We start from the raw sequence: 51,057 nt of genomic DNA on the forward strand, positions 1-51,057 counted from the left end.
TTCAACCAGCTCAAAGCCTGGCGCGGGCTGGCCACCCGCTACGACAAGCACGCCATCAACTACCGCGGCGCGCTCACCTTCCGCGCCCTGCTGGCTTGGCTACCTTGATCCGTCAGACACGGCCTAGTGCGCAGGAGCGCCTCGAACCGGCTCCGAACGTGGACCGTGTCCCCCGGGAACAGCGGTGTGCGGAAGCGGACATCGTCATAGCCCACGAGGGCGTGCAGCCGGACGCCCCGTTCCTCCAGCGGTGGTTTGACCGCGGGCGTCGCCGAGCTGTGGCGCAATCGGCCGGTCGACGAGGTCTATCCCATCGTCTACATCGACGGTATCCGCCTGCGGATCCGGGATAAGGGCGCGGTCACCATCAAGGTCGCCCACCTGGTCGTGGGGGTCGACGTCGAGGGCCGCAAGCACGCGCTGGGCGCCTGGCACCGATGCCACGACCGCGATGCGACGCTTCCTCGCTCGCGGGCCAGCTCGGCGGGTCCTGTGGGTGCTCGCCCGACCAGGTGGTGCATCGCTGCCCACTGTTCATCAGCTGCGCGTGTTCATCAGCTGCGCGCCCTGCTGCGGTTACGGCTGCGAGCGGTGCCTCACAAGGCGGTCGCCATCGAGCCTGTCACGATTCCCGTGTAAGCAACGGGTCGTTGATTCTGTGGAAAGTATCAGAGTTTGAGTCGTCCGGGGAAGTGGATGACCAGGCTGTTGAGCGCGGTCTTCCAGCCGTGGGGCGCGGCGGGCGCCCGCAGCTGACCGAGGCGATGCACGGTTTCCGCGGCGCGCTGGGCATCAAGGTGATCCTGTGTCGACCGCGCGACCCGGAGGCCAAGGGTCTGGTCGAGCGGGCCAACGAGTACCTGGAAGTGCTCTCCGCCAACACTGGTCTCCCCGACCGGCCGCAGCGGGCAGCGCCATCGGCCGGCGACGCTCGCGCGGCGAGCAGGACCTCCGCGGTGGGGCCGCGGCGGCGATGGCGCGGTCATCGAGCAGACCACCACCCGGGAACCCTTCGGGTGTTGGTCAGCCCGGTCGGTTGGTGGCCGGATCGGCGACGAGGTGGCGCCGGCGAATCACGTCGTCGCCGGGCCACGCGGCGCCGAAGCCGGCGTAGGCGCTGCGGAAGTGCTCCAGGGTGGGAGCCCCGAAGCGGGCCGCGCGGCGTGCCGCGATCGCGCGCGCCCGCTCGTCGTCGGGCGCGTCGGGCGCCGGGCGGGGAGGAAGGCCGTCGTCCCCTCCTCTGTCGCGACTCGCGGCGCGCTGCTCAGTCATGACTGACACGGTAGACGGTTGCCTCGGCGGGAACGGGCTCGTCGGCGGTGTCACCGCCGTCGACGCGGACGGTCCGCACGGCCTTGTCCGCGACCGTCCGCTCGCGCACGGTCGCGGCCCGGTCGACAACGGTGCGGTCCGGGGTGACGGCGCCGGAGACGACCGCTTCGCCGAGCCCCCAGGCGGCGTCCACGACCACATTGTCCGCTCCGGTCACCGGGTCACGGGTGAAGGCGACCCCAGCGGCGTCGGCGTCCACGAGCTCTTGCACGACGACGGCGATCGAGACCTGCTCCGGGGCGATGCCGTGGCGTTGCCCAGTCGCGGATGGCCTGGTTCTGCTCGCGTCTGCCCGCGGCGTTGATCCGGGCCAGCCGGCGCAGCGGCGGCACGCGACCCGCGGCCGCCAGCGCCCGGAACTGCTCCTCGAGCGACCCCGCCGGGGTCTCGAGGGTGCGGATCCGGACCGGCCGGTCGGTGGGGTTGGCGAAGCTGTGCGCGACGCCCGGGGGCACGGTCACCGCCGCGCCGGGCCCGAGTGTGCGGCGCTCGCCGCCGACCCGGACCCGCAGCTCGCCGTCGAGAACGGTGAAGGTCTCGGACCCGACGCGGCGCCGGTGCACGGGCGGGCCGGCCAGGCCGGGCGGGAGCACGGCCTCGACCTCGAACGCGGCGCCGCCGGTGTTCGCGCCCTTGCGCAGCACGGTCAGCGCCTCGCCGGTGGGTGGCCGGATGCGGTCGAGGCTCACGGTCGCACCTCTGGCCGGCGCGGCACCGGGCCGGCGCCCCAGCGCGCCAGGGCGATCTCGAGCCCGGTCGGGCTGTCGTCGGCCCAGCCGACGTAGCCGTCCGGGCGGACCAGGCGGTACGGCCCGTCCCCGGTCTCGAGCAACGCCGGCCCGTTCGCCGGCCGCGGCCGATCGCCGGGGCCGGTGAGCACGAACCGCCCACCGCGCAGTGCCTCGTACAGGCGGGTCCCGTCCCGGCCGGTGAGATCCGGCATGCGAACGCCCACCAGGGGGTGGTCACCGGCGGCGCGGGGGTAGGAGAAGCCGATGCCGGTGAGCATCCCGCGGACCCGCCCCGCGGTGGGGGGCAGCGCGAGCACGGTGCGGGCCACCCCGTTGCGGACCGCGCGGGCCAGGGTGGAGCGCAGCAGCGCGGCCCGGATCAAACCCCCGGACAGCCGCAGCACCGCAGCGCCGACCGGGCGGCGCTCGGCGTCGTAGGTGTCGAGCAGCGCGTCGGAGGCCCGCTCGTCGAGCACCGCGGCGAGCTTCCAGCTCAGGTTCGCGGCGTCCTGCAGGCCGGTGTTCATGCCCTGCCCGCCGGCCGGGGAGTGCACGTGGGCGGCGTCGCCGGCGAGCAGTACCCGGCTCTGCCGGTAGGTGGTGGCCTGGCGTTCCTCGCTGTGGAAGCGGGAGATCCAGCGCGGATCGTGCATGCCGAGGTCGGTGCCGTACACCCGGCGGGCGACCTCGGCGATCTCGTCGAGTTCGACCGGGGCGTCATCGGGCAGCTCGGAGCCCGAGCGTCGGGCGATCACCCGGTACCAGCCGTCGCCGTAGGGGACGACGAAACAGAAGCCGTGCGCGTTGCCGTCGACGGTGAGCACGTCCGGTGGCGGGTCGGTCATCCGGACGTCGGCCAGCATCAGCGAGCGCACCACCGACTCGCCGGGGAACCCGAGCCCGAGCTGCTCGCGCACGGTGCTGTGGTGGCCGTCGGCACCCACGACGTAGGCGGCCTCGAGCTCACCGGACTGGCCACCGGTCGTGCCGTCGGACGTGCCGTCGGCGGTCCAACCCACGACGACGGCGTCGCCGCGGTCGCGGACGGTGTCCACCTGCACACCGCGGCGGATCTCTGCTCCCGCCGCCTGCGCGCGGGCCCGCAGGGCGCGCTCGACGTGGTACTGCGGCGTGACCAGCAGGAACGGGTAGCGGCTGGGCAGCCCGGTGAGGTCCACCGCGACCGACCCGAACAGCCGGAACTCGTCGACGGTCGTGCCGGTGCCGACCAGATCGTCGGCGAGCCCGCGCGCGTCGAGCTGTTCCAGCGTGCGGGCGTGCACGGCGAACGCCCGGGTCAGCGGCGACTCGTCGCGCCGCTTCTCCAGCACGGTGACCCCGATACCGGCGACGGCGAGGTCACCGGCGAGCAACAAGGCGGTCGGGCCGGCCCCGACCAGGACGACGCCGCTCATCGGGACGACCTGGTCGCGGCCGCCGCGCCGCGGCTGGTTCGGGCAGGAATCACGAGAACCCCCGGAGGTGCAGGGCGCACAGTATAGCGCCAGTCAATGTATTCATACACTTGATGTAGTTATGAGTCGAGTGCATCTCTCGTCCTGAAGTGCCCGCTCGACGAAGGCCGCCTCGGCGCCAGCCGCGTCACCGGTGACCGGGGGCGGCGCGCAGCAGTCCGCGAGCGACGCCGAAGCGGGCGGCCCCGGGTCTCCGCGCAGCCCACGCCGGTCCGCGCGTGGCCGGCCCTGCATGATGGGCGCCGAGACATCAGGGGATTGCAACCCCCTTGCGAAGGGTGCCCTCGCCGCGTGCTCGACCTGCCCGACCGGTGTTGGCGCCCGCCAAGTGAGCCACGCCGGGCATAGGGCCGCCCCCTGTCGTAGCCGAGCACACGCCGAACCCGATGCCCTCTGGAGTGAGCACCACGCGGTCTACGCTAGGACTGGTTCGGCTTCGCAAACGGCGAGTTGAGCGCGAAGGTGTCCTGCCTGCGCGGCAGACCAGCCCGGAGAAGGGCAAGACGAGGCTGCACCCGATCACCATCCCCGGACGTGCACCGCGCCCTCGCCCCAGCCCCGACGCCAGTCAGCTCTCGTCGCACACCATGATGCGCAGTTCCCCGTCGCTGCGCAGCGCCAGATGCGTCTGGGCGCCGGGATGGTCGCCGCCGTCGACGAGCTGTTCCTGCTCGGGTCGCAGCGCAGCCCGGGGCGGTACTACCCCCAGCGCAATGCATACCTCACATGCAGAGGTGAGACATTTCATACTTCGTTGAGTCGTTGGTATGGCTCACCCCTAACGGCTGCGGCCTCCACCTTGAGGCGTAGAGCATCATCGAAGGCGAAATGCCCGCTCAGAATTAGTGCAAGGTCCTGGCCGTCGGCAAGGATAAGGCGATTATCCTTCCCTTGTCGGTGCAAGTTCACGGCCTCATCGCTGAAGCTATTCATCGAGAGAAAGAACCCTCGCGTCGCGTCAATCCGCCGTTCGACCTTTCCGGCAAATCCGTAGAGGTCAGGGGCGCTAATCGGTTCGGATCGCCGCTTGGATTCGATGAGGTAGCTGAAAGAATCAAGCTTGAACCATCCGTCTACCTGATCGGCGGCCGTCTTGTAGGGCGGACGATACTCTATCTCATAGAGGCGGAATAGCTCGCCGAGCAACGATTCGAGCTCGTACCCGCGACGTTGTGGGCTGTAGCTCTTGTGTAGCGCTATGAAGCGACTATTTAACTCCGCCACACGCTCCTGCCGATCGATGGTTTGAGCTTGTGCCGCTGCGGCGTCCGCCCGCCGCTGGTCACGCTCCGCCTGAGCGGGGTCGACGAGGACGTTCTCTCGCAGCGCTACGCCCTTCAGCCGTTCGAGAGCGTCAACGCCCGCGGCACGATCCGGGACGCTAGGCTCCGGCTCAGTCAAGTTCGCGAACTCCCGCACAATATTCCGCTGAAGCGTCCATCCCCGCGGCCCGTCTCGCTCCAAGTCGTCCAGGATCCCCCGAACAATAGTGAATTTGCTAGTACTAGCGCGGTGACGGTCGTAATGGCTTTGAGCAACGCCCGCACGTCGGAGCAAAGTTTCGAGCCGATTCCGATAGTACAGAGCCGTACCGGCGACCTCAATGCAAGCTTCAAGCGTTGAGAACGGAACTGGCTCGGTTCGTTCCGTCACATCCTGCGGTGACGTCATCCCGCCCCTTACGGACAGCGTTGACTACCCTGGCGAGATATCAACCTACTGGATAGAAGCCAACCGCGGGGTCAGTGAGCGATGTGCTGTGTGGTCCTGCACCGGTGCCAGCCCTCGCACGGCCCACTAGATGATCGATTCCAAGGGGCCTCCACCAGCTCAGTTGGTCGTAGGCCAGCAGTGATCGTTTGATCGGTTGGTTGGTGTGGTCGTTGTGCCAGATCGCTGCGGTCAGGGCCAGGACGCGTTGCACGAATCGAGTCCAGACACCTGCGGGGGTGCGGCCGCAGTGTCGTTCGAGGTCGAGCTGACCCTTGAACCTGTCGTTGACCGACTCGATGGTCTGGCGCAGGGGTTTGAAGAACGCGGCGCCGGCCCGTGGTGCTTCGCCCTGGCGGGCAGGGCGCAGCGGCTCGCGGGCTGCCGGTCGGGTTCGCGCTCACCGGCGCGAAGGCCGACGAACGCCAGACCATCGCGCGGCCGCAGCCGGGCTCGAGGACGCCCAGCTGTGGGGCGGGCACAGCCTGCGCCGCGGATTCGCCACCGAAGCCATCGCCGCCGGCGTCCCCGAACGCGACGTCCAACGCCACGGCCGCTGGCACTCCCGAGCTTCCATGGACCCTTACATCGACGCCGCGCGCACTTTCGACGCGGCTAACCCCACTCACTGGCTATCGTGACGGGAAGCTCAGTTCCCGGAGGCAGGTTGGACCCTGCGGCCGGACACCTCGTCTGTTCGGCCTGGCCAGGGCAAGGTTCTGTCAGGCTCGGCTGCGGTAGTGGTCGGCGGGCCAGCACTCGCCTCGCCAGGGCACCAGTCCACACTTCGTGGGCCCTACTCTTGGCTGGCGGTCAACCACAGCGCGTCGCCCGACTTGATGCGCAATGCCGCCTGCAGGGCCCATCCCGGCGCCCACCTGCACCGCGACCCACAGGCCGGCCCGCTGCCCCCATGCAGCGTGTTCTGGTCCTACATGGTGTAGTTGCCTAGGCGGCTACTGAAGGCGTGGAGGAGTGTGGAGCCGTGACCATCGCGACCTATGGGGACTGGCTCTACGGATCGTCCTGTGGAGTGCTGGCACTCGCGCTGATCTTCCTGTTGGTCGAGCAGGCGTGGGGTCCCCACGCACACGAGGCGGCGGCGGGACGACGCCGCGATGTGCGCCAGCTGCTCGTCGTAGCACACGGTGAGATGTCCTCAGCATCGGCGAGCGCACCGGCGGCGACGGGCACCAAGGAGCCGGCCGGGGCCGGTAGGCCCCAATCGAACCCGTCGGAGCGAGCCGGGCGGATGGGCGTGTCCCTGACCGTCCTGGCAGTCGGGTTACTTTTCGCCGCGATGGCCTGTCGTGCAATTGCGACCGGCCGCGTGCCGTGGGGCAACATGCACGAGTACATCGCGATGATCTGCCTCGTCGGCCTCGTGACCTGGTTGACCATGGTCGCTCGGTACCCGATCCGACACCTCACCGGGTTTGTGGTCCTGCCCGTGATCGTTCTGCTGTTCCTCGGGGGCACATCGCTCTACGTCCCTGCGGGCCCGGTGGTGCCGGCGCTGCGGTCGTACTGGATGGTCATCCATGTCTCGGCGGCCATCATCGGCTCAGGGATCCTGCTGGTGCCCGGCACCGCCAGCGCCCTCTACCTCGTACGCCTACCCTACGAGCAAGGCTCCACCAGGCTGGCGGAACTCGCGCGCCGCCTACCGCCCGCTGACGTCCTAGATCGGCTTGCGTATCGAATGACTGTGATCGCCTTTCCGATCTTCACGTTCGGCGTTATCTGCGGGGCGATCTGGGCCGAGGCAGCCTGGGGCCGATACTGGGGATGGGATCCCAAGGAAACCGTCGCCTTCGTCATGTGGATCGTGCTCGCCGCATACTTGCACTCCCGGGCTACCGCTGGGTGGAGAACCACCCGAGCCGCGGTCATCAACGTCGTGGCCTACGCTATAGGCATATTCAACCTCTTCTTTGTCAACCTCGTTGTCACCGGCCTGCACTCATACGCCGGCGTGGGCTGACGCCACGCCGCGCCCGTCGTAACCGGTCTGGCGGAGGCGTGTCGTTCCGTTCCCTGTACTCATCCTCAGAATTGACCGGTGAGGGTTTCGAGTGCTTTGGAGAGCAGGTCAAGCGGCATCCGAACGTGCGGTAGACTGGTCACGTCGAGGCTTTCCAATGCCTCCAGCTGCTCGTCTCGGCTGTCGCCGTAGACCATGCTGGTGGCGGCGCGGAACCGTAGGGCCTGCGGATCGTCGCCGAAATAGTGTCCGGACAGGACAGCGACTCCGTGCCGTTCCAGGAGATATCGCTGCAGCGCGGCCGAGTCACTGATGCCGAGATCGAGCAGTTGTGCGCGGAAACCTCCAAAGTCGGGATAACAATAGAACCCGCCGGTCGGCCGGCGGTTCGTCCCGCCCGCACGGACCAGCAAGGCGTGTACGGCACTCGCGACCGCCCCGTGCAGCCTTGCGTCTTGCGCCACGCGGTCTCGTAGCTCGGCAGGCTCCGAAAAGGCGTACTCAGCGACCTCTTGCATGGGTCCCGCTAGCGCGGACCACACCTCGCTGGCAATCGAGAGGACCTCGTCACGCAGCGACGACCATCGGCCGTCAGCGGGGAACCGAGCCGCGCCGACCCGCCAGCCGCCCAAGGCCATGCTCTTGCTCAGCCCCGTGAGGACGACCGTCCGTTCCGGGGCCACCTCGGCAGGACTCAGGAAGGGCGTATCGGGGTCGTGTATCAGATCGCGGTAGATTTCGTCGCTGACGATCAGTAGGTCTTCCTGCTCCGCGACCGAACAGACCTCGCGGACGAGTTCGGGTGTCGCAGTCGTCCCGGTTGGATTGTCGGGGATCGTAAGTACGACCAGCCCGACCGTGCCTGTCCCGCTCGCGGCGCGGCGCAGCAGTGCCGGATCGGGCACCCCGCCATGTTCTGCCGGAATCGGAAGCGAGCGTACCAGTTTGCGAGCGAGATGCGCTTGCGGCGCGTAGGTCACCCAGCTCGGCCGGGGCAGCAGCACACAGCCCGGAACCACGAACTGCAAAGCCAGCAACAATGCTTTGCTCCCTGGCCCGAGGACCATCTGGTCAGGGTTGGTCGGTAGCCCACGGCGAGCGAAGTACCCCGCCGCGGCCGCGCGGACGCCTGGGTCTCCCGCAACGGGACCGTAAGCGTTCCGGTGCGCACCGTCCGCCAGCCGTCGAGCCAGCGGAGGGAAGACGGGAAGGCGGGACTCGCCGAAACCGAAATGAGCGATCGCCTCGCCGGTCGCTCGCCGGTGTGCGACGAGCTCGTCGAGCGCGAGGTTGGGCGAGACGGCACGCTTGGTCATCACAGCTCCCCGGCGCTGCGCACAGCCTTCTCGATGTCGTCCGGCGCGTCTGCGGTCAAAGGCACTAGATCGCTCAGCCAAGCGGCCTGCGGGGAGAACAGCGCGCGGAACGGTCTACCGACGAGGTCAGTGTTTCGCGCTTGAAGGAATCTCATCCGGAAGAACCGACCGTCGGGCGCCTCCTCCACGCCATCGACGACGACCTTTCCTGGCGTCGTCGACATGACCGGACCTCGTACGGTGCGGGCGAGGCCGGGCAGGTTCGAATAAGCCGCCTGGAAGATATCCACCGCTCCAACGAGCGGAACCTTGAAGTAGTCATAAGGCCCCGTGTCGCGCTCCACGAACATGTAGTACGGGATGGCGCCCACGGCGAGCTGGTGGCGCCACATGTGGGTCCAGACCGCCGCGTTGTCGTTGACCCGAGCGATGAGCGGCGCCTGGCAGAAGATCAATGCGCCGGTGGCGCGTATACGGGAGATCGCCTGGCGCGCCACGCTGGTGGCCAGCTCGCGACCGTGACTGAAGTGGGCCATGACAGCCAGGTTCCGACCCGAGGCGATCACCTGGTCGAACAGACGGAGCACCCCGTCCGCGTCATCGTCGTCAACGAACCGGCTCGGCCAGTAGGCGAGTGCCTTCGTGCCGATCCGGATGCATCGGACTGTGGGTACGTCGAGGAGCGGCTCGATGTGGGCCCGGAGCCTCTCCGTGCTCATCATCATCGGGTCGCCCCCGGTGACGAGGACGTCCTCGACCTCCGGGTGCTCGCTGAGGTAGGCGATGAGCTGAGACGGGTCGGTTGCCGCGAACCGGGTTTCCGCGGGCCCGACGAACTGGGCCCAGCGGAAGCAGTAGGTGCAGTACGCGTGACAGGTCTGCCCATGCTGCGGGAAGTACAGGATCGTTTCGCGGTACTTGTGTTGCAGACCCGGCATCGGGTCGCCTGCCAGCACGGGCACGTTGAGCTCGCGCTGGCCAGAGGGATGCGGGTTGAGCCGCGACTGGATGTCCCGTACGGCGTCGCGCTCGACGCGCTTCCCGTTGGCGGCGGCGGCCTCGATCTGTCGGACGTCGGCCTCTGGCAGCATCCCGGGCTGGGGGAAGAGAAGCTGGAACATTGGGTCCGCAGGCACATCGTCCCAGTCGATCAGGTGCGACAGGACGTACTCGTTGACCCGGAACGGCAGCACGCGGGATATCACGTCGGCGTAGCGCACGAATTCGTCGTCGAGCGAGTACCGTTTCGCGATCTCGCCGAGGTGACGTGGCCCGTAGGCGCGGTAACGCGCCGTGTCGGCGACTCCGGTGGGATCCATGACCGAGCCTTCCCGTTGTCCGTCGTCCGTTTGCGCAGGCCGGTGGTGGCGAGGCTCGGCCCCGCTCAGCCCCATTGCCGCGGCCGCGGGCGCCGGCGTCGGCGCGTCACCACCCGGCGAGGATGGTCACCACCCGATGGGCATTCTGTGTGGGCTACGGATCATCATTTCCTCCTTCCATTCGATATCGCCAGCCAGGTACAGATCCGGGAGTTCGTGCAGCAGCGCCCGCATCGCTTCCTGGAGTTCGACGCGCGCCAGCGAGGCGCCGGCACAGTGGTGCAGGCCGTGCCCGAAGCCGAGCTGTTGCTCGGGGGGCGCGTCGACTTTCAGCGTGTCAGGATCCGGGAAGCGCAGACTGTCGTGGTTCGCGGCGTCGATGGCCACGAGCACCGGCTCGCCCTTACGGACGAGCGTCGTGCCTACCTGAACGTCCTCCATGGCGTACCGCGGGAACATCGCGGCGATGGCCATCGGGACGAACCTCAGCAGCTCCTCCACGGCCCCGGGGATTAGCGTCGGGTCCGAGCGCAGCAGGATCATGGAGTCGGGGTGCTCGAGCAGGGTGACGATGAAGTTGGGGACCTGACTCGACGTCGTCTCGTGGCCGGCGATCAGCAGTGTGATGCATAGTTCGATCAGTTCGTCCTCCGAGAGCCTGTCCTGGTCGTCCCGGGCGTCGATCAGCGCGGTGATCAGGTCCTCACTCGGAGTGCGCCGGTGATCCGCCACCAGGCCCCGCATGTACTCCCGCAGATTCTCCCAGTTGGCCATCAGCTCCCCGAGCGGCAGGCGGGACGTAGACAGCGCGCCGTCGGTCCACTCGCGGAACCGCGCACGGTCTTCAATCGGCACGCCCATCAGCTCGCAGATCACTGAAACCGGCAGCGGCAGGGCGAACCGGTCTACGAGGTCGACCGGCGGACCCGTCGCAATCATGTTCTCGACCAGGCTCGTCGCGATCTCCCGGACCCTCGGGCGCAGCTGCTCGGCCCGCCGCATGGTGAAGGCCTTGGCGGCGAGCGTCCGCAGACGGGTGTGGTCCGGCGGGTCCATCGAGTTGATGCCGCCAGGCTCCATCTCCGCTCGGATCCTCGGCGCGTCGTGGTTGAACGCCTCCGCGTTGCTGAACCGCTTCTCGCTCAGCACAAAGCGTGCGTCGTCATATCTCGTCACCAGCCACGCCGGTTCTCCGTAGGGCATCTGCACCTGGAGCAGGCCGGGTTGCTTCTGTGCTTCGTAGTATGCCTTGTCCAGCTCCAGGGTGCCGGTCTTGTTGAACGGATAGGAAACGGCCAACGGTCTTCCCTCCCAGGTCTTGCGGTGGTTCTTCCATGCGTCCGCAGAGCGTTCCTGGCCCCCTCACCGCATTCGCCGCAGCACGGGGCGTGCTTTTGTCGCGCCGCCGATGCGGGTCGCTAGGACGGCGGCGGTCGGCGCCTCAAATACGGCCCGGATCGGGACTTCGACGCCCAAAGTCGACCGGATCCGGCTGACTAGGCGTGTCGCCAGTAGCGAATGGCCGCCACGGTCGAAGAAGTTGTCGTCGATCGAGACCGACGGAACTCCTAGAACCTCCGCGAACAATGTGCACAGTGACAGTTCCCGCGCGTTCCGCGGAGGGCGTCCGTCGTGCGCCGGAGCGCCGTAGTCCGGAGCGGGCAGCGCGCGGCGGTCCACCTTGCCGTTCGACGTCAACGGCAGATCAGGGATCACGGTGACCGCTGCAGGGAGCATGTACTCCGGGAGCCGTGCCGCCAGCCACCGCCGCACCTCACGGCCCTCGAGACTGGCGGTTGTGGGCACGATGTACGCCACCAGCTGGCGATCATGTTTGTGATCGTCGCGCAGGACGACGACGGTCTGCCCTACGCCGGGGTGCCCGCCCAGCACGGACTCGACCTCGCCCGGTTCGACCCGGAAGCCCCGCACTTTCACCTGGTCGTCTGCGCGACCCGCGAAGTGCAGGCGGCCGTCGTGCCCCCACCGGGCCAGGTCACCGGTCCGGTACATGCGGGCTCCAGGTGCCCCGAACGGGCACGCCACGAAACGCTGCGACGTCAGCGCCGGCCGGTCTAAGTACCCGCGGGCCAGGCCGTGACCCGCGACGTAGAGCTCTCCGAGCACCCCCCGTGGGACCGGCCGCAGGTACTCGTCGAGGACGAACACCTGCGCACCGTTGATCGGGCGGCCGATCGAGACCTCCCGTGCCAGCGACACCACGTCCATCGTCGTACAGACCGTGGCCTCGGTGGGTCCGTACGCGTTTAGCAGGCGTCGACCGGCCGCCCACCGCGCGGCCAGGGCGGGTGGCAGGGCCTCACCCGCCAGGATGAGGGTCGCGAGATTAGGGAGCCGTTCGTGCACGTCTTCGCCGTTCATGGTTGCCAGCACCGAGGGAGGTAAAGTGACGTGGGTAACCGCCTCTCTCGCCAGGATCGACGCCAACCCGTCGCCCGCCAGCTCGTCGGCGGTCGGAACGACAAGGGTCGCGCCAGCACGGAAGGTCGTCGCCAGCTCGGCCACCATCGAGTCGAAGCCAGGGGAAGAGGACTGGAGGACCCGGTGGTGGGCGCCCAGGTTCTCCGCGCGAACCTGCGCCGCGGCGAGGGCGCCGATCCCGTGGTGTGTGACCTCGACGCCCTTCGGTGTCCCGGTCGACCCGGAGGTGTAGATCACGTAGGCGACGTCATGGGCACCGCCGGTGACCGCGCCCGGGTCGCTGGTCGGGTATCGCTCGAGATCGTCTCCACGCGAGTCGTCGAGCGTGATCGCCGGCTCGCTGTCGCGGAGGATGAGCGACTTCCGCTCGTCGGGATAGTTCGGGTCGATGGGGACGTACGCCGCCCCGGTCTTGGCGACCCCGAGAACGGCCGCCACCAGTAGGGGCGAGCGCTCGAGGATCAGCGCGACGCGGCGCCCGACTCGCGCACCGCCGGCGATGAGCAGGTGCGCGATCCTGTTCGACCAGGCGTCGAGCTGACTGTAACTCCATTCCCGGCCGCAGAACCTCATCGCCACGGCCGCGGGGTCCCGGCCGACCGCGTCGGCGAAGAGGCCGCCGAGCGACGTGCCCGTTTCGACGGGGTGGGTATCTGGCTCCGACCATCGGAGGAGTTCGGTCTCCTCGCCGGGCAGAAGAACGTCCACCAGCCCGAGCCGGGTGGTGGGCTCGGAGACGACCTGGGTCAAGACGTGGTTCCACCGCGCCACCACCGCCTCGACAGTCCTCGCGTCAAACAAATCCGTGGAGTACACCGCGGCACCGGAAAGGCCCGCCGGGTCCCCTGCCGCGGTGTGGTGTTCCGTGAGGCTGAGGGTGAGGTCGAGCGGGGATGTGTCGACCGAGACGGGCTCCGTCCGCACGTCCGCGCCGTCAAGTCGAAGCGTGTCCGAGGCGTCGCTTTGTAGTGCGAGCGCCACCTGGAACAGGGGGTGACGAGCCATGGAGCGGGGAGGGTTCAGCAGTTCCACGAGGTGCTCGAAGGGGACGTCTTGGTGGTCGTAGGCGCCGATGCTCTTGTCGCGCACCTGGCGTAGGACGTCGAGGAAAGATGGATCCCCGGAGGTGTCCGTACGGAGCACCCAGTAATTGACGAAGAACCCAATCACGCCCTCGAGCGCCTTGTCGACGCGCCCGGCGATTGGTGCGCCGATGGTGGTGTCTGTCCCGGCGCCCATCTTCGTCAATAGCATCGCAAGCGCTGCGTGCAGCACCATTGACAAGGTCGCGCTGTTCTCCCGAGCGACGCGCGACAACCCGGCGTGCAGTTCGCGATCGATCGCGACGGCCAGCACGCTGCCCGAATAGGAGGCCACGGTGGGGTAGGGCCGGTCGGACGGGAACGATACGACCTCCGGCGAGTTCCGCAGCTCGGCGAGCCAGTAAGCGGTCTGCTCGTCGTAGAGGCCGTGGGGATCCCCGTGGTCGGCTAACAGCGCACGTTGCCACAGGGTGTAGTCGGCGTACTGGGCCGTCAGCGGCTCCCAGGAGGGCGAGGCGCCGTGCCGGCGTGCTGCGTAGGCCTTCGCGAGGTCGTCCGTCAGCGGTCCCAACGACCATCCGTCGCCCGCGATGTGGTGCAGCAGCACCAGCAGGACGAACTCGTCTTCGCGTACCCGGAACAGCGACAACCGGATCGGGAGCTCGGTGGTCAGGTCGAACGCGTGCCGGGTCATCCGCAGGAGCGCGTCGGCGATCTCGTCGTCCGCCACGTCCTCTTGATGCCAGGGGATCCGTGCGCGTTCGGGGTCGACAATGTGCTGGTACGGCTCGCCGTCGACCTCGGTGACCGTCGTCCGCAGCGACTCGTGGCGTGCGAGGACGTCAGAGAAGGACCGTTTGAGTGCCTCGACGTCGAGCGTGCCCGACACCCGCCATGCGAGCGGGGTGTTGTAGAGGGCGGAGCCGCCCTCCATGCGATGTACGAACCACAGCCGGCGCTGACCGAAGGACAGAGGTAGCGCGTCGGGGCGCGGCCCGGCTGAGAACGGTCGCCGGACGTGGGCGTCGGAACGTCGGGTGCGCTCCGTGAGCTCGGCGACCGTGGGACCGTCGAAGACGGTCCGCACCGAGACTTCGACGCCGAGGACCGTCCTTATCCTGCTGATGAGCCGGGTCACCAGCAGGGAATGGCCGCCACAGTCGAAGAAGTCGTCGTCGATCGACACCGGCGACAGGCCGAGAAGCTCGGCGAACAGCCCGCACAGCAGCTCTTCGCGAAGGTCGCGCGGACCGCGGCCGCCGATGGCCGAACGATAGTCGGGCGCCGGGAGGGCACGGCGGTTGACCTTGCCGTTCGCCGTCAACGGCAGGTCGTTGACCACCACGACGGCCGCCGGGACCATGTGCTCAGGAAGCCGCCTCGCAAGCCAGCTGCGCAGCTCCGCGCCCTCAACGCGGTTCAGGGCCGGCGTCACGTACCCCACCACCCGGCAGTCACCACCGTGATCGTCGCGAGCGAAGACGAAGGCTTGCCCGACCGCTGGGTGGCGCCGCAGGGCCGCTTCGATCTCTCCGGGCTCGACCCGAAAACCGCGCACCTTCACCTGGTTATCGACGCGCCCGACGAAGTACAGAGACCCGCCGGAACCCCACCGGACCAGGTCCCCGGTCCGGTACATCCGGGAGCCGGCCGGCTCGAACGGACACGCCACGAAACGCTCGGCGGTCAGGCCCGGTCGCCCCACGTAGCCGCGCGTGACGCCGTGACCACCGACGTACAGTTCCCCCACCACGCCCCGGGGTACCAGTCGCAGATGCTCGTCCAGAACGAAAGTCCGCGTGCCGTCCATCGGTCGCCCCATGGTCACCGGGTCGGTCTCGACGTCGGCCGGCGTCAGGACCTGGCAGGTGGAGAACGTGGTGGTCTCTGTGGGTCCGTAGCTGTTCAGGACCGCCGCGCCCGGGCTGCCGCGCATCACCTGCCGGAACGGTTCGGCCGTCACGACGTCGCCGCCCGTCCATATGGACTCGACGGCAGCGAGGCAGTCGGGATGGTTCTCCGCGACGGCGACGAACAGCCCGGCCGTCAGGCAGAGACCGGTCACCTTCCCGGACATGATGCTCTCGGCGAGCGCCCCGACGTCGGCGCGGCCCGGTGGGTGTACGACGACTGTACCGCCGGTGAGTAGCGGCACCCAGAGCTCGTAGGTCATTGGGTCGAACGTCTGGGGGGCGTGTGCCAGGACCCGGCGATGCTCCGCCCCCCAACAGGAGTCGTCCACGAGGTCGAGGACGTTCGCGTGAGTGACCTCCACGCCCTTCGGCTCGCCCGTCGAGCCGGATGTATAGATGACGCACGCCGCATCGCGCGGGTCGGCCGCGGGGAGGGGCCGATGTCGGCCGTCGGGGAGGTCGTCGTGCCCGAGCCGAGCCCACTCGGCGTTGAGGGTGACGATCGAGGCGGTATCGTCGATCATGAACGCGCGACGCTCGGGCGGGTAGTGCGGATCGATCGGGACGTAGGCGGCGCCGAGCTTGACGATGCCCAAGATCGTCGCGACGAGCAGTGGCGATCTCTCCAGGACAATGGCGACGCGCCGACCCGGTCCGGCTCCGAGCCCCGCCAGGTAGTGTCCGATTCGATCGGACCACGCGTCGAGCTCGCGATAGGTCCAGCGGCGTCCCTCGAAGACCACGGCAGTTGCCGCGCCGTGTTCCGCGGCGGTCCGGCGGAACGTCTCGGTGAGGGTGGAGGTCCTCGCGGCTCGACCCGCGCCCGACCATTCCAGCATTCGTTCCGCTTCACCTGGGAGCAGCACTTCGACCCCGCTCAGGGGGGCATCGGGATCGGCGACGAGCTTCCGCAGCGTCCGTGTCCAGCGGGCGATTAGCTCGGCGACGGTCGCGCGGTCGAACAAGTCCGTGGAGTACACGGCCGTGGCCGCGATGCCGGCGGGCGACCCGTTCGAGGTCGTCTTCTCGACCAGGCTCAAGGCCAGCTCGAAATGGGACACTCCGGGCTCGACGCGCTCCGGGTACGACGACAGACCGTCCAGCTCGAGAGGGGCGGCGTCGCTCTGGAGCGCAAGCAGGACCTGGAAGAACGGATGCCGCGCGCCCGAGCGCGCCGGGTTGAGGACTTCCACCAGGTGCTCAAAGGGGATGTCCTGGTGCTCGTAGGCGCCGAGGCTCTTCTCGCGCACGCGCCGCAAGACCTCCGCGAAGGTGGGTTCGCCCGAGGTGTCCACCCGCAACACGACAATGTTGACGAAGAACCCAATCACGTCCTCGAGGACGTAATCCGTGCGGCCCGCGACGGGGGAGCCGATGGCCACGTCGGTGCCGGTGCCGAGCCGGGTCAGGAGGACGGCCAGCCCCGTGTGCAGGACCATCGCCAGGGTGGCCGAATGGTCGCCGGCGACCCGCAGGAGTGCGGCGTGCAAGTCGGCGTCGAGACGGAACTCAACGACGTCTCCAGAGTTCGAGGGCGCCGTCGGGCGGGGGCGGTCCACCGGGAGCTCCACCGGGCCGGACAGATCCCGCAGCTCGTCGGTCCAGTATGCGATCTGGCGCCGGTACAGGCTCTCGGGGTTCTCCCGGTCGCCCAGCAGCGCGTGCTGCCACATTGCGTAGTCGGCGTACTGGGCCGGCAGCGGCGCCCAGGACGGTGCGAGACCCGAGCTGCGGGCGCGGTAGGCCGTCCCTAGGTCGCGGGCCAGCAAGTCCATCGACCACCCGTCGCCCGCGATGTGGTGGAGCACGACGAGCACTACGTGGGTCCGGGGGTCGAGCTCGACGAGACGGAACCGCACGGGCACATCCGTGGTGAGGTCGAACGGGTGGCGGGCCTCGCTGCGCAGAGTGGCCTCGACATCGGCCTCGCGCACCCATAGTCGCGACCAGGGCAGCTCGATCTCTGCGGGATCGAGGATCTGCTGGTGGAGCTCGCTGTTCGTCTCGACGAACAGCGTCCGGAGCGATTCGTGGCGCACGACGAGGTCCTCGACCGCACCGCGGAGCGCTGGGACGTCGAGGACACCCTGCAGCCGCCACGCCAGGGGGATGTTGTAGGTGAAGGAGCCGTCGTCCAGTGCGTGCGCGAACCAGAGCCGCCGCTGACCGAACGACGCCGGAAGCGGGTCCGGCCGCCAGCAGGGCCGCAGCGGCGGTCGGACCGTCGCGTTGGAGCGCGCCATCCGTTCGGCCAGGCCAGCGACGGTGGGGGTGTCGAACACGGCCTGCATCGGCAGCTCGACGCCGAGATCGGCACGGATCCGACTGATGAGCCGGGTGACAAGCAGCGAGTGCCCTCCGAGATCGAAGAAACTGTCGTCGACGAAGATCGACGGAACGCCCAGCACGGTGCGGAACAGTCCGCACAGCAGCTCCTCCTGCGGTGTCCGGGGTGAGCGCCCGCCGACGCCGGACGGATACTTCGGGGACGGCAGCTCGCTGCGGTCGACTTTCCCGTTGATCGTCAGGGGGAAGGCGTCAAGGATGGCGACCGCCGCCGGGACCATGTGCTCGGGGAGGCGCTGGGCCAGCCAGCGGCGAACACGGTCCCCCTCGACCCCGGGACCGGCGACGGCGTACGCGGTGAGGCGGCGTTCCCCCGCGTCGTCCTCGTGAATACGGACGACGGTCCGGCTGACGCCGGGATATCCCTGCAGCACTGACTCGATCTCGCCCGGCTCGATGCGGAAGCCCCGCAACTTCACCTGCTCGTCCGCCCGGCCGACGAACGACAGCCGGCCGTCGGCGTCCCACCGCACCAAGTCGCCGGTCCGGTACATCCGGGTTCCGGCGGGTCCGAACGGGCAGGCCACGAAACGCTCGGCCGTGAGGTCCGGGCGTCCCGCGTAACCTCGCGCCACACCGTGGCCTGTCACGTAGAGCTCGCCTACGACGCCCGGCGGAACAAGCCGAAGGTCGTCGTCCATGACGAACGTGCCCCAGCCGGGGAGGGGCGCGCCCACGGGCACCGCGGCCTCGTCGGCCAACGGCGCCGCGGCATCGATCCAAGCGAGCGTCACGTGGACGGTGCACTCCGTGATGCCGTACATGTTCGCGTAGGAGGTCGGGTCCTGCGCGTGCTGGGCGTGCCAGGCGCGCAACGCGGACGGGTCGAACGCTTCGCCACCGAATACGATGGTCCGCAAGGACGCGCCGACACCGTGGTGGTGCGCCGAAGCGAGCGATGCCAGGTTCCCGAACGCCGACGGCGTGATGCTGAGCACGCTGACCCGGTGCTCCCGGATCAGCGACAGGAAGCGTTCCGGGTCGCGTGTCGTCTCCCGGGGCACGACGACGAGCCGCGCGCCGTGCGTGAACGCGCCCCACATCTCCCAGACGGAGAAGTCGAAGGAAGCCGAGTGGAACCACGTCCAGACGTCGTCGGCCCCGAATGCGAAGAGAGTCCGGGTCGAGGTCATCAGGGCGACGGCGTTGCGGTGCGTGACCTCAACGCCCTTGGGTCGGCCGGTCGACCCGGACGTGTAGATCACGTAGGCCACGTTCGAGGGGTCGACGACCGTGTCCGGCTCGACCGCGGACTGGTGGTCGAGGCAGGCCCCGCCGAGGGTCTCTTCGTCGAGGACGGTCAGCGCCTCTGCGTCGGCCAGCACGAGGTCGATCCGCTCCCGCGGATAGTCAGGATCCACGGGGACGTAGGCGGCCCCGGTCTTGGCGACCGCCAGGACGGCGACGACGAGCAGGGGTGAGCGACCGAGAAGGAGGGCGACCCGTTCCTCGGGACCTGCTCCGTGCTTCAGGAGGTACCGAGCCAGGCGATTCGACCACGCGTCCAGCTCGCCGTAGGTCCACCTCCGGTCTCTGTGGACCAATGCCGTCGCCCCGGGGCCCCTTGCGACCTGCTCGGCGAACAGCTCCGGCAGGGTGGCGGCCACCGGGGCAATGTCCGGTTCGGGTCGCGACCAGCCGACGATGCGATCATGCGCCGGGTTTCCGACGAGGTCGACGTCGCCGATCGTCGTGCGGGCTCCGGACTCCGCGATGTGCGTGAGGAGCGTGAGAAGGCGTTCCCGGTGGCCCTCCAGCTCGCGGTCGCCGTAGAGGTCGACGTTCGCGTGAAGCTCGACGAGAAGGCGTCCGCCCGCCGTCTCCTGACCGACCACCGCTATGTCGTAGGCAGGTACCCACTCCTGGTGAAACGTCGCCGGGCTGTCCCCGAAGGGAATGTTGTCGGGGTACGGGCTCTTGATCACGAGCAGACCGAAGTACGGGTCGGGTGTCCGCCGGAGATAGTCACGCCGCACGTCCTCGCCCCGGTAGCGCTGGTGCGCCACCAGACCGCGCACCTCGGCCGCGACACCGCCCGCTAGGTCTGCCCACGTCGCATGGCGGGGGACGTCCATCCGCACCGGCAGCACGTTTGCGGTCGTCGTCGGCACCCGCCGCGCGGTCGGCGTCCCGCGCCCGCTTACCGCCATGCTGAGCATGACCTCGGACTCACCGCGGACCCATGCTGCGTACGCTGCGACGGCACCCGTCATCAGCTGGAACCAACTCGTCCCCGCGGCCTCGGCCGCCCGCTTCATCCCGGTGAAGACCTCGGGGGACAGCGTGATCGTGCGTCGCCTCGTCCGGTGCACGGGCAGCGCGCGCCCGGAGAGGTAGGTCCCCGTCGGATTCCCGTGCATCCGCGCTTGCCACCACTGCGCGTCGTCGGCGAAGCCCGACGAGTCACGGTACCGCCGGCCCTCCTCGAGGTGGTCGGCGAGCGCGCCGAACGGCGGAGGAGGTGCCGGCCGCTCCGAGACCAGGGCGGAGTAAACGACGCCGATGCGTTCTGCGACTTTGGTCATCGCGACGCCGTCGGCCACGATGTGGTGGTAGCAGAGAAAGAAGTACCACGATTCTTTCGCCAGTCGGAGGAGGGCGTAGTCCATCGGCGGGCGTCCCGACAGGTCGAATGGGACGCGCCGTCGGACCTCCATCCATTCGAGCGCGGCATCGCGTGGGTCGTCGCGGCGGCTCAGGTCGACGATGTCGATCTTCGGATCCACGACCGGCAGGATTCGCTGCACCACGACGCCGTCGACGTCCTCGAAGACCGCTCGGAGGGTGTCCGCTTCGGACACCATCCGGCGGGTGGCGGCGATCAGCGACCGGGGATCGATGGGCCCACGGATGTTGAGATACGCGTGGAAGTTGCAGACGTTCTTCTGCTCGTCGAGCAGATGGCTGAGCCATATGCTCTCCTGCGCCGACGAGAGAAGGTGGACCTCGGCTTCTGGCTGCCCGTCAAGGCTCATTCCGGGTGGACCTGGTTCTCCATGGCGTAGACCAGGCTGCGCGGGCGCATATCTGTCCAGTACTCGGAAATGTGCGTGAGACATGCATCGCGTGTTCCGGCCCCGTGACTCACAGCCCATCCGGCGGGGACCTCAACGAATGCGGGCCACAGGCAGTACTGCCCCTCGTCGTTGACCAGCGCGTAGTACTGCCCTTCGGGATCCTCGAACGGATTCACGTCGCCGCCCCCTGCTGTCGGATATTGGTTGCGCGGAGGCCCTCGCCGTCCGCGTTCGTCGAACCGTCCAGCCACGGCTCGAGAGTTCGCCCGATGCTGGCCAGCGCCGCCGGGCTCGTCATCTGGTCGTGCGTGCAGTCGAGGTAGTGCACGTCGAGGTGGCCGTCGATATGGCTGCTCCACGCTTCGGGTGCGGGAGCGTCCTCGGGCCGGCCCACCGCCGCGGCGAAGACGATCGCGTCACCATGGAAGAGCCCGGGCGTGAAGTCGCGAAGAAGCGCGCTGCTCCGGCTCATGAGATGGGTAATGGCGAGGAAGCGTTCCTCGTCGATCGCCGCGGCCAGACCGGCCCGCTGACGCAGGACTGCGACCGCCGTGGCCGGGGCCAGGGTGGCGGCGTCGAGCTCGGCCGAATCGCAGCCGAATAGGTGCAGCACGTCGACCATGAGGTCCTGGGGTGCGGCGTCGGCCGGTGCCCACCCCGGGTAACCGTCGAGGAGCGCGAGCAGACCGATGCTCTCGCCCTCCTCCTGGAGTCGGGTGGCCACCGCGTGGGCGACGACGGCTCCCAGGGACCAGCCGAGCAGGCAGTAGGGACCGGTCGGCTGCCGGTGTCGGAGCTGCTGGACGTAGTCGGCCGCCATCTCAGTGATCGTCGACGGCACCGGCTCTCCCCGGGCCAGCCCGCGTGCCTGGATGCCGTAGACGGGATGAGCCACATCGACATGGCGCAGCAGACCGGCGTAGGACCAGCTCAGGCCGCCGGCGGGATGGAAGCAGAACAGAGGCGTCGCCGTGCCGCTCGCCCGGAGCGGTAGGAGGACGTCCAAGGTCGTGTCGTGGTCGCCGATGCCCAGCCGGTGGGCGAGGCCGGCGACGGTAGGCGCCTGGAACACGGCGCTCAGTGCCAGCTCGGTCCCGAGGGTGGCCCGGACCCTGTCGATCAGGCGGAGAGCCATCATCGAATGCCCGCCGAGATCGAAAAAGTCGTCGTGTACCCCGACCTCCGGCAGGTCGAGCGCTTCGGCGAAGAGCTCGGCGAGGATCTTCTCCTTGGGAGTCGCGGGGAGCGCGCCGGGCCCGTCGGTCCGGAACGTCGGTCCGGGCAGTGCCGCGCGGTCGAGCTTGCCGTTGGGTGTCGTGGGCAGGCTCTCGAGGACGACGATGCCCGCTGGCAGCATGTAGTTGGGTAACCGGTCCCGCGCGAAACCCTGCAGGTCGGGCTCGCTCTTGTCGCCCTCCGGCACGACGTAGGCGATCAGGCGATTGGTGCCCATGCCATCAATTTGGGGGACGACCGCCACCTGGGCCACGGCGGGGTGCTCCGCCAGGACCGCCTCCACCTCACCGGTTTCGACGCGATACCCACGGATCTTGACCTGGTGGTCGGCCCGCCCGACGAACACCAGTTCGCCGTCGGCGGTTCGCCGGACGAGGTCCCCGGTGCGATACATGCGTCCGCCTGGCGGGCCGTAGGGGCAGGCGACGAAACGGACGGCGGTCAGGGCGAACCGGTTCGCGTAGCCACGCCCCACGCCTGCGCCCGTGATGTAGAGCTCGCCGACGACGCCGGGGGGTACCGGTTGAAGGCCCCGCCCGAGGACGAGCACGTGCGTCCCGTCGACCGGGTCCCCCAGAGGCGCTGTGTCGTCGGATTCAGTGGCGAGCGGGTCGCTGATCGTGGCGATCATGGTGCACTCCGTGGGTCCGTACACGTTGATCACCCGTTGGCGGCCGGACCACTGCGCGATGACGTGGGGCGGGGCCGCTTCACCCACTAGCATCACCGTCGTCCCGGCGGGCAGGCCTACATCCACGGGGATGGCACTCAGCGCGAGCGGCGGGAGGGTCACGTGGGTGATGCGCATTTCGGCGGCGACCCTGCCCAGCGCGGGCCCGGGCACCAGTTCCTCCTGCCGGGCGAGGACGACGGCCCCGCCGACGAGGAGCGCCATGCACAGCTCCCACACCGACCCGTCGAAGCTGGGCGAGAAGAACTGCAGGACACGACTGTCGGCGTCGACCCCCAGCCGCGCTCGCTGCGAGGACACGAGCGCCGCGAGGCCGGCGTGGGGTGTCACCACCGCCTTGGGTGCGCCGGCGGAGCCGGAGGTGTAGGTCAGGTAAGCCGCGTGCTCCGGGAGCAGCGGGCCGTGCCGGTCGACGTCGCCAGGCGCTCTCGTGGACCGCCCGGCAAGCTCGACCACGGTGTCCGGCGCATCGATCGTGAGCCGGTCGAGCGCCGCGACGTCAACCATCGCCGCGGTGGCCTGCGTCTGTAGGAGGAGCACCGGGCGCGCGTCCTCGATCATGAATCGGATCCGGGCGACCGGATAGGTGACATCCAGCGGGAGGAAGGCCGCGCCGGCCTTCGTCGTCGCGAGGAGGGCGGCGACGAGATCGACCGAGCGTGGCAGAGCGACGCCGACGACGTCCTCGGGGCCGACTCCTCGGGCAATCAGGGCGTGGGCGAGCCGGTTCGCCCGTGCCTCCAGCTCGCCGTACGTCACGGTCGACGCGGCGCTCACCACAGCGAGGGCGTCGGGACGGCTGTGGATCTGCCGCTCGAACAGGTCGGGAAGCGTCGCGGTGGGCCGCCGGGGCTCGGGTGCCACCACCCGCGCCGCGCGCTCGGCGTCGGTGCGCACGTCGATTCGCGTGATTGGAATCGCGGGCTCCCGGGTCGCGGTGTCCAGCAGCCGCACCCAGCGATCCGCCAGGTGAGCGACGGTGGCCCGGTCGAAGAGGTCGGTCGAGTACTCGACAAACCCGTAGAGCCCCGCCGGGTTGCCCGCGTCGTACCGCTCCCACAGGTTGACGCTCAAGTCAAACGCCGAGCTACCGACCGACGGCGCGAGGTGGACCGGCTCCACATCGAGATGCGCGAGCTCCATGTGGGCCGCCGGCTCATTCTGCAGGATCAGCATTACCTGGAAGAGAGGTGCATGCGCGGGTGAGCGCAGTGGGCTCACCATCTCGACCAGCTGCTCGAACGGGATGTCCTGATGCTCGTACGCCGCGATGGTCTTCCGGCGACTCTGCTCCACCAGCTGGAGGAACGACGGGTGGCCCGTGACGTCGGTGCGCAGGACCAGGGTATTTACGAAGAACCCGATGAGGTCGTCGAGGCCCTCGTCGGTGCGACCGGCGATCGGCGCGCCCACGCAGACGTCGGTGTCCCCGCCCAGAAGGGAGATCAGCGCCGCGAGGCCACCGTGCAGCGTCATAAAGAGGCTGGCTCCAGTGTCGCGCGCCACGGTGTTTAGCCGCCAGTGCGTGTCGGCACCTATGTCGAACGTCTGGAACGCCGTGCGCCGGCTCGACTCGGGAGGACGTGGGCGGTCAAACGGCAGCGAGACGGCGTCGGGGATCCCGGCGAGCTCTCGTCGCCAGAAGCGCGACTGGGTGGCGAGAACGCTGTTCTCGTCGTCCGCGTTGCCTAGCAGCTCCCGCTGCCACAACGTGTAGTCGGCGTACTGGACTGGCAGCGGTGCCCACGCCGGTGCGAGCCCCCGCTGCCGGGCCTCGTACGCCGTAGCCAGGTCGGCGGCCAGGGGCGCCATGGACCAGCCGTCGCTGGCGATGTGGTGGGTCACGACGAGCAGGACGTGCTCGTCGGGCCCGAGGCGGAACAACGAAGCACGGATCGGGAACTCGCTCGCGAGGTCGAACGGCCGACGGGACTCCTCCCGCAGGGTCTCGAGGAGAGCCTCGCCGGACACCGACCGGACGCTCCACGGCACCGCTGCCTGGCTCTCGGCGGCGATCACTTGATGGGGCTCGTCGTCTTCGGCGATCGTCGTCCTCAGCACCTCATGGCGGCGCTGCACGTCGTCCACGGCCGAGTGGAGGGCATCGAGGTCCAGCGCTCCGTGCAGCCTGTGGACGAGCGGAACATTCCACGTCCCGCCCAAACCTTCCATGCGGTTCAAGAACCACAAGCGCTGCTGCGCGTAGGACAAGGGAATCATGCCAGGAGTCCCCGCTCGCATGGCCCGCAGCGCCAGCCGAGCGCTCGAACCGTCCCCCCGTCGCGATCAATCCGGCCAGTGCCCTTGCAGGCCGCCGAGCCGTGCGGTCGAGGAGACCACGCTCCCGCTCGGCCGCCACTAGCGTCGAGCCGATCGAGCAGCTTGCCCATCGCCTTCGGCACCACGACCCCCGGATGGCTCTTGTCGGAGCTCGTCGTCCTGGCGTCGACCCCCCTGGGGAGCAAGCGTCGTCGATCACAAGGTGAGGTCATGAGCGAACCCCTGTCGCAGTGGGTCCACCTAGGGGACACGCGTCGCCGGTCGACAGCCTCTCTCCACGGTCGCTCTCACACTCCGTCACGAGACGCGGACATTCGAGTTCGAATGGTGCCGCGGATGGCGCAGTCGACAGGCGTCCAACACTTTCAGAGAGGAGTCGAAGACCATTGTCGATCAGTGCACCAAAGTCGATCAGTGGGCCAACCGCTACTGAGATGCTCTCGCGGCAACCCGCCAGAGGAGATACTCGAGAGACCCGGTCGCTGCCGTCTCGACACAGAGAAACACGCGTCGCGGAGACCTGTCAACCGTCGTATACAGGAGGTGTGGCCGGGGAGTCAGGTCCAGTTGTGGACATCGCTTCATGTACGTTTACCTGGCATCCTCTTGCATGCTGGTAGATCTACTTGCTACCGTTAGCAGAAGCATCGATGTTTGATCTCGCAAGCGGCGCCGGTTGTGATCGGGCGTGTGTGTTCGAAGTATCGCGGTGGCGCCCGGACAGTGACGATCAAGATTTGTTTTAAGGCGTGCGGTGCCGTCGACTTCGACCAGGGGAGTCTATCGATGTCTGCTGGATCGTGTGCAGCGGAAACACCTGGGCAGGGCTGAGGATGCGAATATCCTCAGGGAGCCGGCGGGCAGGCGGGGATTTCGATCTAGAATCTGTCGACCTTGCCGATCCACACTTCTTCGGTCTCGGGGACCCGCATCCGGTGTGGACATGGTTGCGTGAAAGAGAACCTGCTAAACGGCAGTGTCCGCGGGCCTCGGCGCCGGAGTTCTGGGTCGTCACGCGCTACGAGGACGTAGCTCGCGTGCTCGGTCGGCACGATGAGTTCACGGCGGCGCAGGGTAACATTCTCACGACATTGGGACAGATCGACATCGCGGGCGACAGGATGCTCGCGGTCACCGATCCTCCGTTGCACGCTCGACTTAAAGCGCCTCTGGCTTCCCGATTGAGCAAGGTCGCTGTCCGCCAGTTCGAACCGGCGCTGCGCGAGCTCGCCCGGCGTGTCCTAGCCCCGGGCGTTAGCCCGGAACCTTGGGACTTCGCGGCTCAAGCAGCGTTCTATCCAATTGGGATAGCCGGAATGCTCCTGGGGATTCCGGAGTCTTCGTGGGCCGGACTCAAGAGTTCCACGTACGCGGCGGTCGCCGAGTCGGACCCCGACTACTCAGAAGTGGGCAAGGCGCGGAATGCAGTCTTGGGCAAAGCTCATTCAGAGATCTTCCTGTACTTCCACTCGGAGTTGGTGCGGCCCGGTCGAGCCGAAGCGGATGACCTCATCGGCGCTCTCCTTCGTGCGACGTGGGACAGCTCGGCGCTCACCCGCGAGGAGGTGATCCTTAACGCCTACAGCCTTCTAATCGGCGCGACGGTCACAACCTCGCACGTAGCCAGCGCAGGGCTGCTCGCGCTGCTCGAGAACCCGGCCGAGCACGCCAGGTGGCTGGAGACGGAGGACACGCCGTCACTGGTGGAGGAGATCCTGCGCTGGGCTTCCCCCGCGAATCACGCCCTCCGGCACACGACGTTGGACGTGCGGATGCACGACACGACGATCGACGCGGGCCGAGCGGTCACCGCCTGGCTGGGATCCGCCAACCGGGACGAGAGGGTGTTCCACGACCCCTTCCGGTTCTCCGTCGGCCGCCGACCCAACCGCCATATAGCGTTCGGAGTGGGGGCGCATCGTTGCATCGGCGCGCACGTGGCACGGCTCGCTCTGACCGTCCTGTTCGAGGAGGTCGCACGGAACTTCGAGCGGATCGACCTTGCGGGGGAACCGCGCCACCTGCATTCGACCTTCATCGCGGGGATCAAGAACCTTCCAGTGCGGACCGTGCCGAAAGCCGACGCCGCCACGCTGCGCGAACAGCGACCGCTCGGCCCGATCACCTGGGACGCCCGGTGACGGCAACGTCCCGCCCCGCGCGCGGGGCACCCGGACCCGGCTCCGCCGCCACGTCGCTTCCCGCCCACCACGTCGTGCGATGCCTGCGGCTCGACGGAGACTTCGACACCGGGATAGCCCGAGCGGCTCTGCGGCTGCTCATCGACCGACATGCGGTGCTGCGCGCGGTCCTTCCCCCCCATCCAGGTGTGACAGCACCGCAGCCCGCTCCGCCAGGCTCGTTCGTGGCGGACCTCACCGAGATGGAGGTGGCGCGAGTCGCGGCGGCGGACCATGCCGCCCACGCGGCGGCCGAGCCGTTCGACCTCGCGCGCGGCCCGTTGCTTAGGATGCGCGTGCTGCGGATCGCTGATACCGAGAGGCTCGTCGTTGCCGTCGCGCACCGGCTGGTACTCGATCCTGCGGCGCTCGACGACCTCCTAGTCGAGCACGCTCTCACCTGCACCGCGCTGCGGGAGGCGTCGACGGCCCCCGTCGGCGGCGGCACGGAACCGGAGTGGCCCACCACAGAGGAGTGCGCCGCCGCGCAGCAGCACCGCCTCGCGCAGCTGGCAGCCCTTCCCGTCCTCGACCTGCCGACCGACCACCCACGCGGGCCGCGGGCGGCCCGGGTTGGCGCCGTCGAACCCCTCGCTCTGCCATCGGGCATCGGGCAGCGGCTGCGCGACGTGCGCGGCGTGCCCGACGATCCGGCCGTCCTGTGTACCGGGGTGGCAGCGCTTGTCGCTCGCCTCACCGCCGAGCGCGACGTCCCGCTGCTAGTGCCCGTCCGGCCGGCCGCATCCTGGCCCGGCGCGCCGATCGACCGGCCGGAGACCGACGCCGTGGTCACGGTCGCGCTCGGCGGGCGGCAGACCGTGCGGGATGTGACCGAACAGGTCGGGAACAAGCTCGCACAGGCACAGGCACAGGCGCACGCCGGAGTCCTCCCGCACGGAGTCCTCCCGCCGGGCTCGCTCACCGACGCGGCCGGGGGGAGCGGCGACCCGGGACGACAGCCGATACCGGTGCAGGTGGCCGTCAGGAGGCGCACCGCCATGGTCCCGGCCTACCCGGGGGCGTCCTGCACAATGGTCAACTTTTCGCTGGGTACCGCCGCGCGGGACCTGTCCTTCACCGTCGATCTCCGGGGCGACGGGGCGGACGGGGTACTCGAGTACGACGGCGGCCTGTTCGAGCCGGTCACAGCGCGGCGGATCGTGCGGCGGCTGGAGTACGTCCTCACCGCGGCCCTGGACGACCCCGGGGCCCCCGTGACGGCGCTCAACGCGCTTCCGCCCGACGAGCGCGCCCTCGTGGTGTCGGGATGGAACCGCACCGAGCGGGCCTTTCCCCACGACCGCACCGCTGCGTCGCTGTTCGAGGAGCAGGTCGACCGGGATCCCGGCGTAGTCGCCGTAGAGCACGGGGACACGCGGCTCACCTACGGCGAGCTGAACGGGCGGGCCAACCGGCTGGCCCACCGATTGATCGCACACGGTGTCGGCCCCGACGTCCCCGTCGGCATCTGCTTGCCGGGCTCGATCGACACTGTGGTGTGCCTCCTCGCCGTGCTCAAGGCCGGCGGGGCTTACCTCCCTCTCGATCCCGGACACCCTTCGCGGCGGCTGGTCTACGTCGTCGAGGACGCCGGGGCCCGCGTCGTCCTCACCGACGACGCGCACGCGCGCACGTTCTCGACGACGGCCGCCAGCGTAATCGACCTCGACGAGCCGGACGGGTCGGCTGGCGTGTATCCCGCGACCGACCCCGTGGTAGCGACCACGGCTGAACACCTCGCCTACATCATCTACACGTCGGGTTCCACGGGCTCTCCCAAGGGCGTCGCCGTCTCGCACCGGGCCCTGAGCCGGCTGGTGAAAGGCGCGGACTACGCGCGGCTCGGGCCTGGTGAGGTGCACCTGCAGCTCTCGCCGCTCTCCTTCGACGCCTCGCTCCTGGAGCTGTGGGGATCGCTGCTGAACGGCGGCACCCTGGTGCTGCCCCCATCGGGGCTGCCGTTCCCCGACCTCCTAGAGGCCGCGCTGCGCCGGCACCACATCACGGTCCTGTTGCTTGTCTCCCCCCAGCTCCACCTCGCCGCCGAGCACTTCCCCGAAGCACTGGGCCGGGTCCCGCAGCTGTTCGTAGGGGGAGACGTGCTCTCCCCGAGCAGCGCCGCAGGCTTGCTGCCGTACCTGGGCGAGTCACGTCTCACCCATGTCTACGGCCCCACCGAGTGCACCCTGTTCGCCACAGCGAAGCCAATCGACACCGTGGACACCACCAGGCCCACCGTCCCGCTCGGCGGGCCGATCGCCAACACCCGGACCTATGTTCTCGACGAGGACCTCGCGCCGCTGCCCGTCGGCGTCCCCGGTGACCTGTGGCTCGGTGGTGACGGCCTGGCGCGCGGGTACCTCGGCCGGCCCGGTCTCACCGCCGAGCACTACCTAGCCGATCCTTTCGGGCCGCCTGGCGGCCGGATCTACCGGACCGGCGACCTCGCCCGCTGGCTGCCGAATGGCGACCTCGAGTTCCTCGGGCGCGTCGACAACCAGATCAAGATTCGCGGCTATCGGATCGAACTGGGCGAGGTCGACGCCGCGCTGGCCGCGCATCCCGACGTGCGGGCGGTGGCCACCGTCGTCCGCGACGACTCGCCCGGCGGCCGCGCCATCGCCGCCTACCTGGTGGGGGACAACCGTCCGCGCGACGCAGAACTGCGGGAGCATATGGCCTCCCGGGTACCGCCCTACATGATTCCGGCGGCCTTCGTCTGGCTCGACCGGATACCACTCAGTGTGAACGGCAAGGTCGACCGGGACCGCTTGCCACTGCCCGAGTTCGGCAGGGAAGCCCGCCGGCCCGCGACGGCGCGCACGTCGCTGGAGGAACGCGTGCTCGAGATACTGGCTGCCACGCTCGGACTCGACGTCGTCGGCCCCGAGGATGACTTCTTCGAGCTGGGAGGAAACTCGCTGCTCCTGGTCGATCTCTTCACTCGCCTCGAGGAGCTGGCGCCAGCCGGTGGGCTAAACCTCGTCGACCTACTCGAAAACCGCACTGGAGCCCGAATCGCCGCGCTGCTGGAACCCCCGGGGGGTGACGCGTGATGCGCACCGCGACGCCCTGGGTCCTCGACCACGTCGAGCGGGACGACGCCGTGCGGCTGTTCTGCTTCCCCCACGCCGGAAGTGGTGCGAGCGTGTTCACCCCCTGGCGCTCCGCGCTCCCACCCTCGCTGGAACTCTGCCCTGTCCAGCTCCCGGGACGGGAGAACCGGATCAGCGAGCCGATGCCTGACACCCTCGTCGAACTCGCCGACGGGGCAACCCTGGCACTGCTCCCGCTCCTCCGGCCGCCGTACCTGCTATTCGGGCACAGCTTCGGCGGGCTGCTGGCCTATGCGGTCGCCCGGAATCTCCACGCGCTGGGCCACCCGCTGCCTTCGGCACTACTGATCTCGGGCGCCCGCCCACCGCAGTTGCCCGCCGAGGTCTCCCACCACACGCTGTCGGACAATGAGCTCGTGGCGTTCCTGCGCGCCACCAACGGGGTGCCGGAACCCCTCCTTCGCCACGAGGAACTGGTCCGCCGCCTGCTGGCGGTCCTCCGCACCGATCTGAGGATCGCGGCCGAGTACCGGCCGGCGCCGAACGAGCCGCTGCCGTGCGACATCCAGATCCTTGCCGCCGAAGACGACCCGGTGGTCCCGCACACCGTGATGGAGGGCTGGCGGGAGTATACAAGCGGGCCGTTCCACGTACAGCGAGCGGCGGGTGACCACTACGCGGCGTACGACCCCGCGGGTGACCTGTTCGACACGGTCATACGCACAGGGCGAGCCCCGTCGTGACGGCCACCCGAGCAGGTGTCCTGCACCGCCCGAACACCACGAGGAGGCGACCCAGCGTGGACACACCTGTGTCGATGCGTGCACCGGAACGGCGCATGCTCGGGGCACCCCGCTTCGGTGATGACCGTGCTGGGGACGTCGGACGGCTCGGCGACTACGTCGAAGCGTGCGAGGAACGGGCCTCCGCTCTCCCAGATCGCGCGGAGCGCTCGCCCGCGCAACAGGAGGAGGCGGCGCTGATCGATCGATCGGCCCGGCGGACGCGGCACGAGTTTCTGGAACGCCACCTCACCGGCCTCTACGACGAGCTCACGGCAAACCGCAGCCGCGTGGTCAGGCTCGACGAGCTGGTGTTCGCGGCGGCCGATCGCGTCCCGGGGCTCGTCCCCACGCGATCGCAGATCGCGGCGGACCGCCAGAGACCCCAGGCCGAGAAGTCCTCGGGCGAGGTGGACCAGGGGGTCTTCTTCGCGTACGTGCTGCGACAGCGCGATGCCGGCGAGCACTTAATGCGCTCGATGCTGGCCCCCACGCCGCGGGCGCTGGCCCTGCTCCCGGAATTCCGTCGGACCGGCCGTCTGGACCTGGGGCAGGCCATCGTCCACCGGGACGGCAGCGTAGCCGAGGTGACCATCTGCAATCAGCATGTTCTCAACGCCGAGGACGACGCGGTGGTCGAAGCGCTGGAGACCGCCGTGGACCTGGCACTACTCGACGACACGGTGTCCGTGGGCGTGCTGCGTGGCAGCACACTGACCCACCCTCGATACGACGGCCGACGTGCGTTCGGTGCCGGGATCAATCTCACGCATCTCTACGAAGGGAAGATCACCTTCGTTGACTTCATGCTCCGCCGAGAGCTCGGTTACATCCGTAAGCTTGTGCACGGCCTCGCCCACGGCTCCACCAACACCCTGCTCGACCTGCCGGGAGGTAAACCGTGGATCGGCGTAGTCGAGACCTTCGCGATCGGCGGTGCCACGCAAGTCGCACTCGTTCTCGACCGCGTTGTCGCGGCGTCTGACTCCTACTTCTCGCTGCCCGCTCTCACCGAAGGCATTATCCCTGGCGCGGCGAACCTGCGGTTGGGCCGTCTGGTCGGACGGCGAATGGCTCAGCGCCTGATCTTCTTCGATGAGCGGGTCGCTGCGGCGAGCCCCGAGGCTGGCGCGCTGTGCGATGAGGTGCACCCTCCAGAGCTGGTTGGCCGGGCGGTGCATGTCGCCGCCGAGCGGCTGGCGGACCCAGCCGTCCCGGGAAACCGCCGCATGCTCCACATCGCGGAAGAGTCCGACGATCTCTTCCGTGCGTACATGAGCCGCTACGCACTGGAGCAGGCCGACCGGATGCACCGCCCCGACATGGTCGCCAAACTCCAACGCACCTGGACCGACCGGCGAGCGTCTGCTGGGACCCCCGGGCGGCGGTTCTGATGGACTCCGCGTTCCCCTTGGCGCGCACGACGCGCCCAGCATCCGAAGCCGAACGTTCGGCAGCGCTCGCCGCACCGGGCTTCGGCAGGTACTTCACCGATCACATGGCATCGGCCACTTGGACGCCGGAGGACGGTTGGCACGGCCGGCAGGTCGGCCCGCTCGAGCCGTTCGCCCTTCACCCGGGCGCGGCGGTGCTCCACTACGCTCAGGAGATCTTCGAGGGATTGAAGGCGTACCGGCACCCGGATGGCGTCGTCCGGCTATTCCGGCCCGAATGCAACGCCCGCCGCTTTGCTCGGTCCGCGGAACGGATGTGCCTCCCGCCGCTTGCCGAGGAGGACTTCCTCGCGAGCGTCAAGGCTTTGGTCAGAGCAGACGAGCCCTGGGTGCCGGAGGCGAGTGGTGAGCGCAGCCTCTACCTACGCCCCTTCATGTTCGCCGCCGAGACCTTCCTCGGTGTCCGACCGGCCGAACGGGTCATCTACTGCGTCATCGCATGTCCAGCGCAACCATACTTCCCGTCGGGCTCTGACGGCGTGGTCCTCTGGATGACCACCTCCTACACGCGCGCAGGCAAGGGAGGCACCGGCGCCGTCAAGTGCGGTGGCAACTACGGCGCGAGCCTCGCCCCGCAGGTCGAAGCAGATCGGCATGGTTGTGACCAAGTGCTCTACCTGGACGGCGTCGATGAGGAGGCGTGCATCGAGGAGTCGGGAGCCATGAACCTTTTCCTGGTGACCGCCCGCGGCGAGTTGATCACCCCGGCATTGGGCACCATCCTGGCGGGCGTCACCCGTGACACAGTCCTGACGCTCGCCCCCGAGTTCGATCTCACCCCGGTCGAGCGACCCGTCCCGATCGCTGAACTGAGGGCGAGTATCGCAGACGGGAGTATCACGGAGATCTTCGCGGCGGGAACTGCCGCAGTGCTCGCTCCCGTTACTGAGATCAGGGGTCAGGGATTCACGTTAAAGGTCAACGGCGGTGAGCCGGGGCCACGGACCAGAGCACTCCGTGCCCATGTGCTCGGCATCCAATGTGGAGATATTGAGGATACGCATAGCTGGCTGCGACAGCTCGAGTGACCACACGACGGTTGGCAAAGTGAACAATGTCCCTGGCCCAGGAGTATGGCTGACGTACCAAGATCGTTACACGCGTTGACGATCGTAGTGAGCACGCGAACCGCCGCGAGACCACGGGGGCAATGTCGACCGCGCATACAAGTCGCTATCAAGTTCGGTTGGAGTGATATGCATGAGCGAGCTCATGCCGGCCGCGCCCAGCACGACTATCCGAATGCTCAATGAAGAGGGCCGCCTGGTCGCTCCGGAGGTCGACGATACTCCCGGGCCGGCGGCGTTGCGGGAGATCTATCGGCAGCTCGTTGCCGCGCGCCGTCTTAACGAGCAAGCGGGAGCTCTCGTACGACAGGGCCGGCTGGCGGTGTATCCCTCTTCGAGAGGCCAGGAGGCGTGCCAGGTGGCGTGCGCGCGGGTGCTAGACGCAGACGACTGGCTATTTCCCACATACCGCGACACCGCGGCGATTGTGGCGCGCGGAGTAGACCCCGTCGAGGTCCTCAGCATGCTGTGCGGGAATTGGCACTGCGGCTACGATCCGATACTCACCCGGGTCGCCCCGCAGGCGACGCCACTCGCGACCCAATTATTGCACGCCGTGGGCTTTGCCCAAGCTGCACGGTTCAAGGGTGATGACACGGTCGTTATGGCGCTTTGTGGCGACGGGGCGACCAGCGAAGGCGACTTCCACGAGGCCTGCAATTTCGCCGCCGTGTTCTGCGCGCCGGTGATCTTTCTCGTGCAGAATAACAAGTACGCGATATCCGTGCCCCTGGCTCGCCAGTCGGCTGCTCCCTCACTCGCCAGCAAAGCTGCCGGCTACGGCATGCCGGGAATCCTGGTTGACGGGAACGACCCGGTAGCACTCGATGTCGTCTTGCGTAACGCCGTCGAGCGGGCACGTCTCGGTCACGGCCCGACCCTAGTCGAGGCTGACACCTACCGGATCGAAGCACACACGAACGCCGACGACGCCACTCGTTATCGGAGTGACGCCGAGGTGGCAACATGGGCCGCGCGCGACCCCTTGGTGCGGTTGCGCCGTTACCTACGCGAGCGAGAGTTGATCGACGACGGCCTTGAGGCCAGCGTGGCAGACGAGGCGGAGTCCATGGCGGCCGCCGTACGGACCGGGCTGGGGGCGGATGCTTCCACCAATCCCGAGGAGCTGTTCGACCACCTCTACGAGATCACTCCCGTTGCACTGCTCAAGCAGCGGCTCGCGTTACGCGAGGAGCTGGATTTCGACGACGCCGCGGAGGCCCCGTGACCACCTTCGAGGCATCCTCAGTCGGGACAGCGACGCTGACGATGGCGGCCGCAATCAATACAGCGCTCGGCGATGCGATGGCTGTCGACGAGCGTGTCGTCGTGTTCGGGGAGGACGTTGGGACGCTCGGCGGGGTCTTCCGCGTCACGGACGGACTTGCCGATCGGTTCGGTCACCAGCGTTGTTTCGACACACCGCTGGCCGAGTCGGGTATCGTCGGAACGGCTGTCGGAATGGCAATGAACGGTCTGCGGCCGGTCGTTGAAATGCAGTTCGACGCATTCGCGCTCCCGGCCTTCGAACAGGTCGTCAGCCATGTGGCGAAGTTTGCCAATCGTACCCGTGGACGGATGCGACTGCCGATGGTCATCCGCATCCCCTACGCCGGCGGCATCGGAGGGGTAGAACACCACTGCGACTCCTCCGAGGCCTACTACGCTCATACGCCCGGTTTGACCGTGCTCACCCCCGCCACCAACGCTGACGCCTACGGTCTCCTGCGCGCCGCTATCAGTAATCCTGATCCGGTCATCTTCTTCGAACCCAAGAAGAGCTACTTCCACCGTGAAACGGTCGATCTCGATGCCGACGTGCCGCCCATTGGGCGCGCGGTGCTTCGTCGACCTGGAAACGACGCCACCCTCATCGCCTACGGCCCGTCGGTGCCGGTCGCGCTGGCGGCCGCTGATCACGCCGCCGAGGAGGGGCGCGACGTCGGGGTGTTGGATCTGCGCTCGATCGTGCCGTTCGACGACGAGACGGTCTGCGCCGAGGTGCTGAGGACGGGCCGCGCTGTCGTGGTCGCCGAAGCTCCGGGTTTCGCCTCGGTCGCCGCCGAAGTTGCCGCGCGCGTCGGCGAACGGTGCTTCCACCACCTCGAGGCGCCGATACGCCGTGTCACGGGCTTTGACGTGCCCTACCCGCCACCGAAGCTTGAGACGTACTACCTGCCCGGGATCGATCGAGTACTCGATGCCCTCGAGACGTTGCAATGGGAGCCGGCGTGAGAAGCGAGACCCTGACGCTACCGGACCTCGGCGAGGGTCTAACCGAGGCCGAACTCGTCCGCTGGCTGGTCAGTGTAGGCGACACCGTCACGATCGACTCCGCCGTAGCCGAGGTCGAGACGGCGAAGGCCACAGTCGAAGTCCCCTCACCATTCGCCGGCACCGTCACCGAACTGCACGGGCGGGAGGGCCAGACGATACCCGTCGGTGCTCCGTTGCTAAGCGTCTTGCCGGACGCTCCCCTTGCAAGCCAGCCCGACGGGCGCGAGGCTCCCCAGCGGACGCTCGTGGGCTTCGGCACCAGCCAGACCGTCGCCGGCCGCCGTCGCGCCAGACGCGACAGGGACAGCTCATCTCAACCTGTCTCGACCACAGCACGTGCCGCGGACGACCGGCCCGCCGCGAACCGCGCGGGTGTGCTTTCTCCGAGGGTCCGGGCACTGGCTCGTCACTTAGAGCTCGACCTCGGGACGATCGAAGGTACGGGCCCTGAAGGACTCATAACGGAGGGCGACGTCGAGGCCGCGGGAGCGGCCAGGGCCGGCAGCTCCACCTCTGTGCAATCGCCCGCCTTCACCCCGCCGCCCGGCGTCGAGTCGGCTTCTCCGTCCCCGGAGCCGGTGCAAGACGGTGAAACGGCGGCTGGCACCGACAGCCGAACCGGGCTCTCTATCGGGGCCCGAGTAGCACTGAGCGGTCTGCGCGGCACCGTTGCAGAAAATGTCGGACGCAGTCGCCGAGAGATCCCGGATGCCACCACCTGGGTCGATGTCGACGCGACACCACTCATCGAGCTGCTGGCACGTCTTAAGGCGGCAGGACGTTCACTCCGCCTTACGGGATTCCTTGCCCGATTTGTTGTCGCAGGTCTTACCCGGTTCCCAGAGCTCAACGCCCGCGTCGACGTCGAGAAGAATGAGATCCTTCATCTCGACGGAGTCAATCTGGGGATTGCGATCCAGACACACGGCGGACTCATGGTCCCTGCCGTCTGCAATGCCCACCGCCTCGGACTAAGTTGTCTGCAGAACGAGATAGGACGCCTCGTAGCCTCCGCCCACAATGGCACGCTCAATAGGCAAGAGCTCACATCGAGCTCGTTCACTCTAAACAACTACGGTGTCCTTGGTGTCGACGGAAGCGCTGCGATTATTAACTACCCTGAAGTTGCCATCCTCGGAGTCGGGCGGGTCCTTTCGCGACCTTGGATCGTCGACCGGGCGATCGTGGCTCGCGATATTGTCCAGCTCTCCCTAGTATTCGATCACCGCGTCTGTGACGGCAACACGGCAGGCGGTTTCCTGCGCTATGTGGCCGACGCCATCGAGGATCCAACGATGGCGCTCGCCGAACTCTGATCTCCTCCGGAGGAGCACTCAAGCGTCGTCGGCGACATGGTCGGCGAATTGGTGAGCGGCGACGATTGAGCGGTAGGCGGTCCCGCGTGGGTGTGTAGCCGGCTTTGGGAATCTGTGCAGCTGACTTCGAGAAGCGACAGCCGATCCCGACCTCACCGCACAGCGCCCCGGCCAGATCGTCATCGGCGACAAGCACTACTACGGCCGCGGGTTCGAGGCCACCGTCGCCGGCGTCGGGCGCCAAGGGTGCACAGCAGGTGCAAGCGCAGCCCCCAGAAGAACCGCGAGTGGCTGGCGCAGTAGCCGTACTCGGCCCATCCGGCCAGCTCCGAGCGCAACGCGGCCTCGGAGCGGGTGCATTCCACCAGCGTCGAGTCGACCACCCAAACATCGTCGGCCCACAAGCTGGTCTCTCGGGCCAGCGTCCCGACCAGCCAGCCGATGGTGACCCCGAGACGACGTAGCCGCTTGTCCTATCCGGGCTGCTGGGGGCAGGTACCGGAACAGGTGGCGCAGGTGAGCGCGGCAATGCAGATCAGCGTCCACGTGAGCCTCCTGCTCATCGTTTGGGTAGCAACGCTGATCTTGGGCACCCTCCACTTCATCGCATCGACGCCTCGCCGAGCCCGCCCCCTGGAATCGATCATCTAGACCATCCGTGGAGTGCCCAGGCGGACTCCTGATCAACTTTGATCTTGAGACGGGTACGCCGCGCCCGGGTCGAGACCTAGCCGGTCTCGTACTGCGAGTCCACCGCGGCATGTCATTCCCACAGCCGAAACCCTTCGAGTTGCACGGCCCGACCGAGCTATAGACGCCCGGGGGTTCCCGCTGCCGACGGCTCTTGGCCCGACGACCAGAAACGTAACCGGGTTTGCCGCGGTGCGGGCTGACTCGTACAAACGATCTACAGTGAGCGGAACGAAAGTCAGTTAGAACAGTGTACCCTTCGCATTCGCCGCCCCGGGCTGCTGCTCTTCCCCTCGGACTTGGGGGTGCGACAGCGCGCGTTCGACGGGCCCTGGCAGCCCAATCTGCCCCCGCAAAAACGAGGCCACGAGTCGAATCGCCTTCTCCGACTCTTCATCAATCCCCACCTTCTCACGAACTGGCGTGCTGGCTTCCCGTCTGCGTACCAGACGTTCGAACAGAAGGAGGTCGACTTCTCGTGGTAGCCGTGCCGCCGTGCTTGGATTGGCGGCTAACCTACGAACAAGCTCGACGAGAGGTTCAGCGTAGTCGGGAGGCGTCGGCAGGAAAGCACCCATTGCTGTTGCCTTAAGCTCAGGAGGAGCGTTGGTTGCAGTCATGAGGCGGGCAATATATTCATCCACTCGCTCCGCTAGACGCCGCATGGCGTAGGCAGGTAGGTCGCCGGCGGCGAGTCTATCGAGAACGACCTCTCGGAATTCCACTGAGCCCATTGAGTTCGCGTAACCGCAAAGCAGCCCAAGCTGAAGCGCCAAGATTGCAATCGCCTCGGCGTAGAGCCAGCGAACAACCTGCACGGACTCTTGGTCGGAGTCAGCTGGCCACGACGACTGAAGCTGGCGGAGAAGCCCTAGAGTGCGTTTCGTGGCGTCGAACGGCTGAAGAAACCAACCTCGGACCGGAGAAACCAGAAGGCGCGTTCTAGTTCGGCCTCCCCCTTCAAGTGTCTTTGAATCCGCCGAATAAGGAGTGCAATGGTTTCGCCTTGCGATCCCGTGTCAGCGACAGGGCCAATCCGCAGGCGATGCTCCCTAGCCGTGAGATCATCGACGTGCTGTATGACTACGCCTAACGACCGCGCAAACTCTCTAGTACCGGCCGTCGCCCTGAAAGCCGTGGTCACTTCTGCTCCTTCAGCCCCGACGAGCTCTCGAAGGCCTCTTGCCCATAAGGCGCGGTCGATCGGCCGCGGAGTATTGTTCGACTTTCCACCTTTGACCTCGCCAATGTATTTGTGACTTGCGAGCGCTTGGTCAAGACTTAAAGCAAGTATGTCGAGATCCGTGACTGTAGAAACGTCGTCGCCGAACTTGTGCTGAAGGTCTACTCCGCGGCGCACGAAGTAGCCGTCCCAGAACCACGCCTGAGCGACACGCACCTCAAGCTGGCCTCCGGCATCAAGTCCAGGGGTCGTCTCGGCGGGCGGCACGTTGCATCTCCTCTCGGAGTTCGAGCACTGACGCGACTACAAGTTCGTTTGCCTCGCCGCCGCCAGTGAGGGGCCCGCGGTTCGCTTCCGGCGTGGAGAAGGTAGCAGGTGCCTGATTTAGCTTGATGCTCTCGACCCCCACTCTGGTCTGTAATTCGCTTGATCCACTCTAGCGCGGCCGCAGCAATCTCAGGCTTCACCAAGTCCAGGTAGGCCCGGTCACCCGACGGTTGAACGGCAACCACGCCGGCAGCCTCAAGCAGGTGATAGTCCGTGCCGATGTTGGTAGCTGGGCCAACTCTCCCCCGCTTTATCAGCCGGTCGACTAATATCGTCGGGTCGATCACGCGCCCGTATCCCGCGAGAGCCTTCTCGTGTCCGAATAGGATATGCGCTACAAAGAGCTTACGTTGGTGGAACGCCTCGGTAGTCGAGAGCTGGTTATCCTCGGCCTCTAGGAGCGGTGAAAAGGCGTAAGTGGAACGGCCTCCCGAGGCGGAATGAACCGTTGCACTCTGGATGAGACCTGCGTTCCGGGCGCTCTTGATGATCTCAGGCGAGGCTTGAAGCCTTGAGATGGCCAATCCCGGAGTGTCAAGGACCTGTCTGCTCATTCCGAGAAGTGCGTCTCGCTCGTTGGGTGGCAGGTTCTCGAGGAAACTGGCCAACTTTACTTGCTTTGTGCCCCATACGTAGGGACTGAAAATTACTGCTTCATTGAGATCGACGGATTGGACTTCCTGATTGATCCCGACGGTACGCGAAAGAGAAAGCGCGCGTTCAGCTTCCTCTCCAGAGAAGCCCCTCGCGACGATTTGCGAGAGGTGCTGAGTGCGGCTCAACGGTGCTAGGGCTGCAATCTCAACGGAGTGCAGAAAGGCTAGATCAGAACGCTGTGGCCCTAGGAGCCGAAGGACGTGGACGGTCTGTTCAATCACGGTTGCGGAAACTCCGACGAACTCCTCGACGCCGGTGATCTGCCCCATTTGTCCGGTTGAGTAGTCGATTATGTCTGCCTGCTTGAGTACGGGCAAGACGCTATTCTTCAGCTCAATTGCGCCCAGTCCGGCGAAAGTCGCATAGCGACGAAGCAGAGCTTCCGTTAGTGGAACGAACTGATTGTGCCCCTGCAGTCTAGTTGCAAAGTCCATGGCCCGCCCGGTGAGGAGCAGTGTTTCGACCTCGGCCCTGACCAGTGGAGCTGTAATCCATTGTTCGTGCTGGTGTACGAAAATGATAGCTCGCCCGAGTCTCTTTGCGTCATCGTCGCCCTCGCTCGCTGCGCTCAAAGCCCCCACCTGAAAAGTTCGTTCCGCCTATGCCGCCGGACGGAGACTTATCGCGACAGGGTCTGCCTACAGTACAAAGTCTCAAGTAGTTCACTCAGATGGCGCAACGATAGCGGCGCCTTGCCTGGCCCGCGCCCACCGGTTCTGCCTCATCGCTGGTCAACCACACCGTCACCGTGCCGTACCCGAGATCGACCGCTTCGATCTTGATGTAGACGGTGTCCGTGTCGTCCGTGGCGAGTTGAGTAACGGTTGCAGCGTCGTCTCCACCGTAAACAGTGGTGGAGATGCCGTGATGGAACCGGACTGGGCCGTCGTCCGCAGCGACCATCGTCCTTTCGGGAACGCACCATCGGTGTCGCCTGCAGTCCTCCTTGGTGGGCTTGGTCAGCGGACCGCTCCTGCTGGTGGTCATGGCGCTGCTCCCCAGGTTCCACACGCAACACGTAACGAGCAAGAATGGCCTGACCGAGCAGACTGAGCATGCACGGGTGGACCGGGATGAACGGGTATCGATGATGCTCGTCCTGAGTTAGCGGTTGCTGTCGACGGCGAGGCCGCCCGCGAGATCGGTGTCGCTCGTCGGACCCTGGCAGCGTGGGCCGCCGACGGCACCGTGCGCCCGGTCCTGCACACCGCTGGAGGCCTCGACCGCTGGGAGCTTGAGGACTACCTCGTGACCGTGGAGCGGGTCGAGAGTCAACAGGTCGAGCGTTGGGCTTTAAGAGCGTTCCGGGGTGGCCGTGCGTTGTCTTGCGCGGCCTACGTCGACATGAACAAGATCAGCGGGCGGGCCCACGGCTTCGTGGGCAGCTTTCGGTCACACCACAGCGCCTGACCCGCGGCGGCCCGCTGAGGTCGACGACGTGAACGACGCTCCTCGCGACATCACGCTCATCGGCCCTGCGATGCGAGCCGGTCGAAGAATTCGGCGACCTGGGGTGTCGTGGCGTGTCGGCGGAGTCGGTCTTCGAGCATGGTGAGGCGGGTGTCGCTGCGGGCTGAGGCGGTGGTGCTGGTGAGGTCGAGGACGCGTGTGGCGAGGGTGGCGGCGTGGTCGATGTCGCCGGTCATGGTGTGGGCTTCGGCGAGCCAGGACAGGTAGAGGGCGGACTCGCGGGCGCGGTGTTCGTCGTAGCCGTCGAGGACGTGGGTCAGCAGTGGGATGCCGCGGTGGGGGTCGCCGAGTTCGACGTAGCAGCGTCCGGCCATGACGGTGATCTCGTCGGGGTCGAGCCAGTAGGTCCATTCGGGTTCGTCGCCGTCGCGGCGCTGGTCGAACGCGGTCTCGACGGCGGCGAGGGCGCGTTCGGTGCCGGGCCGGTCGCCGGCGCGGGCGTGGGCCCAGGCGACGCGTTCGCCGAGTAGGGCTCGGACCGTGGCGGGGGCGTCGGGTGCGCCGCGGAGCGCGGAGCGGGCGAGCAGCACCGCACGGTGGGGGTCGGTGGAGTTGGCTTGCTGGTAGGACAGCGTGGAGATCAGGTTCGCGGCGGTGGCGCGGTCTGCGGCGGCGTGCGCGGCGTGGACCCCGGCGAGCAGGCAGCGCGCGGCGACGTCGGGGGAGCCGGCGTCGGCGACGACCCATCCGGCGAGTTGGGCGAGTTCGGCGACGGCGCCGAGCAGTGAGCGCCCGACCTGGTCGGTGTAAGCGCCTTCGCGCAGGACGGCGACGGTCGCGGCGACTTCGCGTTCGACCAGGGGACGTAGGTCGCGTCCGGCCACGTAGTCGTCCACCCGACGAAGTTGGGCCACGCGGCGGGTGATGGTCTCCGCGGTGCTGGCGCCGATACGGCGTCCGGCGTCGAGGGCGACGGTCTGCGGGGAGTCGGTGACCATCCACTCGTGCACGAGGCGCCGCGCGTCGTCGGCGCCCAGCGCACGGTCTCCGCTGCGAGCGTCGTCGAGCATGTCGGCCAGCATCCGCGCGTCGTCGAGAGTCCACACATCAGCGAGAGAGGGCTCACGGCCGGCCGGATGGTCCGGCTCTGAGACGGGAGCCGATCGGCGGGGTTCTGCGTCCCGCCACGCAGTCAGCAGGGTCCCGGCCGCGCCGAGCGCGTCGTCGAGGCTGGCGGCGACGGAATGCGAGGGCCAGCGCTGGCCATGCTCGACGCGGTGCAAGTAGCCACGCGACACCGCCGCGTCGCGGGCAACCATCGAGCGTGACCGGTCAGGGTCGGCGTTGAGAAGGGCCCGCAGGTACTCGGCGAAGCCGGGCCGCGCGTCATCGGTCATCTCCCCGCCCTTTTCGCCAACGGCCAAGTGTTGCCCGGTGTTGCCTATCGTTGTTGCCCCCGACGTTGGCGACACCGACAGTCTCCCGCCCGCGAGGGTGGAACACCACCGTGACCGGGGTGTACGCGATCGCGCCGGTAGAGCGCCGACGGCCCGGAGGCGGGCGCCACCGTCCAGACACCGTGGCCCGGCCGTGGTCGATGCGCGCGGAGCCCAGCAGGCGCGCGCGCTGGGGTGGGCGGGTGTGGTTCGCGCGGGTCCGCGGGTGGTGGATCCGGTGAGGTATCACCTGCATGCGCGACTGTTCGAAGGGCCGCTGAGCGAACCCACGCGCAACGAGTTGCAGTCCGAGGAGTCGGACGAGTTTCCCGCGGTCGCGGAGATCGCCGGACGGCTCGCCGGCGCCGGGTTCGCAGTGTGGATCTACGAACACGGGCCGGTGCCGATGTCCAACGGTGAGGGCGCCTACCGGGTCATCGCCGAGTGGCGCCCCGACGGCCCCCGAGTGCGCTAACAGGCCCGGCCGGGGCACCCGGCCCCCTGAGCCGGTTGTTCCGGCCGTTACGGGTCCCCGTCACGGCGCTACCGGGTTGTAGCGGCCTGATGGGCCGGTGAGCTGGGGTGTAGCGGGTAGCGCCCCGTGACGGCAGGTCTGTCCCTGCCGCGGGTCGGTCCCGGGATCGGCCCGTGTGGTTATTGGGGTGACGGGCCCGTGACGGGTTTCTACGTTTCTGGGTCATGACTGGTTTCGGCAACACCGTGGGTCAGCACACGAGCGCGTTGGGCGTGTCGGGTGTGTCCGTGTCGTGGGTGATCAACGGTGTGACGAGGTGTAGAGGCGATGGTTCGGGAGGGTCGCGGGCGGGACCGCGACGACGAAGACGACGAAGACGACGAACCCGCTGGCGCTGACGGCGCCGCGGACCCTGATCGGTCCCGACGGCGCCGCGCCGATCGGGCACCGCGAGCTGCCGCTCGGGCTGCGCGGTTCCCTGGGATAGCCCGGTCCGGTGGGCGGGGCGTGCGTCGCGGGCTGTGGCCGCGGCTGGTGGTGGCGTGGCTCGCGCTCCTGCGATGGGGTCGTGAGCGGGTGGCGGCGGTGCTGGCGCCGGCTGCGCGGGATGCGGTGGCGTGGCTGGTGTACCGGTCCCCGGGCGCCGCGGCCCGCACGGTCGGGCGAGGCCTGGGCACGCTGGCGCGTCGCGCTCCTGGCGTGGTCTGGCGGCTTGTGGTGGATGTGGTGACCGGCGCCCGGTTCCTGGGTCGGGTTCTGGGCGGGTATGTGTCCGGGTATCGGGATTTCGCGCCGGTGGTGCGGGAGTACCTGGACCGTGACCGGCCCGCCCGCGCGGCCGAGGCACGGGAGGTGTGGCGCCGCACGGTGCTGGCCCGCCTGCTTCTCGTAGTGCTGGCGCTGGGCACGCTCGGGGTGATCGTGGCCGGGGTCGGCGAGCGCTACGGACGACCCGGCCTCTGGGCGGTGGCGCTGGGTGTGCTGGCCGGGATCGGTCGGGCCCGGCGCCGCCGCGCCGACCCCCCGCGTCTGACCGCCGGCCCAGAGCCCGGCCCCGAGGCCGCGGAGGAGGGGGCGCCGTTCCCGATCGCGGATGCCCGCACCCGCGGTGAAGCGGTCGACGCGGTGACCCGCGCCCTGTCCGCGGAAGGAATCGCCCTGCGCTCTGCCGGTGAAGCCTCCCGGGAGCGCTGGGGCTGGACGGTGCCGGTGGTGCTGCGCACGGGCACCCCGGACACGATCGCGGCGCGCACCGAGCGCCTGGAAACCCACCTGGATCTGCCCGCCGGGGCCGTGCTGGCCTCCCCCGACCGGACCCGCCGCGCGCGGGTGGTGCTGCGCCTGGCCGAACGCGACCCATTCACCACCCTGCCGCCACTGCCGACCCGCCCGCCGGGTTCCGCGACGATCGGAGAGCGGGCGGTGATCGGCGCGCGGATCGACGGGGCGCCGCTGGCGGTGCCGCTGCTCGGCGTGCACGCCGTGGTGATCGGATCCTCCGGGGCGGGGAAGTCCGGAACCCTGGCCGTGATCGCCGAGGTGCTGACCGCCTGCCGGGACGTGGTGGTGTGGGATCTCGACCCGGCCGGGTTCGGGCTGGACGCCCACGCCCCCGCTCTCGGGCGCATCGAGCGGGACCCGGCCGGGATCACCGACGCGCTGGGCGACGCGGTCGCGCTCGCTCGCGCGCGGCCGCGGCTACTCGGTGGGCTGTCCACGGATGCGGCGTGGGCGCCGACCCGGGAGCGGCCGGCGCTGGTGGTGATCGTCGATGAGTACCCGTCCCTGCCCGAACCGGCGAAGGCCGCGGCGGTGGCGCTGCTGCGGATCGGGCGCAAGGCGCGGGTGACGCTGATCCTGGCCGCGACCGAGGCCACCTCCGACGCGCTGGGGGCGGCGGTGGCGGAGTCCGCGGGGCTCAAGGTGCTCCACGCCTGCCGTCACTCCGATGTGCGGCTGGTGCTGGGCCCGGCCATGGCCGCCGAAGGGTGGCGCCCGGACCGGCTGCACCCAGCCACCGCCGACGACCCCGGCGATGTCGGGCGGGCGTTCGTGGCCACCGCCGGTCTGCACGACCCGCTGGTGTCCAAGGTCGCCTACCTCGACCCCACCGACGCCCGGGAACGCGCCCTGGCCCGCGCCGCAGCGGGACGGCCCCGCCTCGACACCGCCTCCTGGGCCGCCGCCCGCGACGTGCGCGCCGCAGACGCGGACGGCGCCGGTCGAGCGGGAGGAGCCCGTCCCGGACGCGTTGGCGCCACCGCTGCCGCCGACACCACCAAAGTCCTGGGTGCCGAGGGGATGGGTGCTGAAGGGGTCGGGCGGTTCGCGGCCGATCTGCGGGCCGCATTCGGTGACGACGAGCGCGTCGCCTCCGCCGACCTGCTCACGCGGCTCGCCGCCGTCGCACCCGCCCGGTACGGGATGTGGCGCACCGAGGATCTGGCCGACGCGCTACGCCCCTACGGCGTGGCGCCCGTCCAGGCCCGCATCGAAGGCCGTGTCCGTCGCGGTTACCACCGCGACACCGTGCTCGCCGCCCTGCGCTGAACCGAGCACACCGGCGCGGCCCGAGCGGGGTGGGGGGGTGGGGGGGGGGGCCGCCCCCCCCCCCCCCCCCCCCCCCCCCTCCACCTCCCGCGAACTCGTGCCTCGGGCGATCCAGAGGGCGGACAGGCCCCGCGGACACAGCTCGGAGGCACCCGGGCGCCGGGCGGGGAGCGACGACCCCGCGGTCAGCACGCCCATAACCAGCGCAGCTTGTGACCAGCCCAGCTTGTGAACCCATTGACGACGACCACCGGTGAGGCCCGGAGAGGAGGAAAAGGCCCGACATGGCGACCGACGACACGGCAACCGACGACGAAGCCACCGACGACGAAGCCACCGGCGATGACACCGCGGCGGCGGGCACGGTCCCCGCGGCCGTCGATACCGCTGTCGGGGGACCACCCGGCGCTACCCGCTTCGGGGACGCCGATGATGACGGTGCGCGGCGTGCGCTGCTGCGCCGCGCCGTCTGCGACGCTCCTGTGCCGTCCCCGTCCGCGGCTCGACGGATCTACGCGCTGCTCTACCGCGGGCGACCCGCCAGCTCCCGCGGGGCGTCGGGTCCCCGGAACCGGCGGCAACAACGGGTCCGGTGCACACCGCAGCCCAGCGTGCGGGGGACACCTCAACCCCGCGGCGGTACCGGCGCCGACCGGTTGCTGCCGAAGCGTGGCCCGCGTGCGTCGCGTCGTCTTTCGCGGTGTGGCTATCGAGTTCTGTCTCACTCGACGTCATTACCGCGCCGATCGCGCTCACGCGCCACGGGGATTTCGCGCGCCCATTTCCAGGAAGATTTCCGCACACTGTCCTAGGTAATCGAAATTCAGGTGCGGGGATCGGCTGGTTCTGTTGATTCTCGTGTCATGACTTCTTACCGAACCCGCGCTATCCGCGGGCTGCCCACCGTCCTGACCGTTGTGCTGCTCACCATCGCCGCACTGACTGTGTCCGCTGTCGTCGGCGTCCCCGCTGCTGTTGGCGCCGAGTCTGTGTCCTGCCCGCGAGGGGGGCCGATCTTTCACCGCGTCCCCGACCTCACCGCCTCTGTGGAGGACATGCCCTTCGCCGACTATTCCTTCGCGACTTGCTGGCCCGAAGACACCGTACGAATCCTCTACGCCGATCCCGGCTCCCGAGGCACCGGGGGATACGCCTGGTACTTCGCCGCGATCGACGGGCCGCGGTGGGGATACCGGGTCGGCTGGATCCGGGGCTACTTCCTGTCCCTGCCACCCGACCTGACCATTCCCGATCGACCCGATCCGCTGCCCGGACCCGGCACCCGATGAACCGTCCCCCAATTCAGTTCCTCACATCCGAGACCTGTGAAGGGAGGTGAATCTCCATGGACTCCGAGATCGGTGGCGTGCCCACCTGGCTGATCGTGGCCGCCCTGGCCGTCGTGGCGGTGGTGTTCCTCGCCTCCGCCATCGGCGCCGGAGGCGCCGGACGCGGACGCCGCCGCGGACGCGGCCGAGGCGGCGGCGTGGCCGGCATCCCCGCCCTGCTCGTGATCGGGCTGCTGCTGGGCGCCACCACCTTCGGCGGCGAAGTCATCCGCACCATCATCGCCACCCTCGTCCGGGCCCTGACCACCATCGGCGACCTGTTCGGCTAACCCGAGGCCATCAACACCCGCGCCACAAGACCGCCCCCTCCGAAAGGGAGACCCACGAGTGCCACAACCTGCCAACCCACGACCCCGCGGGCGGGGCGCGACTACTCCAGACAAGGACGCGCCCCGCCCGCCTTCTTCGTCTCCGGGGCCGAGGGCCGCATCCCCACCGCCCACGTGCGCATGCCGCTAGCACCGGCCTCCCCGCCATCGACCGACGCGGTTCTCGCCGCCCGACCCCACGCCTCCCGACGACCACAAGTCGGAGCCGGACAAGTGCACGACTTCCGCGAAGCGGTACATCCATCCCTGGGCGGCGGGCTAGTTTCTGAGCATGGGTTTCGAGGTGGACTTCCCGACCATCAGGTCGGCCGCCGAGCGGCTCCAGGCCGCCGACCATGAGGCGCGCAGCGTCGGGGTCGAGATGAGCCGCGTGCTCGAGCAGGGCGCCGACGCCGCCGGGGTCCTCGGCGAGTTCCCGAGCGTGCTGGCAGACCTCGCCAGCACGGTGACCCGGCAGGCCGACAAGCTCGCCAACGTCGTCGAAGAGTTGTGGCAGGCGGTCGAGGAGGCCGAGCACGCCTACTACCGCACCGACGACGTCAACGCCGGCGACATCGCCGACGTCGGGTTCGCCGGCCGCGACGGACACCGATAGGGGCAGCGGCGATGTCGATGAACTACGACCTGCCGGTCCAGGCCACCATCCCCGGTGACCCGGCCGCGCTCCGCGCGTCGGCCCGCGCGTTGCTCGACATTGTGGCCGCGCGGGGCCGGCTGGTCGGTGACCACGCCGAGTCCGCCCGCAACCTCGCCGCGCAGGGGTGGCGGGGCGCGGCTGGGGACGCGTTCGGGGCGGCGTCGATGAGCGCTGCGCAGCGCGCCCGTGGCGTCATGCGACAGGTCGAGCACGCCGCCCCCGTGATCCACGGGTTCGCCGACACCCTGGAGCGGCTCCAGCGCGAGTTCGTCGAGATTCAGGGCCGCTACCGCGCACTCACCGACACTCTCCGCGCCACCCCACCAGCCACCGAGCAGGCGGACGCGGCCGGGCGGGACTGGATCGCCGCGCAGGAGCGGATGGTGGCGATCAGAGCCGAGACCGAGCAGGCCAGCAACACCGCCGCCGCCGCGCTGCAACATGTCATCGACGCTCTCGACGTCTACGACAAGGCCGCCGAGCGCATGGCCCTCGCCGTCGTCACCGGTGAGGTCGGCGCCGGGTTCCAGGGCGCCCATCAGGCCGCCCAGACCGTCCTGGGCGACGGCCCCACCGCCACGATGTGGAGAGTCGCCGGGCGTGCCCTCGGCCCCGTCGGCGCCGCGCTCTCACAGGCCGTCGAAGACACCTCCAACCCGAACTACTCCGCCGCCGAGCGGATCGGACGCGCCACTGGGCAGGCGCTCTACAGCGGCGTTCCCGCCACCGCGGCCGGGATCCCCGCCACGTTCGCCGGCGGCGTCCTCGGCTCGGTCGCCGGCCCGCTGGGCACCTTCGCCGGAGGGTTCGCCGCCGGGACCGGCGTCTCCTACGGAGTCAGCACCACCATGCGCAGTCTGCCCATCGCCGACGACGTCGTCGACGCCAGCGGAGAAGCCGCCGACGGGCTCGCCGACACCATCTCTGAGGCTCTTCACCCCGATGACTAGCCACCCTGGACCCGGAGAGTGGTTCCCGTGATCCGCAACCCCATCCACCGCAGCGCCGACACCCTGGTCCTCTACCCGCGCCGCCTCACCGTCGCCTCGCTGCTCGTGATCGGCCTCGCCCTCGGGATCAGCGGACTCATCGGCGTTCTCCACGGCTCCACGCAAGGATGGGAGATCTTCAACGCGATCCTCGGCGCCGTGGTGGTGCTGGGATGGCTGTTCTTCGTCACCTCCGAAAACCCCGTCCTCATCGTCGACACCCGCGGTATCCGCGCTCCGTTGTTCCGCCAACACGAAGTACTCGGCTGGGGGCGAATCGCCAAGGTCCGCCGCGGCGCCACCTGGGCCCAGAACGCCCTCGACATCTACGTCTGGAAAGACCTCGACAACCAAACCGCAGCCGGCGGCGTCAACCCCGTCATCCACATCCCCGCCAGCGCACTGCCCATCAGCGTCAAGAAACTCATCCCGCAGATCGAGAGCTACCGGCCGGGGACCAACCACGAGACGTTCGACTTGTCTGGCCCCGATCCAACGCCTCACAAAGAATGAAGGAGTGGTCGCCGCGCGGAGACCTCAACGTTCTCGCGCTCGCCGACCGGTGGTTCGGGGACCACATCGTCTCGTTCGCCTACACCGGAGGGGACTGCATACACACCTGACAGGCTTCGTCGAGGTCAAACGGATATTCCCGGCAGCCGGCCAGGACCGGTGGAAGCCCCGGCGCACGTTGGTGCGCGCCGGCCTCGGCGCCTGCTCGCTGACCACGCGGTGTGGCCGAGGGCACATTGTGACAGTACGAATCGTCTGCGACGCTCCGGATAGCAGAGCCAGAGCCCCGGAGGCCAGCGTTCTGTTAGGCCAAAGCGGCTACTAGCCGCATTGGTCGGCTGCGATCACGTCTCAGAGGGACCGTGGGCCAGGAGCCCGGTATCGCAGGACGGCAGATTGGCCGCCCGTGACGGCCAGTCTGTCTGGGGTTGGTCGCCACTCGCCCCGCCTAGAACGCTTTCCGCATCGCTCTCTCCCACGTGTGACTCACTGGAAGTATCGAAGGTCGCTGGTCACGGCAACGGCCCTCGCGCAGGACGTGACGCATAAGTGCGTCGGTCCGGCCGAGGCCGTTGTGCTCTCCGCCGGGTCGACAGGGAGCGAAAGGACCAAGCGGTGGACCCGGTATTCGTGAGCGCCGTTGGCACGATCATCGCGACGCTGGTCGGAATCGTGCACCACAAGTTGCGCAACCGTCGTCACGCTATGGACCTGGACTTCTACCGGGACATGGCCGCTGTGCTCGGGGTCGAAGGGCTGGAGGTGGCCTCACGGGCCACGCACCCGACCGTCGCTGCAGCCAACCGATACCAACGGCGACGCGCGGCTCGGAAGCCCCGCAGGCTCCGCCACGTTGGGCCGACCGCTGCGCGTGACACCCCCGCCCGATCAGTGTGATCCAGCGGCATGACCAACGCTGCAGTTAGCGCTCCTGCTTGTCCGGTTGATCGGCGTCACTGTAGGTGTCATGGCGTCGGAGTTCGAACCGTTCGGCGGCGGGGGTGACGCGGGTTCCGCCGCGTTGTTCGACTGGTAGCCGGAGCACGGTGAGGTGTCCGAGGTGTTCGGGAGCGAACAGGTAGCGGGCGAGTTCGCGGCGGGCCGGCAGTGGGGCGTGGTCCCACGAGGTGTGGATGTCTTGGCCGGGTTGGAGCAGTCCGTGTAGGGCTGGTGGGGTGGTGAGTTGTTGTTCGCGGTGTTCGGCGGCGGCGAGCCGGTCGAGCAGTTGGGGTTCGCTGCGTGCGGCGAGCGCGATGGACACGGCGCCCTTTGCGACGGCGTCGGCGAGGTCGTCGAGCCGGGCTCGGATGTCGGCGATCTCGTCGCGCAGCGCGGCGCGTTCGGTGGCGTGTTCACCCTCGCCGTCGCTCGCGGCGTGTAGCGCGGCGTAGACGTCGGGGCGCGACAGGTAGGTGATAATCAGATCTTCGGCGAGGCTGTCGAGGTCGTCGGCATTGAGACGTACGCAGCCGCGGTGGTGGCACCTGTACTGCCGCACACCCCGCTTGTTCGCCGCCGAGAGTGGCCCGTCGCAGGGTCCGCACC

The 51,057-nt window shown here is 68.5% G+C and carries 32 protein-coding genes and 2 pseudogenes; 17 read left to right on the forward strand and 17 right to left on the reverse strand.

Annotated features, from left to right (window positions below; all coding sequences use genetic code 11):
• Positions 1–255: 255 nt before the first annotated feature.
• Positions 256–639: a transposase gene (locus AC2A1K_RS29945; RefSeq protein WP_483900003.1), complete on the forward strand. Its 384-nt coding sequence runs from the start codon at positions 256–258 to the stop codon at positions 637–639.
• Positions 640–1,023: 384 nt separating this feature from the next.
• Here AC2A1K_RS29945 and AC2A1K_RS29950 read toward each other — a convergent pair whose 3' ends face one another.
• From AC2A1K_RS29950 to AC2A1K_RS29975, 6 genes and pseudogenes are all read right to left on the reverse strand, one after another.
• Positions 1,024–1,272, reverse strand: a complete 249-nt coding sequence (locus AC2A1K_RS29950; protein ID WP_483900004.1) for a hypothetical protein — start codon at positions 1,270–1,272, stop codon at positions 1,024–1,026.
• Positions 1,265–1,543: a PEP/pyruvate-binding domain-containing protein gene (locus tag AC2A1K_RS29955; protein ID WP_483900005.1), complete on the reverse strand. Its 279-nt coding sequence runs from the start codon at positions 1,541–1,543 to the stop codon at positions 1,265–1,267. Before AC2A1K_RS29955 ends, AC2A1K_RS29950 begins: the two co-directional genes overlap by 8 nt.
• A complete protein-coding gene (locus AC2A1K_RS29960; protein WP_483900006.1) occupies positions 1,494–2,021 on the reverse strand; it encodes a cupin domain-containing protein in 528 nt (175 codons plus the stop codon). Before AC2A1K_RS29960 ends, AC2A1K_RS29955 begins: the two co-directional genes overlap by 50 nt.
• Positions 2,018–3,478, reverse strand: a complete 1,461-nt coding sequence (locus AC2A1K_RS29965) for an FAD-dependent monooxygenase (protein ID WP_483900007.1) — start codon at positions 3,476–3,478, stop codon at positions 2,018–2,020. The genes AC2A1K_RS29960 and AC2A1K_RS29965 overlap by 4 nt, the downstream gene beginning before the upstream one ends.
• A gap of 804 nt (positions 3,479–4,282) precedes the next feature.
• Positions 4,283–4,939: a restriction endonuclease gene (locus tag AC2A1K_RS29970; RefSeq protein ID WP_483900008.1), complete on the reverse strand. Its 657-nt coding sequence runs from the start codon at positions 4,937–4,939 to the stop codon at positions 4,283–4,285.
• Between the two features lie 436 nt (positions 4,940–5,375).
• A pseudogene (locus AC2A1K_RS29975) lies at positions 5,376–5,618 on the reverse strand (IS982 family transposase); the annotation flags it as partial.
• A 615-nt stretch (positions 5,619–6,233) separates the two neighbouring features.
• Between AC2A1K_RS29975 and ccsB the strand changes: the two are divergent.
• The gene (ccsB, locus tag AC2A1K_RS29980) at positions 6,234–7,232 is read left to right on the forward strand and encodes a c-type cytochrome biogenesis protein CcsB (RefSeq protein ID WP_483900009.1); all 999 of its coding nucleotides are present in this window, start codon (positions 6,234–6,236) and stop codon (positions 7,230–7,232) included.
• A 65-nt stretch (positions 7,233–7,297) separates the two neighbouring features.
• Here ccsB and AC2A1K_RS29985 read toward each other — a convergent pair whose 3' ends face one another.
• The 6 genes from AC2A1K_RS29985 to AC2A1K_RS30010 form a co-directional block, all read right to left on the reverse strand.
• Positions 7,298–8,548 carry a pyridoxal phosphate-dependent aminotransferase gene (locus AC2A1K_RS29985; RefSeq protein ID WP_483900010.1) on the reverse strand — a complete coding sequence of 417 codons (1,251 nt, stop codon included), beginning with the start codon at positions 8,546–8,548 and terminating at the stop codon, positions 7,298–7,300.
• Positions 8,548–9,867, reverse strand: coding sequence for a KamA family radical SAM protein (locus tag AC2A1K_RS29990; protein WP_483900011.1), 1,320 nt, complete (start codon positions 9,865–9,867; stop codon positions 8,548–8,550). The genes AC2A1K_RS29985 and AC2A1K_RS29990 overlap by 1 nt, the downstream gene beginning before the upstream one ends.
• Positions 9,868–9,993: 126 nt before the next feature.
• Positions 9,994–11,166, reverse strand: coding sequence for a cytochrome P450 (locus AC2A1K_RS29995; RefSeq protein ID WP_483900012.1), 1,173 nt, complete (start codon positions 11,164–11,166; stop codon positions 9,994–9,996).
• A 63-nt stretch (positions 11,167–11,229) separates the two neighbouring features.
• A complete protein-coding gene (locus AC2A1K_RS30000) occupies positions 11,230–20,586 on the reverse strand; it encodes a non-ribosomal peptide synthetase (RefSeq protein WP_483900013.1) in 9,357 nt (3,118 codons plus the stop codon).
• Positions 20,583–20,804: an MbtH family protein gene (locus tag AC2A1K_RS30005; protein WP_483900014.1), complete on the reverse strand. Its 222-nt coding sequence runs from the start codon at positions 20,802–20,804 to the stop codon at positions 20,583–20,585. The genes AC2A1K_RS30000 and AC2A1K_RS30005 overlap by 4 nt, the downstream gene beginning before the upstream one ends.
• Complete coding sequence (locus AC2A1K_RS30010; protein ID WP_483900015.1) at positions 20,801–24,796, reverse strand: non-ribosomal peptide synthetase; 3,996 nt, start codon at positions 24,794–24,796, stop codon at positions 20,801–20,803. Before AC2A1K_RS30010 ends, AC2A1K_RS30005 begins: the two co-directional genes overlap by 4 nt.
• A gap of 1,076 nt (positions 24,797–25,872) precedes the next feature.
• Between AC2A1K_RS30010 and AC2A1K_RS30015 the strand changes: the two genes are divergently transcribed.
• From AC2A1K_RS30015 to AC2A1K_RS30050, 8 genes are all read left to right on the forward strand, one after another.
• Complete coding sequence (locus AC2A1K_RS30015; protein WP_483900016.1) at positions 25,873–26,976, forward strand: cytochrome P450; 1,104 nt, start codon at positions 25,873–25,875, stop codon at positions 26,974–26,976.
• Between the two features lie 224 nt (positions 26,977–27,200).
• Complete coding sequence (locus tag AC2A1K_RS30020; protein WP_483900017.1) at positions 27,201–30,071, forward strand: non-ribosomal peptide synthetase; 2,871 nt, start codon at positions 27,201–27,203, stop codon at positions 30,069–30,071.
• Positions 30,071–30,814: a thioesterase II family protein gene (locus AC2A1K_RS30025; RefSeq protein ID WP_483900018.1), complete on the forward strand. Its 744-nt coding sequence runs from the start codon at positions 30,071–30,073 to the stop codon at positions 30,812–30,814. Before AC2A1K_RS30020 ends, AC2A1K_RS30025 begins: the two co-directional genes overlap by 1 nt.
• A gap of 56 nt (positions 30,815–30,870) precedes the next feature.
• Positions 30,871–32,247, forward strand: coding sequence for an enoyl-CoA hydratase/isomerase family protein (locus AC2A1K_RS30030; protein ID WP_483900019.1), 1,377 nt, complete (start codon positions 30,871–30,873; stop codon positions 32,245–32,247).
• Positions 32,247–33,335: a branched-chain amino acid aminotransferase gene (locus tag AC2A1K_RS30035; protein ID WP_483900020.1), complete on the forward strand. Its 1,089-nt coding sequence runs from the start codon at positions 32,247–32,249 to the stop codon at positions 33,333–33,335. Before AC2A1K_RS30030 ends, AC2A1K_RS30035 begins: the two co-directional genes overlap by 1 nt.
• 172 nt (positions 33,336–33,507) lie before the next feature.
• On the forward strand, positions 33,508–34,602 hold the full coding sequence (locus tag AC2A1K_RS30040) for a thiamine pyrophosphate-dependent enzyme (RefSeq protein ID WP_483900021.1): 1,095 nt from the start codon (positions 33,508–33,510) through the stop codon (positions 34,600–34,602).
• 41 nt (positions 34,603–34,643) lie between these two features.
• Entirely contained in the window at positions 34,644–35,609 is a 966-nt protein-coding gene (locus AC2A1K_RS30045) for an alpha-ketoacid dehydrogenase subunit beta (RefSeq protein WP_483900033.1), read from the forward strand.
• The gene (locus tag AC2A1K_RS30050; RefSeq protein ID WP_483900022.1) at positions 35,606–36,967 is read left to right on the forward strand and encodes a dihydrolipoamide acetyltransferase family protein; all 1,362 of its coding nucleotides are present in this window, start codon (positions 35,606–35,608) and stop codon (positions 36,965–36,967) included. The genes AC2A1K_RS30045 and AC2A1K_RS30050 overlap by 4 nt, the downstream gene beginning before the upstream one ends.
• 242 nt (positions 36,968–37,209) lie before the next feature.
• On the opposite strand, the pseudogene AC2A1K_RS30055 reads toward AC2A1K_RS30050, so the two are convergent.
• From AC2A1K_RS30055 to AC2A1K_RS30070, 4 genes and pseudogenes are all read right to left on the reverse strand, one after another.
• Positions 37,210–37,498, reverse strand: a pseudogene (locus AC2A1K_RS30055) (transposase family protein); the annotation flags it as partial.
• 1,503 nt (positions 37,499–39,001) lie between these two features.
• Entirely contained in the window at positions 39,002–40,396 is a 1,395-nt protein-coding gene (locus AC2A1K_RS30060) for a hypothetical protein (protein WP_483900023.1), read from the reverse strand.
• Positions 40,397–40,490: 94 nt separating this feature from the next.
• The gene (locus tag AC2A1K_RS30065; RefSeq protein WP_483900024.1) at positions 40,491–40,811 is read right to left on the reverse strand and encodes a hypothetical protein; all 321 of its coding nucleotides are present in this window, start codon (positions 40,809–40,811) and stop codon (positions 40,491–40,493) included.
• Positions 40,812–41,290: 479 nt separating this feature from the next.
• Positions 41,291–42,631, reverse strand: a complete 1,341-nt coding sequence (locus AC2A1K_RS30070; RefSeq protein WP_483900025.1) for an NsdA family TPR-like regulatory protein — start codon at positions 42,629–42,631, stop codon at positions 41,291–41,293.
• A 193-nt stretch (positions 42,632–42,824) separates the two neighbouring features.
• Here AC2A1K_RS30070 and AC2A1K_RS30075 point away from each other — a divergent pair, with 193 nt between their 5' ends.
• The 7 genes from AC2A1K_RS30075 (at position 42,825) to AC2A1K_RS30105 (ending at position 49,512) form a co-directional block, all read left to right on the forward strand.
• A complete protein-coding gene (locus AC2A1K_RS30075) occupies positions 42,825–43,145 on the forward strand; it encodes a hypothetical protein (protein WP_483900026.1) in 321 nt (106 codons plus the stop codon).
• Between the two features lie 507 nt (positions 43,146–43,652).
• Positions 43,653–45,695, forward strand: coding sequence for a hypothetical protein (locus AC2A1K_RS30080; protein WP_483900027.1), 2,043 nt, complete (start codon positions 43,653–43,655; stop codon positions 45,693–45,695).
• Between the two features lie 917 nt (positions 45,696–46,612).
• Positions 46,613–46,984, forward strand: coding sequence for a hypothetical protein (locus AC2A1K_RS30085; RefSeq protein WP_483900028.1), 372 nt, complete (start codon positions 46,613–46,615; stop codon positions 46,982–46,984).
• Positions 46,985–47,040: 56 nt separating this feature from the next.
• A complete protein-coding gene (locus AC2A1K_RS30090) occupies positions 47,041–47,313 on the forward strand; it encodes a hypothetical protein (RefSeq protein WP_483898217.1) in 273 nt (90 codons plus the stop codon).
• 331 nt (positions 47,314–47,644) lie between these two features.
• Positions 47,645–47,968 (forward strand): type VII secretion target, encoded by a 324-nt coding sequence (locus AC2A1K_RS30095; RefSeq protein ID WP_483900029.1) that lies wholly within the window; start codon positions 47,645–47,647, stop codon positions 47,966–47,968.
• Positions 47,969–47,979: 11 nt separating this feature from the next.
• A complete protein-coding gene (locus AC2A1K_RS30100) occupies positions 47,980–48,960 on the forward strand; it encodes a hypothetical protein (RefSeq protein ID WP_483900030.1) in 981 nt (326 codons plus the stop codon).
• 27 nt (positions 48,961–48,987) lie between these two features.
• Positions 48,988–49,512, forward strand: a complete 525-nt coding sequence (locus AC2A1K_RS30105) for a hypothetical protein (RefSeq protein ID WP_483900031.1) — start codon at positions 48,988–48,990, stop codon at positions 49,510–49,512.
• A gap of 922 nt (positions 49,513–50,434) precedes the next feature.
• On the opposite strand, the gene AC2A1K_RS30110 is transcribed toward AC2A1K_RS30105, so the two are convergent.
• On the reverse strand, positions 50,435–51,057 hold a 623-nt coding region (locus tag AC2A1K_RS30110; RefSeq protein WP_483900032.1), incomplete at its 5' end, for a hypothetical protein.

The sequence above is a fragment of the Actinomycetospora sp. 2LY8.5 genome (genome assembly GCF_057180585.1).

What these genes read in the sequence shown, in the direction of transcription:
- AC2A1K_RS30035 (WP_483900020.1), top strand. Translation starts at nt 32,247, where the DNA reads ATGGACTCCGCGTTCCCCTTGGCGCGCACGACGCGCCCAGCATCCGAA.
- AC2A1K_RS29990 (WP_483900011.1), bottom strand. Translation starts at nt 9,867, where the DNA reads ATGGATCCCACCGGAGTCGCCGACACGGCGCGTTACCGCGCCTACGGG.
- AC2A1K_RS29965 (WP_483900007.1), bottom strand. Translation starts at nt 3,478, where the DNA reads ATGAGCGGCGTCGTCCTGGTCGGGGCCGGCCCGACCGCCTTGTTGCTC.
- AC2A1K_RS30100 (WP_483900030.1), top strand. Translation starts at nt 47,980, where the DNA reads ATGTCGATGAACTACGACCTGCCGGTCCAGGCCACCATCCCCGGTGAC.
- AC2A1K_RS30095 (WP_483900029.1), top strand. Translation starts at nt 47,645, where the DNA reads ATGGGTTTCGAGGTGGACTTCCCGACCATCAGGTCGGCCGCCGAGCGG.
- AC2A1K_RS29985 (WP_483900010.1), bottom strand. Translation starts at nt 8,548, where the DNA reads ATGACCAAGCGTGCCGTCTCGCCCAACCTCGCGCTCGACGAGCTCGTC.
- AC2A1K_RS30070 (WP_483900025.1), bottom strand. Translation starts at nt 42,631, where the DNA reads ATGACCGATGACGCGCGGCCCGGCTTCGCCGAGTACCTGCGGGCCCTT.
- AC2A1K_RS30090 (WP_483898217.1), top strand. Translation starts at nt 47,041, where the DNA reads ATGGACTCCGAGATCGGTGGCGTGCCCACCTGGCTGATCGTGGCCGCC.
- AC2A1K_RS30000 (WP_483900013.1), bottom strand. Translation starts at nt 20,586, where the DNA reads ATGAGCCTTGACGGGCAGCCAGAAGCCGAGGTCCACCTTCTCTCGTCG.
- AC2A1K_RS30065 (WP_483900024.1), bottom strand. Translation starts at nt 40,811, where the DNA reads ATGACCACCAGCAGGAGCGGTCCGCTGACCAAGCCCACCAAGGAGGAC.
- AC2A1K_RS30045 (WP_483900033.1), top strand. Translation starts at nt 34,644, where the DNA reads ATGGCGGCCGCAATCAATACAGCGCTCGGCGATGCGATGGCTGTCGAC.
- AC2A1K_RS30040 (WP_483900021.1), top strand. Translation starts at nt 33,508, where the DNA reads ATGAGCGAGCTCATGCCGGCCGCGCCCAGCACGACTATCCGAATGCTC.
- AC2A1K_RS30010 (WP_483900015.1), bottom strand. Translation starts at nt 24,796, where the DNA reads ATGCGAGCGGGGACTCCTGGCATGATTCCCTTGTCCTACGCGCAGCAG.
- AC2A1K_RS29950 (WP_483900004.1), bottom strand. Translation starts at nt 1,272, where the DNA reads ATGACTGAGCAGCGCGCCGCGAGTCGCGACAGAGGAGGGGACGACGGC.
- AC2A1K_RS30025 (WP_483900018.1), top strand. Translation starts at nt 30,071, where the DNA reads ATGCGCACCGCGACGCCCTGGGTCCTCGACCACGTCGAGCGGGACGAC.